This window comes from Aurantibrevibacter litoralis, from assembly GCF_034651555.1.
GTDB lineage: Bacteria > Bacteroidota > Bacteroidia > Flavobacteriales > Flavobacteriaceae > Aurantibrevibacter > Aurantibrevibacter litoralis.
In genome coordinates this window covers 1-57,671 of sequence record NZ_JAYEEQ010000017.1, presented here as the reverse complement: position 1 = coordinate 57,671, position 57,671 = coordinate 1, and the positions used below count along the sequence as shown (strand labels likewise).

Genomic DNA, 57,671 nt, shown 5'->3' with positions numbered 1-57,671 from the left:
CCGTTCTCTTTCAGATGGATCTACCAACGCAATTCGCGCAAATCCGCTATTAACGGATGACGAACCAAAACCGGGTGAGGTCACTACTAAACTCGATTTAAGCTCCGGAATAGAATCATGGAAAAGTAGCGATAATTCCTGCATGTACTTATCCATATATTCGTAACTTGCTCCTTCGGGGCCTTGCACAGAAATACGAAGCATACTTCTATCGTCATAAGGAGCTGTTTCTTTTGGTAATATTTTATAAAACAAAAAAATCAACCCTAAACATGCAAAAAGGATGGGGAAACTCAGCCATTTGCGCTTCATAAAGCTACCCAAGGCGTTCGCATAGCTTTTATTGAGGTTTTCATAAAAGGGCTCCGTCATTTCATAGAACTTAGAGCGCTTTTGTTTGCCCCCTTTCATTAAGTAGGCATTTAGCATAGGGGTTAGCGTAAGGGAGACAAAGGCCGAAATTAATACCGCCGCCCCTATGACGACTCCGAATTCCCTAAAAAGCCTTCCCACAAAACCCTCTAAAAAGATGATAGGTAAAAATACCGCAGCCAACGTAATGGAAATAGAAATCACCGCAAAAAATATTTCATTAGATCCCTTTATCGCCGCTTCAATGGGCGACATGCCTTCTTCTACTTTTTTAAAGATGTTTTCTGTGACTACAATACCATCATCTACTACCAGACCCGTTGCCAAAACAATAGCCAAAAGTGTAAGCACGTTTATAGAAAATCCAAAAATGTACATGATAAAAAAGGTAGCTATAAGAGACACCGGTATGTCGATAAGCGGCCTAAATGCCATGGCCCAATTTCTGAAAAACAAGTAAATGACCAAAGTAACCAGAAGCAAGGCAATAAGCAATGTTTCCGCTACCTCCAGTATGGCTTTTTTAACAAAAACACTATCATCTATTACGATGTTGAACTCAAAATCGTCCGGAAGATCTTTTTTAAGGCTTTCAAACTGCTGATAAAATCCTTCGGCGATGTCCAGATAATTGCTTCCGGGTTGGGGCGAAATGGCTAATCCAATCATGGTTTGGCCATTATCGCTGAGACGGGTTTCCATGTTTTCAGCTTCCAAACTGGCCTTACCCACGTCACTAAAGCGAACTATTTTCCCTCCATCGGATTTAATAATGATATTATTAAACTCTTCTTCAGTATAAAGATTCCCAATCGTTTTAACGGTGAGTTCCGTACTTGCACCCGTAAGTTTTCCCGATGGTAATTCTACATTTTGACTGTTTAGCGCTGTACGGATATCGGCAACCGTTAGTCCATAGGAGGATAATTTAATAGGATCTATCCAAAGCCGCATGGCATATTTTCGCTGACCCCAAATACGTACACCGCTAACTCCGGCAATGGTTTGTAATCTTGGTACAAGTACATTATCGGCATAGTCGGTAAGTTCCAACACATTTTTGTTGTTGCTTTTTACAAGCATGGAAATAATGGTTTGGGCATTGGCATCGGCCTTGGACACAACCGGGGGGGAATCAATATCGGGAGGTAAATTACGAACGGCTTGCGACACCTTATCGCGCACATCATTGGCGGCTTCTTCCAGATTTTTTTCGAGTTTAAACTCTATATTTATCGTACTGGAACCTTGCACACTGGAGGAGGTTATGTTTCGGATTCCATCAATAGAATTAATTGCCTTTTCTAAAGGCTCGGTGATCTGCGATTCTATGATGTCGGCGTTGGCGCCCACATAATCGGTACGCACCGAAATTTGCGCAGGATCTATAGAAGGAAACTCCCGAACACCTAAATACGTATACCCTATTATACCAAACAATATGATGATGAGATTCACCACAATAGTGAGTATTGGTCTTTTAATACTTAGGGTTGATATATTCATGATTGTGTCGTATTAAGCAAGGTAATGGCTAACGGACTTCCATCTCGCAAGCTCATAATACCGGTAGTCAGCACAGTATCGCCTGCTTTTAACCCCGATATCACCTGTATATCCTTATCGGTTCTGGTCGCCGTTTCTATCAACACTTCTTTGGCCAATCCATTGGAAGATACAAACACTTTTTTGCCGTTCTGTATAGGTATTACCGCTTCCGAAGGAATAAGAATTGCACTATCCTCTATGGCCAAAGGCACAGCAACACTAGCAAAAGTACCGGGAAGTAATTTGCTTTCTTTATTGTCTGCCAAAGCTCTAATTTGCTGTGTTCTCGTAGTGATCTCTATACCCGGTTCTATGGCGTATATTTTAGCAGTAAATGCTTCCTGATAGCCGGCAACCCTAAAACTAATCTCAGTATTTGGGGTTACTACGGGCACATATTTTTCAGGTATAGAAAATGTAACTTTTACTTGATTGATGTTTACTAAATTCGCAATTAACGTAGTAGGCGTTACATAGGTTCCAGGCGATATGGAACGCAGTCCTATTTTACCGGAAAAGGGTGCCACAATTGAGGTTTTAGCCAATTGCGCCTGTACCAGCTCGGTTTGGGCTAACATGGATTTGTACTCCGAATTGGCTACATCATATTCTTCTTGACTAACCGCTTCTTTCTGCAATAATAATTTAGCCCGCCTTTCATTTTCCGCAGCAAGGGCTTGGCGTGTTTGTGCTTGAGATAATTGAGCCTTTAATTCCTGATCATTAATTTTTACTAACAATTGCCCTTTGTTTACAAAAGAACCTTCATTAAAAAAAATGCCTTGTACTATTCCCGAAACTTCACTCCGTATTTCAACCTGTTCGTTAGCTTCAATAGACCCGGAAACCGAAAGTTCATTGGCAAATTTTCGCGGCACAATCTTATATCCGGTTACGGGAGATGCACTTTTTACGGTAGCCGCTACTTCGGAAATCCCCTTTTCCGTACTATTGCTTTTAATGCGGTAGAATACTAGCGAGGCAATGACCAGCACCAGTAAGGTTATAATAATATGCTTTGGTTTCATGATTTTGGTTCAACAGCCTTAGCTTTTTCAAAGCTAATTTTAAATAATGTAATACCACGAAACCTTTAAATTTAATTAACATTTATTTCGCGTTGTAATGGAACAAAAAGGCAAGGCGATGCCACCTTTACAAGAAAAAAGCCTTCCATATACGAAAGGCTTTTTCCGATTTTTTAAAGGCAAACCCGACTCTACCATTCGGGCAAGTTATGGGCTTTTATATGTTCGGTTGCGGGGTTAAGCGCAAATACGGTTTCACCTCATTTACCCCTTTAGGAAAAATGTGTTTGGCATCGGCCGTAGAAATGGCCGGACTAACCACAACTTCATCTCCATGCTCCCAATTAGCAGGCGTAGCCACTTTATGATAGGCAGTAAGTTGTAAAGAGTCTATAACCCGGAGCAGTTCATAAAAATTACGGCCGGTAGAAGCAGGATACGTCAGGATTAATTTTACGGTTTTGTCCGGAGCCACAATGTACACTGAACGCACGGTGAGATTGTTGTCTGCGTTAGGATGTATCATATCGTACAGTGTAGATACCTTTTTGTTTTCGTCGGCAATAATCGGGAAATTGATAGTTGTTTGCTGCGTTTCATTAATGTCCTTAATCCAATCCGAATGCGATTGAAGACCGTCTACACTTAAAGCAAGCATTTTTACATTGCGTTTATCAAATTCTCCTTTAAATTTTGCAGCCGTACCCAATTCAGTGGTGCATACCGGTGTAAAATCGGCCGGATGAGAAAATAAAATGCCCCAACCATCGCCGAGATACTCATAAAAATTCAGTGTGCCGGCAGAGCTTTCTGCCGTAAAATCTGGGGCAACGTCGCCCAATCGTATGGTAGCCATATTTTTTGTTTTAAGATGAATTATTTATACTCCATAAAATTAATAGATTAAAAATAAAACGGTAAGCTTTGTCGGTTAAAATTGTATTAAACTTTATTTTTGAATTATGTAATTTGAACACTGTTATCAAAAGTTGAGCCTCATTCTCCATGCCTCAATCTAGTGATTCTTATGATAGCAGTAATTCGCAAAAATAATTGAAAAAATGAATAAAGAAACGCTGGCTGCCATGCAATATCCTATAGGCCGATTTACAACTCCAAAAATCATTAGCGATACCGACATAATGGAGTGGATAATAGAGTTGGAAGCTTTGCCGGAAGATTTGGCTTCTTTAGTAGCTCCGCTATCGGATACTCAATTGAATACGCCCTACCGACCCGAAGGGTGGACCATAAGGCAAGTGATACACCATTTGGCAGACAGTCATTTTAACAGCTATATTCGATTTAAATGGGCGTTAACCGAAGATCTTCCTACCATAAAACCATATGATGAGAAGCAATGGAGTATTTTGTTTGATGCGCGTACGGCTCCTATATCCCTTTCCTTAAACGGTCTTTCTGCTGTTCATGCCAAAATGGTCTTTCTTTTAAAAGGGCTGTCTCCCAGTGATTTGGAGCGTACCTACATACATCCTGATGGAGAAACCGTTTATAGTATTAAAGAAACTATCGGTAGATATGCTTGGCACGGCAAACATCATTACACACACATAAAGAATGCGTTGGTTCGAGAAGGTTGGTTGTAAATTTTTCCGTTGGGCGCTACCTCGCCGTTGTTCCATTTTAGTAGCTCCGTTAGAACAAAAATGAGTGTTTACTTCCACTTAATATTACATCCAATACTAGGCTTTTGCATTTGGTTTACAGATTCTCCGGCTACAAGGGCATTCAATGCATCACAGATGTCTTTACCGCTAACCGGTATACCATTTCCGGGACGAGAATCATCCAACTGACCCCGATATACTAATTTCAAATCAGCATCAAAAATGTAAAAATCCGGGGTACAGGCAGCATCATACGCCTTAGCCACCCCTTGGTCTTCATCGTATAAATAAGGAAATGCATAACCTTCTGCCAAGGCTGTTTGCTTCATAAGATTCGGAGCGTCTTCGGGGTAATTTTCGATATCATTACTAGAAATGGCCACAAACCCAATACCCTTTTCAGGGTACGTTTTACCCAATTGAGCCAGTTCTTTATTAATGTGTTTCACAAACGGACAGTGGTTACAAATAAAGGCAATTAAAGTGCCTACACTACCTTTACACTGCTCTAAACCTACCTTTTTTCCGCTTATGGTGTCTAAAAGCTCAAAATTTGGTGCCACCGTACCTAAGGGTAGCATATTGCTTGCTGTTCGTGCCATTTTTCCTCCTTTAAAAGACAAAGGTACGAGATTACATAATTTTTGAAAAGAAAATGGCATTCATCAATAATTTGTTTGTACCGTACCAAAACGCTCTAAAATTAGTATTATCGGTAAAAACAATAACCCTACCCTGGCCTACACGCTGTACCTTAAAGGGTACCGTATTTTTTAATAGCGCTAAATTTTCTTTGGATATATAACCGCTTTGTAATGGATTATTGGTATACTTAATAGGATTATTATAGCTATTCTTGTCTGCCGTAATATAAATATTGGTATTTCTAAAAACAGACAGTTCTTCGTTTTTAAATCCATAGGTAATAGGATGAGATCGGTCTAGAGTCGCCTTAAAAATGGCACCATCCATATTCTGAGCACCCTCAAAGTTTCTTTTCTGATCGAAGGCAATGTTTTTTGCCACTAAGGTATCTTTTTTAAAATCGAGGCTTATAAATTCGTTCCTACTTAACCATTGTGCGGCGTTGCGATACCCAATAAGTGTTCCCCCATTCTTTACCCAATCCTTGAGTTTGTCGGCCATACGCTTGTCTAACGTAGTTCCTCTAGAATTTGGGATGATAATAGCCGTATACCCATTCAAATCCACGGAATTGAAATAGTCGATGTCAATTTTGGTGAGCTGCATGTCGTAGCGTTGATCAAACAAGTGCCAAATTTCTCCGGCATCCGTGTAGGTAAAATTTCGGCCTACTACCAGCGCTACCTTTTGTTTTTCTAAAGGATCAAATTCGTTACTCCCCAAGTCGATGCCTTGCGTAAGTCCTGTGCTTACTGCTTGGATTTGCAGGAAACTTTCCTTCGCTACTTGATTCAGAAAGGAAAAGAGTGCCTCGGGATCTAAGATCTGGTTTTGAACGGGTATCATTATCGTGCCATAGTCATACCGATTGCCTTCTAAGGAAAAGGGCGATTTGGCCACTTTGGCTCGCAGTCCTTTCTGTAAAATTTGATGAAGTGCTTTGGGTGTGTAATATTCATTCCACTCAAACAAATACGCGTACGTGCTTATTGCAGATACGCTTCCACTGAGGGGTTGTAGTTCCGGTATTTCAGATCCCGCAAGACCTATATTAGGAAGTTCGGCATAATCTACATTAAACGCCATTGGAAAGGTCCACCCCGAGATGTCATAAAAGAGACTGTCCGTAAACGTAGTTCTCTTTTCGAACATGGCCTGTATTATTTTAGCATTCTTTTGCTGCAAAGGAACCACATAGCTTGCCTCTTTCGTAAAGGACTTTCCGTTGAGAGTTACATCATTGGAGAGCGCGTGCAAGCGAATGTTATGACGCTCTAAAATTTCGGCCAAATGATGGGTTTTGGCCCTGTCTTTGGCATCACCAAAAACAATTGCCTTTGTTTTGCTTTTGGTACTTTCGGCACGCACATCGTTATAAAAATTACGTTGATATGTTAATAGTTTAGTACGCATAGCAAAGGCAGCCTCTATGGTAGATAAGGCCGTTAGAAATTGATTCCGGATAGTAAACGGAAAGGTAACCACTCCGTTTTCGCTTTCTTGAATATGACCCCGAGAACTTCCTTGTTCAAATAAAATTCCTATGGCTCCATTGATATCTGGAAACGTAGAACCTTTACCGTAATAATAATCGTCGTAGTTTTCTTGCGTGTAATATAGCGAACCAATACCGTCTAAAGCCTTGGCGTGATACGTACCGATCTCCATAGTGAGATCTTGATTAATCTTGGGTGTTAACGGATGTACTCTGGAAGGTTCACCCGGTTGAAAAAAGAAAGTGGAATTGGTTCCCATTTCGTGATGATCTGTAAGGATATTGGGTAGCCATTGGTGATACGACTTTATACGCGCCTTACTTTCGGGAAGTTGCACAGGAAGCCAATCCCGGTTCATATCAAACCAATAGTGGTTGGTGCGTCCGCCAGGCCAAACCTCATGATATTCGCGCTCGTTTTTATCCGGATTTAGGATTGCACTTTTGTTGGTATTGGCCCAATAGGCAAAGCGTTGCAATCCATCCGGATTAAAGGAGGGATCCAATAAGATAATTAATTGATCTAATAGCGCCTCAATTTCCGGTCCCTGTGCGGCGGCTAAGTAGTATGCGTAGGCTAATGCAGCATTAGACCCGCTAGGCTCGTTACCATGAATGGAAAAGCCTTGGTATACTACAACAGGCATGTTCTCCACATTTAATGTGCTTCCGTCGGTCTCCGAAAGTTGTACGTGTTCTTTTTGAAGCTGCGCTAAGTTGCCGTGGTTTTTAGGCGAAGTAACCGTAAGCAGAAGCAAAGGCCGCCCTTCGAAGGTTGCTCCTCTATTTTCCAAACTAAACCGAGGGCTTACCTCGGCCAACTTTTGCATATACTGAATAAGTTTATCGTGCGTTACATGCCATTCGCCCACCTCATGACCTATAACATCCATCGGTTTTGGTATGCTGCCATCGTAGGTTATATCTTGTGGCAGATAGTAGTTTAGATCTATTCTTTCTTGTGCTTTTAAAGTAAGTGCTGCTATAAAAAATAAAAAAAACAACCATTTGTTCATAGTACCAAGTTTAAATGAGATTTAAAAGAAAAACGACCCTAAACCGTGGGTCGTTATTACCTAATAATTGTACACCGTTAAATGTCGTCAAAATCAACATCCAAAAATTTACCTTTAGGTGTATCGGCAATATCTTCTTCAAACTCTTCTTTTTTAAAATCCTTTTGATGCCGTTCCGAAATAACTTCCGTGCCTTTTTGGTCCACAATAAAGTCCATCATTTCATCAATATGCTCTTTAAAGGCAGCGAAGTCCTCCTTATACAAATAAATTTTGTGTTTTTTGTAGTGAAAAGAACCGTCATCATGTGTAAATTTTTTGCTTTCCGTAACGGTAAGGTAATAATCTCCGGCTTTAGTGCTTCGTACATCAAAAAAATACGTTCTTCTTCCAGCTCGTAATACTTTGGAATAAATTTCTTCCTGATCAATTAAATCTTTCTCGCTCATATCATCTCGTATATAGTTATTTTTATAACGTAAATTCAATCAAAAATGGAAAAAAAATGCTAATCCGACAACATTTTTTTAGTTTTCTTTCTCAGAGAGTTGGTTTATATAGAGTGTTTTATAATAGCCATCCTTTTCAATAAGTTCCTCATGGGTACCTTCTTGCAATATCGTACCTTCTTCCAAAACAAGTATTTTATCTACATTCTTGGCAGACGACACCCTGTGGCTCACAATAAGGGTGGTTTTGTTTTGGGCCGCTTTTTTTAAATTTTCTAAAATTTCTTCTTCCGTTTCGGTATCTACTGCTGAGAGGCAATCATCAAACAAATAGATTTGCGGATCTTTAAGCAATGCCCTTGCGATGGATACGCGTTGTTTTTGCCCGCCACTTAGGGTGATGCCTCGTTCTCCGAGTATGGTGTTGTATTGATGCGTAAATTCCGATATGTTTTCATGTACCACTGCTTTTTTTGCAGCGGCTACAACTTCTTCATCCGTAGCGTTCGCTTTCCCGAATTTTATATTGTTTTCAATACTGTCTGAAAAGAGAAAGGCATCTTGAGGTACAGCACCAATAGCCGAACGAAGGCTGTGCAAATTTAATTTTTTTATAGGAACACCGTCAATATAAATTTCGCCGGAAGACACGTCGTATAAACGAGCTACCAAATCTAAAATAGTAGATTTGCCGGAGCCTATTTTCCCGATAATAGCCACTGTTTCTCCCGGATTTATGGTAAAAGAAATGTTTTTTAAGGCTCTAATTTGGGTGTCGGAATACGTAAACGAAACATTTTTGAACACTATTTTCCCAACGATGGAGGTGGGCATAGCTACCTCGTTTACAATGCTAGGTTGTGTGCTTAAAAATTCATTGATTCTTTTTTGAGAAGCAGCAGCCCGCTGCACAATGCTGGTAAGCCAGCCTACTACAGCCACTGGCCACGTAAGCATGTTTACATAAAGAACAAATTCGGCTATAATACCTACAGAGGCAATTTCACCATCTATATATTGTTTACCCCCAATGTAAATAACAAATACATTACTTATACCGATAAGCAAAATCATTAACGGAAAAAACCAAGCGTTGACTTTGGCCAAACTCATGCTTTTATCTTTACCCTCTATGGATAGGGCTCGGAATTCGGCATTAATTTTGGGTTCTAGGTTATAGGCCTTTATTACCGATACGCCCGAAAATGATTCTTGGGTAAAGGTAGATAGCTGCGATAAAAACTGCTGTACAATAGTACTTCGGCGATGTATGATTCTACTTATTTTGTAAATAAGGACAGAAAGTACCGGGAGGGGAAGCACTGTATAAAAAGCCAATTCGGGTGCTTTAATAAACATTAACGGAATTAAAATCACGAAAAGGGTAAGCGTTTGAATCCCGTACATTATGGCCGGACCCGTGTAATCGCGAACTTGGCTCACATCTTCCGTAATACGGTTCATAAGATCACCTGTTCTGTTTTTCTTGTAAAAATCCAGATTAAGAATTTGGTAATGATCAAATATTTCGTTTTTAAGATCATATTCAATGTAGCGCGAAACTTTAATTAAGGTTTGCCGCATAAAAAAGGTAAATACGGCAGATAGCAGGGCAGCACCCACAATAATGAAAATAAATTCCAGGAGTTGCCCACGGGCCAACTGTTCCGAAAGATCGCCTTTTAAAAATTCTTCAACGGATTTAATAGACTTATTTACATAGGTGGGCATAAGCAACTGAAAAACCCTTGCAATAATGGTAATAATAATACCTACCAAAAGTTGCAGCCAGTATTTTTTGAAGTATTTATTGAGGTGTTTTAGTTCTTTCATCCGGAATATTCGTTCGGCTGTTTGCACAAACAATGCCCAAAGATACATGTTTGGCATTAAAAGGAAATGTTCTAAAGTGGATAAGATAAAATTGAAATTATAGTACTACTTTTGCAGTGAAAATGGTATTATTCCACTAAAGTTCTTTTAAAATGCTCACAAGAAGGCATCTCAGGGTAAAAGTTATGCAATGTATTTATGCCAAAACCCTCTCCAAAGATGAATCCATAGATCGGCAACGCGGTTTTTTAGAAGCGAGTATCGAGAACACCTACAACCTTTATCTGTTAATGCTAAGTCTTTTGGTAGAAGTACACGCTATGGCTTCGGAACAGATTCAATTGTCTGCCAAAAAGTACTTGGCCAATGCTTCTGACACCTACCCTAACCGAAAGAAATTTATTGAAAATGAATTTTTAGTGATGTTAAGTCAAAACAAATCCTTGCAATATCAATTAGCGCAACGAAAGTTAAAAAATTGGTATTTAAACGAGGAGTACGTAAAAATCGTTTACAAAGAAATTGTGGAAAGCGAAATGTACCAAAAGTACATGAAAAAGGCGAAGCATTCTTTTGAGGAAGACAAAGAACTGGTTCTTTATTTATTTAAAGAAATAATAGCACCAAACGACAAAATTTACGATTATTTGGAAGATGACAAGCTTACTTGGGTCGATGATATTCCCATAGTGAATACCTATTTGTATAAATTATTAAAAAAAGCAAAGCCCGATCAGAAAGACACCTATTTTCTTCCCCGTTTGCTGAAGGATGAAGCCGATTTAGAATTTGCAGGACAGCTACTTAGCCAAACCCTTTTGCACCGAGAAAAATGGGAAAAGGAAATGGAAGGAAAAACCCCAAATTGGGATAAAGAACGTATCGCCGATATTGATTCCATCCTCTTAAAAATGGCCATTTGCGAGTTGCTCAGTTTTTCTTCGATACCCGAAAAAGTGACCTTAAATGAGTTCGTTGAGATTGCCAAAGAATACTCTACACCGAAGAGCAGCATATTTATCAATGGCATTCTAGATAAGTTGGTCAAAGAATATCAGGAAAGCGGTAAGTTAAAAAAAGAAGGCAGGGGACTGTTATAAAAAAATAATACTTAATTTTGCAACAATGGATTAAGTAAAAAACATGTTACGCCGGCACCCAAAATTCCACGGAAACAAAGGTGCCTCATTTTGGGCGTTTAATGCGACTATTAAAAACAAATAAAATTAAACAAATGAAAAACGTATTGACATCTTTAGTTTGCGTCTCTTTGATGGCTTTTGTTTCGTGCAAGGAAAAGGCTTCGGACAAAATTAATGCAACAAATGTAGAAGTAGCTTCCGAAAGGGATCAAGCTTCTAAAAGTTTACCGGTAATGACCTTTGAAAAATCGGAACATGATTTTGGAGTCATTGAACAAAACGCAGCGCAAGAAACCGTATTCAAATTTACCAATACCGGAAACGCGCCACTTATTATCACCAATGCTACAAGCAGCTGCGGTTGCACCGTTCCGGATCCGCCAAAAGACCCAATTCTTCCTGGAGACAGCGGGGAGTTGTTGGTTAAATTTAATGGTGCCGGCCAAAATCAGGTTACCAAGACCATTACGGTAACAGCCAATACCGAGAAAGGATCCGAAATTTTAAGGATAAAAGCATTTGTAAACCCTAAAGGCGCCACCTCAGGCAGCCCACTATAAGCCTTCTTCAATGTTCGAACAATATCCGTTTCTTCCGCTTATATTAATTTTTGTTGTTTTCTTTGTGTTCATTATTTTACCGCAGCGAAAGCGTCAAAAAGAAGAAAAGAATTTTATGAATACCTTAAAACGAGGGGATAAGGTAATTACCAAAAGTGGCATGCATGGAAAAATCGTAGATTTAAACGATGCTGATTTTTCCTGTATTTTAGAAACCATGGCCGGCAAAATTAAGTTCGATCGCTCTTCCATTTCTATGGAGTTGAGCAAAAAGTTGAATGCCCCAGAGAAAAAATAAAATTCATAAAAAGACATATACCAAAAAAACACCGTATGTTATGCGGTGTTTTTTTATGCGATATCTTCAAGAAATTCTTATCTTCAAGGCGGTAATTTAAACAAGAGGTTGTTATGCGTTCTAGTAGAAGAATATTCGTTAAAAATAGTTCCTTGGCTCTTTTAGGTGCCGGAACATCTTTTCTCTTTCCTATGGAACTATTGGCTACGTTACGAAAAAAAGTAAGTGCCAATGACCGTATTAACGTGGGTTTAATTGGGTGTAAAGGAATGGGGTTTAGTGACCTTAGCTCCATGCTAAAAATGAGTGAAATCTCAGTTATAGCCCTGTGCGATGTTGATGAAAACGTACTTACCCAGCGTACTGCAGATTTGGAAAAGGCCGGTATTCCAAAGCCAATATGGTATCGCGATTACCGTAAATTATTAGAAAACAAGGATGTCGATGTGGTTATTATTGGCTCTCCAGATCATTGGCATTGTTTGCAACTTATCCATGCTCTACAAGCCGGAAAAGATGTGTATTGTGAAAAGCCGATTGCCAATTCCATAGAAGAATCTAATGTAATGCTTAAAATGGTGCAGGGTAGCGACCGTATGGTTCAAATTGGGCAGTGGCAAAGAAGCCAGCCACATTTTGTAGATGCCATTAATTTTGTGCATTCTGGGCAATTAGGCAATATTCGTTTGGCTAAGGCTTGGGCGTATCAGGGCTGGATGGCCTCTATTCCTCAGATACCCGATGCTCCCGTCCCCGCCGGGGTAGATTACGACATGTGGCTTGGCCCGGCTCCCAAACGACCTTTTAATCCCAACCGTTTTCATTTTAATTTTAGATGGTATTGGGATTATGCGGGCGGACTAATGACCGATTGGGGGGTTCACCTCATGGATTATGCCTTGTATGGAATGAAAGCCGCTACTCCGAAATCTGTAATGGCGCTAGGTGGAAAATTTGCGTATCCCAATGATGCCGCCGAAACACCCGATACGTTGCAAACTGTGTACGAATATGATGAATTCTCCATCCTTTGGGAACACGCCACTGGCATTGATGGTGGAAATTACGGGCGCAACCATGGGATTGCCTTCATAGGAAACAACGGCACTTTGGTCTTAGATCGCAATGGCTGGGAGGTAATTTCGGAAAATGTGTTCAAAGGGTGGGGTGAAGAGCCGGGTAAACGAATGGAGTCTGTTCCGCTGCAACAAAACCAAGGTAATGGTTTGGATTTACATACGGCAAACTTTATTGAAGCGGTAAAAAGCCGGGATACTACAATCCTAAAAGGACCAATACAAGTAGGTTACGATGCCGCATTAGTGTGCCATATGGGCAATGTAGCCTTTAAAACAGGAAACCGTATCTATTGGGATGCTGCTAAAGGTAAATTTACAGATGAAAGCGCAAACAAATTTTTAAATGCCAACTACCAAAACAATTGGGAATTACCTAGGGTGTAGCACCCTATTTTGGCAATTAAATATAAGATGAAGTGCGTGTTCTGTGATGTTGGATCCACTTTTTTGTGTTGCTATCCTTCTTCTGTTTATTAACGGCATTGCTCCGTTCTTTAAAAATAAAAAATTTCTTGAAACTGACTATCCCCGAGGTAAGCCATAGGGGTATACTTCTACTGCGCTCAGTACGGATTGCGCTAGTTTCATTTTGGTCTTTGTGCCAAAAACCGAAATGTTGTATTTTACCTCACCCGGAACTGCAAAAAGGCAGTTCCGACCTCTCCAAAGGAGCGATAAATAGGAAACTCCAACCCAAGGGTCGGGGAATCTTTAGATTGAACCAAAAGAGCATCATCTGTGTGCATGAATGGGTTGATTACATCCGTTTTGTAAGTGCCATTACCAAGTTCATTATAAACAAAAATGATTCCGCATTATCCAAATACTTTTTTGTAATTTTTTAAGATACCGCTTCTACGATTATAGAAAAACGATTTTTATGGGGGTATTGTAGAATCATTTTCCACTATCTGCCAACAAAAAGGCAATAACGGCAGTTCGGTTAATCCGAAATGGGCAGTTCAAGTGATTCCGTAATCTAGATGACTCTTGACCTGTAACGAAAGTTCAAAAAATGGAACTTCGCAACCTGTAGTTGTACCTAAATTCTTATGGATTATTTTGAAACTGAAGGCTCTAAAATACCGTAGGTATCCACTAGATAGATTAAACTTGCCATGGTAGCGGCACCCAATTCCAGTTCTCTTCGGTTGATCTGTGAAAAAGTATCATTGGCCGAGTGATGATGATCAAAATAGCGCTGCGAATCGGGTCGCAAACCGGCTAACACAGTAGAACCGTTTTTTAAAGGTCCAATATCTGCACCACTCCCCCCAAGGGTGAACGAATGCACCAAATAGGGTTCAAAAAGCGGTTTCCATCTCAAAAATTGTTCAAAACGCTCTTTGGAAGTATCAAAAGAAAACCCTCTTGGACTAAACCCTCCGGAATCACTCTCTAAGGCTAAAATATGATTTTCATTTTTCTTTTTAGCGTCTGCGGCATACGCATGCCCTCCTCTTAGACCATTTTCTTCATTCATAAATAAAACGACCCTTAGGGTACGCTTAGGCGTATATCCCGAAAGTTTTAAAAGCCGAAGCACTTCCATACTTTGTACACAACCTGCCCCGTCATCATGTGCGCCGTCTCCAAGATCCCAAGAATCCAAATGTGCACCCACCACTATAATTTCTTCGGGATGCGTGCTTCCTTTTATCTCACCAATGACATTATACGACTTTACGTCTGCAAATGATCTGCACGATTGCGTAAAAAAGAATTTAATGTTGGGGTTTAATTTTAGGGTAGTACTCAATAATTCCGCCCCATTGGTGCTAATGGCCGCAGCCGGAATCCGGTCTTTCTCTAGAGTATCACCATAATTCATTGCGCCCGTATGCGGAAAATCGTCTAAACGCAGATTTAAAGAGCGCACAATAACCCCTACCGCACCATACTTGGCAGCCTCAACCGCTCCGCTTGCACGTTGGTCTACCGCAGCGGAATAAGCCTGAAACGTATTAATTAAGCTAGGATCCATCGGTCTATTGAAAAAGACGATTTTACCTTCTATTTTTTGACGTCCTAGTGAGTTGAGTTCTTCTAGAGATTGCACTTCAATAACATTTGCTTTTATACCTCCCGATGGGGTTGCCACAGATCCTCCCAAGGCTGCAATAGGCACATTGTTGGTTAAACCCGAATCACTCTCTATATAGGCAAACTCCGGAGTTCCTCGTACCCATTTGGGAACCATAACAGGTTGTAGCCACACCTTATCCAAACCTAGTGTTTCCAGTTGTGCTTTGGTGTAGTCTATGGCCTGTTGCGCCTGTATGGAACCGGAGAGTCTACCTCCTATTTGATTCGATAAATGATTTAACCAATCGTACGCCTTTCCTTGACTAAGTGCAGCATGGTACAAGGATTTTATCTGTTTTTCATCATTGGTTTGAGCCAAACTCTGAAGGGCAATGAAAAGTAAGGCAATGGTAATCTTATGCATTTTTTTCGTTCTCTAACTGTTTTTTATACTCTTCTAAATTAGCCTTTATTTTATCGTCTAACTCAGGTTCAGCAATATCTTTGTATTTTTTTAACTCTTTAAGCAGAATAGAGGCCACAATGACCCGAGCTGCTTCCTTGGTATCTGCCGGGATCACAAACCAAGGGGCATGAGGTTTGGATGTTTTGCGAATGGCTTCCTCATAACATTTCTGATATTCGGGCCACAATTTACGTTCTTTTAAATCTCCCGAGGAAAATTTCCAGTTTTTTTCCTGCAATTCCAAACGCCGTAGTAACCGCAACCGCTGCTCTTCTAACGAGAGGTTTAGAAAAAATTTAAAAATGATGGTGCCGTTGTCGGCCAAATGCTTTTCAAAATTATTAATTTGTTCAAAACGCCTCTCCCAAAATGCCTGATCAATATCAGAAACACCATGCACTCCGGGTATATGTTCTGCCATAATATACTCCGGATGCACTCTGGCAACCAAAACATTTTCATAATGAGTTCTATTAAAAACACCGAATTTCCCTTTTTCCGGAAGTGCTATATAATGCCGCCACAAATAATCGTGTTTAAGTTCTAGAGCGGTAGGTACTTTAAAACTGTGTACTACCACACCCCGAACATTAAAGTCTTTAAAAACCTCCCGAATAAGACTATCCTTTCCGGAAGTGTCCATGCCCTGCAAACAAATAAGCACGCTATACTTTGCGTGAGCATAAAGTACGTCTTGAAATTGCCCCAATTCCGTTCTCACTTTTTCTAAATGCTTCTCAAGTTTTTTTTCTGAAGCGCCCAAGTCATCGTTGGTAGGATGATCGGCCAACTGAAAAGACTCGGTGGCTCTGTAAGAGTTTGTATTTAGTACTTTCATTTCAATCCTTTAACCGTTTATGCTTACGAAGGTCAAACAAAATATGCGTATTGCCAAAAGTTTTCATTTTTAACCACATACCCTTTTTGAAAGGTAGTTAAACGAATAAATATGGGGAAACAAGTATGGGCACCTATCTTTATGCGTGACTTTCATCCTAAATCGAGTCGTAAAATACCTACTTCATGAAAACTTTTAGTGTATGCTGTCTTGTGGTTTCGGGTCTTTTCTTAAGTGCCTTTAGGAACAGTAGCGCTTGCGAATATGCAGGTTCTAATCTTAGTTTTGTAAAAACACAAACACTGAAGGCTTTAGAAACGGAAGACATTAATATGTCCCGCTTTTTTGCATACAAGGCCTTAAATGCCATAGAGAAATCGAAAGAACAACTAAATTCTTGTGGCTGCAAATACGCCAGTACCTTAATTGGCATTGGGTTAGAAGACCTAAAGATTGCCACAAAGGTGCAGTCTTTGAGTGCAACTAAATTGGTACTGCAACGTGTAGTTGAAAATGTAGAAGGCAGTATAGAAGCGATTTATGAACACGATTTACACGAAGAGCATTACAGCTCGGACAGTTTGGTTTTGAACACTAAAGACAGTAGTGAACCGGCTCTTTTACCCTCCAAAACGAAAGGAATCACATCCAAAGCACTGCAACAAAAAATAGATCTAAGTTTGGAAAAATTTGAAAATTCTCTAGATGAAGTAATAACCACGGCAGACTGTAAAAAAGCACACGAATTTGCGAAGCGAATAGAACGAAACTGTGAGCAACAGTTGTTGAAGCCCGAGCTTAGTGAGGGTAAAAAATATTATTATTTAAAAACCCGAAAAATTACGGCAGCCGCTCTTACAAAACTGGGCGAGTGTCCCAATTAGGTCTTCTTGAAAAGTGAAGATTTCTTACCCTAACAATTAGGAGACATAAAGAATTCATTTACTTGCAAACAACCGAACGTCATCTTCCGTAACTTCCATACCTCCCAAAATTATAAGCCGCTCTACCACATTACGCAATTCCCTAATGTTGCCGGTCCAATCGTAACTTTTCAACAGCGAAATAGCGGCATCCGAAAAAGATTTAGGTGCACTACCCTGTTCGTGGGCAATTTTCTGAGCAAAATGAGAAATGAGCAAGGGGATGTCGTCCCTTCTTTCGTTTAGTGCAGGTACTTTTATAAGAATAACTGCCAAACGATGGTACAGATCTTCGCGAAAACAACCTGCCTCTATTTCCTTTTTTAAATCTTTATTTGTAGCTGCTACAATCCGGACATCCACTTTTATATCCTTATCGGTTCCTACTCTAGAGATTTTATTTTCTTGCAGCACCCGAAGCACTTTGGCTTGGGCAGAAAGACTCATATCGCCAATTTCATCCAAAAAAATAGTGCCGTCATTGGCGGCCTCAAACTTACCGGCCCTATCTTTCACTGCCGAGGTAAATGCACCTTTAACATGACCAAACAGTTCACTTTCTATAAGTTCGGAAGGAATGGCAGCACAATTTACTTCAATAAAAGGACCATTATTACGCTCACTCTTTTCATGAATCCAATGCGCAACTAATTCTTTACCGGTACCATTAGACCCGGTAATAAGTACACGCGCATCTGTAGGAGCCACTTTTTCAATAATATCCTTAATAGTACTAATTTCGGGACTTGTGCCGATCATTTCATAGTTCTTACTCACCTTTTTCTTCAGGTTTTTATTTTGAATGACTAAATCGTTCCGATCTAGGGCATTTCGCACCGTAGTAAGGAGTCGATTTAGATCGGGCGGTTTTGAAATATAGTCGAAAGCGCCCAACCGCATAGTCTGCACGGCCGTCTCTAAATCGCCATGACCGGAAATCATAATAAAGGGTATCTCCGGCTTTATTTTTTTTGCAGCCACCAGCACCTCTACCCCATCCGTTTTAGGCATTTTAATATCGCACAGCACCAAATCAAAATCGTCCTTTTTAATTGCCTCTAAGCCCTTAACACCATCCTCTGCTTCTTCTACGTTATAGGATTCATTCTCTTCCGATAGAATTTTCACTAACACCCGGCGGATAGCAGCTTCATCTTCAATAACCAAAATCTTTGACATACGTAATCCTTTTTATATTCCTATTCTAAAACCGGTTCTAAAATAAAAACTCGGTTCTTTATTCAACGCAAAAACGCCGGACCTATTACTATCTCGCAAGGTACCGTCTTGCCATAATGTACGTCCAAAAAAGCTATACACCGAAAAATCTTTGTTAAACTTATACTGATACCCTAAATTGGCCAATATGGTTATAGATGAGGCTGCGGATGCACTGTTAGCGCCGGGTATGGCGATGTTGTTCTGAATATTCACAAAATGCCCATCGAGTATGGCTTCAGCTTGCAGCCAATGCTTTTTTTTCAGGATATGTTTCAAACCGGTCTTTGGCACTCCCACCGTATACGTCCAATTGGGATGAAATTCCTTCTCATAAAAGATAACTGGTAACGGAATTCGGACAATAGCCGCCGAATTAAAGGCTAGGCCTATGACGAACTTATAGGGCTTATCCACATCCTTTTTATCCTTAAACGCACCAAAGGTCATGTTTAAATTGAGATTATCGTTACGCCATCCCACGCTAAAATCGGACGCCATACGGGGTGTTATTACCCCTATAAACCGCCAATCGGCATTCCATTTGTACACATATGCCACATTGATATCTATGATGTGCAACGCATCCAACGCACGGTCATCAAATGGCACTTCTCTGCCTATATCATACGAAATACCACTATAATCAAACCCCACCACAAAAAAATGTTCGGACTTGCCTTTAAGCGGAAGGTTGCCCAGCACTTTAACCCGGGTAATCCCCACATCACTTGCATTTCGCGGCATAGTCATATACTCTATCCTAAAAATATCCGGACTTTGACCAAAGCATGACACTAGGGCAAACACACTAAGGATTAATACAGCTATGCCTCTCTTCAAATTCGTATTCTTTAGCACTTAAAAAACTACCCTGTAACAAAAACCCGTTAAAGTAATTCCTAGAAACCGCTTCCACGGATTTTCGCCCTAACTTTAACATAAGTTTATTTGCTGTACAGATGTACATCTCGTTGCGGAAAGGGGATGGCGATGTTATTTTCACGGAATTTTGCATCAATTTTATAGCGCATTTCACTTTTTATTCTGGGATCTAAAAAACTATCTGTAATATGGAAATGAACTGAAAACAGCAGTGCAGAATCTCCGAAATCATCAAAAAGCACAAACGGTTTAGGATTTTTTAAGGCGCCTTTTTGGCTTAGAGCCACTTCCTCCAAAATCTTTGTAACGAGCTGTACGTTGCTACCATAGGCCACACCCACCTTTACCGATTCTCTAGTAGTTCTATGATTTTGCGTATAATTAAAAATACTGTCTGTTAAAAATATATGATTGGGAATTACAAGTACCTTATCATCTCGGGTAATAGCTCGGGTCGTTCTCAGTCGAATCTCAAAAACACGCCCTATTTTATTTTCAACTTCAATAACATCGCCCACATGAAGCGACTGATCTAGAATAATAAGTATTCCCGAAATAATATCCTGAAACAAATATTGTAAGGCAAAGCCGAGACCCACAAAAAGAGCGGCAGAAGCCGTTAAGAATACCGTTAAATTTATTCCGGAAGTATGCAATACCACGGCTACTACAATGAGATACAGCAGATATTTAAGAAAACCGAAAATACTTACGAACTTATTTTTGTCGTCATCAGGCAGTTTTGAAGTAACCAGTTTGCGTACTACCTTGAGCAAAAAGGTTATCACCACCAATGATACTATTAGGGCAATAAGCGTGGTTATTGATATGTATATCGCTTCACTTTGATATATTTTATAGGACAAAATCTCACCAAGGCCATTTAGGATGTTTTTAAATTCTTCCATATCAATATTTTAACCATTTAACCAATTCCTTGTAACTTGGTTTTTTCCCGTACATTAAAATTCCGACGCTGTAAATTTTGGCCGCTAACCACACAATACCTATAAACGTAAGTACCAACAAGGCAAGAGATGTTGCAATTTGCCAAACAGGTACCCCTCCTTCGCCAATACCACCGGGGAGTCTCATTAACATCACAATGGGGGAGGTAAGTGGAAATAGGGAAAAACCAACGGCGATAGAACCATGCGGATTTCCGAATACAGAAAAGAATCCCACATAAATGGCAAGCATTAATGGCAGTATGATAGGGAAGATGAATTGTTGGGTGTCTGTTTCATTGTCCACAGCTGCACCGATAGCCGCATAAATAGAACTATAGATTAAATATCCCAAGATAAAATAGATTATAAAAAAACTTATCAGTGTGCCCCACGGTATCTGAAATAGTTCTTGCGCATACAATTGCAAAGTCTCATTGCCCGAGGGCATAGGAGACAGCGTCCCCATAGCGCCTCCGGGGATGGCGGGGTTTTGCGTAAATGCCGAAGGATCTAAGTCAAAAAGAAAAACCACCACAGTGAGCAGCAAGCTAGCAGACACTATCCAAATGGCAAATTGAGTTAGTCCTGCCAAAGAGGTTCCTATTATTTTGCCCAACATCAGTTGGAACGGTTTTACAGAAGAAATAATAACCTCTATAATACGGCTTGTTTTTTCTTCGATGACGCTGCGCATTACAAAACCGCCATAGATGATAATAAACATCATAATTAAATATCCGAATCCACCCCCAATAAAAGCTTTAATTTCATTAATCCCTTTTATGTTTTGCTGGCCCGAAAAGGTCGCTAAATTTATGGCAAAAGAATGATCTACTTTTGCAAAATCTTGAGCAGTTACGCCCAAATCTTGGAGGCGACGTTGGCGTAATCTGGTTTGAAATACGGCTTCTAATTTGTCTAGCGTCATGGTACTGGGTGCCTCTTTGGTATAAAAAAAGGAGTGTTGCGCCACCTGTTCCAAATCTTCTTTGTTTGGAATATACAACAGTCCGTAATAACCCAAAGAAAGCGTTGAATCTTTTGCACTTTCCAAGTCAATTTTACGGAAGTGTACAAATGAAGTATGATCTGTTGTTAAAAATTCATTGGTAAAATAATCGCTATCATTAAGTACGGCAATAATACGCTTTTCGCCGTCATTTACTTTCGTTAAAAAGGCAATAAGTACCACCATACCCACCATAAGAATTGGACTTAAGAAGGTCATGATTACAAATGATTTATTGCGTACTTTGGCGAAGTATTCGCGTTTAATAATTAGCGCTAGTTTACTCATGCTTGGTTTTGCTTTGCACCGTTTGGATGAATATCTCATTTACGGTTGGGATTCTTTCCTTAAAGTGCGTAATATTGGCTTTGGTCGACAAATAGGCTAATGCCGGTCCGGTGTCGTTTGATGCTAATTTGACGGTAAAATCTACCTGCTTTTCCCCATGTGCGCCCTGCACGTTGGAGATATCGAATTTAGTGCGGAGTTCTTCCAGGGTTACCGCCCCGTTTTTCCATTCCATGCCCACATCAAAAAGATTGTCTTTATACGCCTTCTTAATATCGGAAAGTTTGCCGTCTAATATTTTTTCAGATTGATGTATCAACGCAATATATTCGCAAAGTTCTTCTACAGACTCCATTCTATGAGTTGAAAAAATGATAGATGTACCTTGCGCTTTAAGTTGAAGTATTTCATCCTTAATGATATTGGCGTTAATAGGATCGAAACCACTAAAGGGTTCATCAAAAATAAGGAGTTTCGGCTCATGCAATACGGTAACAATAAACTGTATCTTTTGAGCCATGCCCTTGGACAGTTCCTGTATTTTTTTGTGCCACCAGTCGCCTATTTCTAGCCGTTCAAACCAGTATGTAAGACGGCGTTTGGCCTCCGACTTGCTAAGGCCTTTTAATTGTGCCAAATACAGCACCTGCTCCCCTACTTTCATGCTTTTATACAGTCCTCTTTCTTCCGGCAAATATCCTATTACTGAAATATGCTTGGGCAAGAGGGGCTCTCCTTCAAAAAACAATTTGCCCTGATCCGGATAGGTAATCTGGTTAATAATTCTGATTAAGGTTGTTTTTCCTGCTCCGTTTGGGCCGAGGAGGCCGTAAATACTGTTTTTAGGAATTTCTAGCGATACGTTTTGAAGTGCTTTATGAGCGCCGTAAAATTTAGACACTCCGTCAGCAACCAAGATAGTGTTCATGCACGCAATTTTGTCAAAGATATAGAATTGCCATCAAAAAAGACATGACCCATTTACCAAAAAACAAAACCCACCCTTAACGAATTAAGGATGGGAAAAAAATTGCTATGAAAAAGAAAATTAATATTGGTTTCCCAACATTAGTTCAAATATACGTTTTTTATTTAAAAATCAAAGTAAAGTTTCTAAGAGAACATATCTTTTACCTTTTCAAAGAACGATTTATCGGATTTCTCAGGTTTCGGCACAAAATTATCATGAGTTTGCATTCTTTCAAAAAACTCCCTTTGCTCTTTATTTAATTCTTTAGGCGTCCAGACATTAACATGTACTAACAAATCGCCAGCACCATATCCGTTAAGGCTGGAAATACCTTTGCCGCGTAGGCGCAATATCTTCCCGGATTGCAAACCCGGTTCTAATTTTATCCTTACTTTGCCCGTTACAGCTTCAATTTCACGAGAGGTTCCTAATACGGCTTCGGAAATACTAATATAAAGATCGTAATGTAAATTATCGCCTTCGCGCTTTAGGGTCTGGTGCTCTTCCGTTTCAATTGCCACTATTAAATCTCCCGGAACTCCATTCCCCGGAGCATCATTCCCTTTACCGGGTACTTTTAATTGCATATCATTTTCAACCCCGCCCGGTATTTTGATGGAGACCGTTTCTTCTTCAATTACTAGACCTTGAGCATCCGCTCCCACCGGCCTATGATCTATAAGTTGTCCACTGCCCGAACATACTCCACAAGCCGTTGCCGTTTGCATTCTTCCCAATATGGTATTGGTGATTTTTGTAACCTGTCCCATGCCATTGCAGGTGGTACAGGTTTTGTATGTGACTCCTTTAGCCAATACCTTCCTTCTTACTTTTACCTTTTTCTCTACTCCATTAGCCACTTCTTCAAGGTTCAGTTTCACTCGAATACGTAAATTACTCCCTTTAACTCTTCGTTGTCCGCCACCGCTGAAACCACCGAAACCACTAAAACCGCTGAAACCACCGCCAAAAATATCTCCAAATTGGCTAAAGATATCATCCATATTCATGCCTCCGCCGCCAAAACCACCACCTTCAAAAGCGGCATGTCCGTATTGATCGTACCGTGCCTTTTTATTGGGATCGCTAAGCACTTCATAAGCCTCTGCAGCCTTTTTGAACATTTCTTCTGCCTTGGCATCGCCCGGATTTTTATCTGGGTGATATTCTATGGCCTTTTTACGATATGCTTTTTTTATCTCTGCCGCCGAGGCACCTTTTTGGATACCTAATATTTCGTAATAATCTTGTTTCATCTGCGCTTTTAATTTCCTACAACAACTTTAGGGTGCCGTATAATTTTGTCCCCTAGCATAAATCCTTTTTCTACTACATCGATTATTTTTCCCTTCATTTTTTTATTCGGTGCAGGAATTTGGGTAATGGCCTCATGCATATCGGCATTAAAAGCGTCACCGGGATTTGCCGCTACTTCTTTGAGCCCTTTATTTTTTAAGGTTTCATTTAATTTGTTACTGATAAGTTCTATTCCGGTAAACAAATTTTTATCCTCGGATTTAGACAATTCCTTTAGGGCGCGGTCAAAATCATCTAACACCGGCAACAAGGAAGCAATAACTTCTTGCCCGGCAGTTCTAAAAAGGTCTATGCGTTCTTTGGTAGTGCGCTTTTTATAATTCTCAAACTCGGCAAAAAGGCGTAAAAATTTATCTTTTTCCTTTGCGACTTCTTCCTTAAGTGAGGCCACCTCATCCAGATCTTCGACCTTATTTTCGGCTGCTTCAGGGATTATTTCCTCTTCTGTTTCATTTTGTGCTTCAGATTCGGATACTACATCATCCCATTCTTCGGTATTATCAGTTTTACTCATGCGTTACGTACTTTAAATAATCGATTTGAAGGGGCAAAAGTACTGCCAATTCTTTATAAATGTCAAAATGTCATTCAACTTTATAAAAAAAATCCGCTTCAAGCGGATTTATACATGGAACAGAGGTCGTTTTACCTTATACCTAAAGTATCTCAGGCTGCTTATTTGTTTGGACTCCTTTTTTTTTATCGGCATACAAATGCTCTAGGGCAACACCTATATTTTGATAGGAAAACGTAAACCCTTCTTCTTCAATTTTTTTAGAACTTACACGTTGGCTAGAGAATAAAAGTGTGGCCATTTCTCCCAACAATGTCGTCATGGCAAATTCGGGAATGTTGGGCAACAGTAAAGGCTTATTTTGCACTTTGGCTATTTCCTTAGTCAGCTTCAAATTTGTTACCGGATTAGGGCCTACCCCATTATAAACGCCCTCCAATTCGTTGCGAACAACAAACAAAAATAGCTGCGCCAAATCATCTATATGGATCCAAGACTGCCATTGCTCTCCCGTACCAAAAGCGGCACCCACATAATTTTTAATTGTTTTGTGCATTTCTGTTAGCGCTCCTCCGTAAAGGGAAAGCACCAGACCTATGCGTATTTTAGCCACGTTTATATGTAACGATGTAAATACATCTGCCGCCGATTCCCAAGCCACAACCACTTCGCCAAGAAAGCCCTTGTCCACGGCTGTTTCTTCCTCTGTGTAATAATTGGATAACGAATTGGGATAAATACCTACCCCAGATGCGGAAACAAAAGACACAACGGAATGACTTTGAACACTTTGAAGACCTTCATAAAGCGTATTAATACTGTCTAATCTGCTCTGAAGTATAGCCCTTTTATGAGCGGCCGTCCATCGTTTTGCAATACTGGCACCTGCCAAATTTATGATGGCCTGTACTCCGTCAAAACAACCCGCATCGATTTCTTTCTTGGCAGGATTCCAATAAAAACCTTTATAATTTTCAGAGGATTTTATCTTGTGACGACGGGTCGTAAGATAGTGAATATGAATATCCTTTTTAAGGCACAACTCCACAATTGCCTTGCCCACCAACCCAGTTGCACCTGTTATTAAAATTTTCATGTGTTTATAGTTATTTTTTTAAATCGGTAGTGCTTCTACTGCGCGCAGCACAAGAATGTAACTCACCAATAATCATTCTCCTGTGTGCTATACTTTTTAGCATGGCTCGTTTCATCAATTTAAAATTTTATAGTTTGCTCATAATAAAGAAACGAATCCCGAAGCCTCGGAACTGCACATTCACGAATTCGCCTGAAAAACATACCCATCTCTACGGATATATACTGATGAAATTTATTTAGGCTCCTTTCATCCTATATTCTTTATAAAGATATCTTTTTTAAATGGTCTTCTGAAGATGTTTAATTTAGGTTTAACAGTACAGTGTTAATGACCTACCCAAAAACGGTGCCGCAAGCGTGATTATTTTAGGCCACGACTGGCGTATTTACCTTTCTTGCACGAAGCATTTCTCGTTTTCCGGGAGGTCCGGGTAAGCGCTCTACCGCAAAACCAACGGACTGCAAAGCCCTTCTAACACTGCCCTTAGCGGCATAGGTAACCAAAATACCGTTGTATTTTAGGGCATTGTACATTTTTAGAAATAGGTGTTCTGTCCATAATTCGGGCTGTACTCGAGCCCCAAAAGCATCAAAATATATAAGATGGTACTTGTTGTGATCTGCAACTTCTAAAAAATCCATTTGTACCTTTTTTAGACTAAAATTTTCGGTAAGAGGTATTACATCATTCCATGGATTCTGGTGCATAGACCAAAAAAGAGGTGCTAAGGACTGCTTGTTTAATTGTTGCAGGTAATTTAGCTGTTGTAGTTCCGTTTGGGATATCGGATATAGCTCTACACCGGTATAGGCTATTTTTAGATGTAGCTTTTGAGCCTCTTCTAAAGTAATGAATGCATTAAGACCCGTTCCGAATCCCATTTCAAGTATGGCAATATCCCGATGAGAGAAAAGAGTTAGCCCTGCATGAATAAAAACATGATAAGCCTCCTGAATGGCACCATGCTTAGAATGGTAATGTTCGTCCCAATCGACAAGGTAGATGGTTTTAGAACCATCCGAAGTTTCAATAATTTTCCGTTCCATATTATTTCAGGATTATAGGGCTATTAGCTTTAAAAACCTAAGCTTCAGCGGTAGTGGTTTATCTATCACATTTCTTGTTACACACTTTCAAGGTCTAGCGCAGTGCCCCTCGCTGCGCCACAATACGAGTTGGCATAACGCCTATCTCAGGTACCACAACCTCTTTATCCAACACATTTTGGGACATAAAAACCCTAAATCGTTAAAACGCACTATACCTTAGCTTTTGTGTTCTTTTTCTAAACGCACCGTATACCAATCCGGCGAGCATCAGAGTAACCATTGAGGCGTTTATTTCGTATCACTCTATCTATTGCCACAAAACGGATTAATATTAAACAAAAAAAAGAAACCGGAAACCTAATATTCCTTAATTTTACTGCTTCAAATTATTTGGTATGGCTGCAACAGTAGATAATATACGAATTGAAAAAATAAAATCGTCCAAACTAAACGAGGTCGATTTTGAAAATTTATCCTTTGGAAATGTTTTTGCAGATCACATGCTGGTCTGTGATTTTGCGCAAGGCGGATGGGAAACCCCCAAGATTATACCCTATCAGCCCATAAGCTTAGATCCTGCGGCAAAAATTTTTCATTATGGTCAGTCCATTTTTGAAGGAATGAAGGCCTATAAGGATTCGGAAGATCAAATTTGGCTTTTCAGACCGTTAGATAACCACAAGCGATTCAACATCTCTGCCAAACGAATGGCCATGCCTGAAATTCCGGAAGATTATTTTATGGAAGGACTAAAGGCTTTATTGCGTTTGGATCGGAATTGGATTCCGAAAGCACATGGAAGTTCTTTATACATACGCCCTTATATGTTTGCTTCTGGTATAGGGTTTCATGCTTCCCCGGCAGATGCGTATAAATTCATAATAGCATGTGCCCCTTCTGGAGCCTATTTTTCGGGCAAAGTAAAAGTCCTTATCGAAGAAACCTATTCCCGTTCGGCCAATGGCGGCGTAGGGTTTGCTAAAGCAGGCGGCAATTATGCCGGCCAATTCTACCCTACCCAACTTGCGGTACAAAAAGGGTATAATCAAGTGATATGGACCGATGACACCACACACGAATTCATTGAAGAAGCAGGCGCTATGAATATTTTTATTCGCATTGATGACACCTTGATTACGGCACCAACGAGTGATCGTATCTTAGATGGCATTACTCGAAAAAGTATTTTGGAACTTGCCAAAGACCAAGGAATACCCACAGAGGTGCGTCCTATAAAAGTGAAAGAAATTGTTGAAGCAGCGAAAAGAGGCGCATTAAAAGAAATGTTCGGAGCTGGTACCGCTGCGGTTGTTTCACCTATTGCCACGTTTGGATATCAACAAACCGATTACCATCTTCCGGAGCTAACTGAAAGTTACGCAGCGCAATTTAAAAAACGCATTACGGATATTCAAAACAACCGATGCGAAGATCCGTTTGCTTGGCGCTATTCCGTATAAACGGTTCGCACTTACCTATAAATCGTATAAAAATCACCTAGAAAAAGGTGATTTTTAGTTATCCAATATTTGTTTAATATTGGGTTTAAAATAGTTGGGGCCTTTAAGCACCTTGCCATCTTCGCGATAAATAGGTTTGCCGTCAGCATCCAATTTACTCATATTACTACGTTGAATTTCCTCGAACACCTCCGTAATTTTATGTTGCATACCGTGTTCTAGTATGGTACCGCACAAAATATAGAGCATATCTCCCAAGGCATCGGCCACTTCCAATAAGTCATTTTTATTGGCTGCCTCCAAATACTCCCTATTTTCTTCATCCATTAAGTTAAAACGAAGCAAATTCTTTTGCACCCCAAGATCTGCCTTTGGTTTTTCGGAAACCCCCAAACCAAAAGAGGTGTGAAACTGCGCCACGGCTCTAAGTTTACTTTTCATTATTCTTTTTTTACGCTAGCTTTGGGCAAAAATAAAGATATGTTCTCTAACGGACAATTACTATTTGCCGGACTTTTTGTGGTCGTTTTTATTGCGGCACTTAGCTACACCTATAAAAAAGACAAAAAATTGCACCATAAAAATTACAAAGGCTATCAATGGATTATTGTCGGCTTTGCAACTTTTATAGGTATTTTGTTTTTAATTAAACATTTTCTTAAAAATTAACAAAATAACCATACACCTCGCAAAAATTGAATGGCGTACAACAAAAGGCATTTTTCTAACGTATAAGATAAGAAAAGACGTACTTTTGCGTTATACAACTAAATTTTCGGGATAAATGGTAACTTTTTTTGGCATACTCTTCACATTAATCTGCCTTAACATCGCATTATTACTATTTAGCGTTAACCGAACCCCTAAAGAAAATCGAAGAATAAAGCAGCAACCGTTGGCGGAAAAAATGCATCCTATGGATATTGTGCTGCCGAAATACGAAAAAGCGGTGTAGTTTTATACCTTTAGGGTATGAAATTAGTTTTACTTATTTTTTTAGGTGGTGGTTTAGGGAGTGCCCTACGTTATAGTATAGGAAAGGCGCTAAACGTATTATACACACCCTATCCCTTAGGAACGCTCTTGGTGAATCTTCTCGGTTGCCTACTTTTGGGGCTGTTATTTGGTCTTTTTCAAAACCGTATCCTTTCTGAAACACACTACGTTCTTTTTGCTACCGGATTTTGTGGTGGTTTTACCACCTTTTCCGCTTTTGCTTTAGAGAATTATCTGTTCTCCAAATCCGGGGATCTTCAAATCGCCATATTCTACACCCTTGGCAGTATCATACTTGGAATTTTAGCTGTTGGTTTAGGCCTGTGGTTTTCTAAATTGTTATAATTAGAGCAAATTCCATCCTTTTTTAAAAAAACTACACAAATTAAATCTTTATATCTTATTTTTTAACAATACTCGATGTACTGGGGCATTTCTATGCTAAAAATTCAATTGAATTGTAAAATGCCTCTAAATAAATCATCACATTTTCAATATTAAAAATAATTATTAGCTATACCCTTAAATTTATATGGTATATTTTACTATAAACATAAAAATTAACCTTATACCCCTATTTTTTATGGGGTAATTAATTTTAAAACATACATTTACAGCCATAAATCAAAACAATTATGAAAAAAATCGAGGCAATCATTAGAAAATCAAAGTTTGATGAAGTTAAAAAAGCACTTCATCGAATTGAAGTTAATTTTTTTAGTTACTGGGATGTTACCGGCGTAGGTAATGAAAAAGAAGGTCATGTATACCGGGGCATTTCCTACAGCACTACCGATATCCAACGAAGATATCTTGTAATCGTTGTATCCGATGACTTTTTGGAGCGTACGGTGAACACCATTTTAGATGCTGCCAATACCGGCAATGTGGGAGATGGCAAGGTATTCATCTCTGAAATGATCGATGCGTATCGTATACGAACCAAAGAAAACGGAATTGCAGGTATCAACTAAAAAAAATAAGTAACGCACAAAAAACTACATTATGGACGCAGGATTATTTACAGCAAACAATTTATGGATGATGGTATGTACGGCTCTCGTATTCTTCATGCATTTAGGCTTTTCCTTTTTAGAGATCGGTCTAACTCGGCAAAAAAATACCATCAATATTTTATTTAAAAATGTTTTTATCATTTGTATTGGGGTGCTCCTCTATTATGTTGGAGGTTTCAATTTAATGTATCCCGGAGATTTTAACGGATTTCTAGGGTTTGCAGGATTTGGCCTGGAGGCTCCTTTAGATGCCGAAGGCGCTTTAGATTTAACTTATAATGAAGGGTACACCTACTGGACGGACTTCTTGTTTCAAGCGATGTTTGCCGCCACAGCAGCAACCATTGTTTCCGGAGCGGTGGCAGAGCGCATTAAATTAGGAGCCTTTATGATATTTACCATGGTTTATGTAGGATTAGTTTACCCTATTGTAGGTTCTTGGCAATGGGGCGGAGGCTTCCTATCTACCCTTGGGGGAGAGGATAGCGGATTCTATGATTTTGCGGGTTCTACCTTGGTGCATTCGGTGGGCGGATGGGCAGCCATTATCGCTATTTACCTCCTAGGCCCTAGGATTGGCAAATTTAATGGCACCACCAATGCTATTCCGGGTCATAACATACCTATGGCCGCAGCCGGAGTTTTAATTCTTTGGTTAGGCTGGTTTGGGTTTAACGGAGGTTCGGTGTTATCCGCTGATCCGGCTGGCACCTCACTTGTGCTTGTAACCACATCTTTGGCCGCCGCCGCCGGAGGAATTGGTGCTTTTATTCTGTCTAGTGTACTGTACAAGAATTTTGATCTTACCATGTTCTTAAACGGTATTCTTGGTGGTTTGGTAGGCATCACCGCAGGAGCCGATTTAATGTCGCCTTTTGAAAGTATTGTCATAGGACTATTGGCCGGTGCTATTGTGGTTTTGGGCGTGGCACTCATAGACAAATTAAAATTAGACGACCCTGTAGGAGCTGTTGCGGTTCACCTTATTTGCGGCATTTGGGGTACCCTAGCTGTAGGCATTTTTGGTGCTAAAGCGGGTGGCGAGCAATTCCTTTTTCAACTTGCCGGTGTTGGCGCAACGGCCACTTTCTGCTCCATAACCGCTTTCGCTATCATCTACACCCTCAAGAAAACCATAGGAATCCGGGTATCTAAAGAGGAGGAAATAGAAGGCTTAGATCTTCATGAGCACGGTATGGACGCCTACTCCGATTTTAGAATGAATCAACATTAATATTTAGTATAAAAAGATACGGAGCGTTTTGCAGAACGCTCCGTTAGTAACCTTTTCAATATACGATACATCTCAAAAATTAATAATATCCTAGGAACTAGGAACTCTAAATTTTGAATATATGAAAGCGATTACCAATACAAATTACGGAAAAAAAATACTTTTTTTAGCCATTGCGCTTATTTCTATGGGTGTGTTTGCCCAAGAAGAAGAGGAAGATACCAAACCTGCATTTTCCTTTAGCGGCACAGTAGATGCCTACTACCGAAGCAATTTTAACGGACTCAACAAATTTATCCCCGATGAAAACGGCGATATTGTAGCGAGCCCCACCGCACCGGGTACCTCCTTTGCCAATGACCCCGGATTTGCGCTCGGCATGGTAAACCTCATTGCCAGCTATGAAGGTGAAAAAGTAGGATTTGTGGCCGATTTAGTTTTTGGGCCCCGTGGCGAAGATGCAGTGTTTGGTTCCCCATTTGGCTCTCCAAACATTGTAAACCAATTATATGTGTACTGGCAAGTGAGCGAAAGTACCCGCTTAACTTTTGGTAACTTCAATACCTTTTTAGGGTACGAAGTGATCTCCCCTGCGGCTAATTTTAATTACAGCACCTCCTATATGTTTTCCTGGGGTCCCTTTTCTCATGCTGGTATAAAGGCCGATTTTGATTTGGGCAATGACTGGTCTGCCATGGTGGCCGTGCTAAACCCAACCGATTTTACGGACATAAACCCTTTTGGCGAACTTTCCTTTGGTGCACAACTAGGGTATTCCGGACAGTTTTTAAATCTTATTGTGGGCAAACAAGGTTTTGACGAGGTTCTTGTGGGTGGTAGTCTTCAAGATGGAGACACCAAATCCTTATTCCAAATAGATTATACCGGTGGTTTCGACCTTTCCGATTCGTTCTTTCTGGGCATCAATGCAACCTATCAAGATACCGACGACCTAGGTTTTTACGGGGTAGCCCTTTATCCACAATACAGTATTACAGATACGTTTGCCCTTGGTTTGCGGGGTGAATATTTTGAAGAATCGGGCGATTTTGGTGCTATTGGCACAGGTTTGGAAGACTCCAACGTCTTTGCCCTTACCCTTACAGCAAACGCCAAAATAGGAGATTTAACTATTATTCCCGAGTTGCGACTAGATAGTGCCTCTGATGAGGCTTTCTTAAATAGCGATTTGAATCTCAAGAAAAGCTTGGCCTCTTTTGTGTTAGCGGCCGTATATTCATTCTAGCTTTTAATTGGTTATTTTATTGAAGTTAAAAACCCGATCTTTTACAATCGGGTTTTTAATTTTATTCAGGTAAAAACGCTTTTACACCAGCTTTTACAGCTGTATTTAATGTATTCACCACCGGCACTATGGGGCAGGAATATTTTTTATTATAGGCACAGTACGGATTATAGGCCTTGTTAAAATCGATAACTAAGCTATCGCCTTGAGGTATTCTGAGATCTAAATACCGTCCTCCCGCATAGGTTTCGACACCATTTGTTGCATCCATAAAAGGTAAAAAAAGGTAATCCATATATCCTTCTTTACTCATAAGTTCTTGATTTTGATACACTTCCAATTGATGCATTTTACCATTCAATTCAAAATGAACAATACCATACACTGTTTCCTCAGACTGGCCACCTGTAGAACTCGGCATAAAAAAAGGTAACGCGTTGGGCGTTCTTTGCAATCGTGCCAAGACCCTATACGTAGTGTCCGGCGGGAAAAAGTCCAATCCCTCAAAATCCTTTTTATACCGATCCGGTAAGGGGGAGTTTTCCGGATCTTTAAATTCCAGATTTAATTTTTTCTGAAATTCTAAAATTTCTCGTAACGCATTCGTAGCTGTCCATTCTGCAGCCACATTGGTTTGATCGTGAAATCTTTTTTTATCCCTACATCCTACACAAAGAAGGATTAGAAGTAGTATGCGATATTTCATATGTTTCTATTTATTTTTTTTAATCGGTCATGCTTCAACCGCACTCAGCACAAGAATTTAGATCGTTAATCAGACTTTATTTTTGCGGGTTTGGTTCATTTTTTACAATTATCCCTTTGAACTTTCATAGGTGTTTATTTTCCTTCAAAAATACAACAAACCTTATTTTTAATTCGCTTTGAACTTCTTAATCTCACAAAAACAATTTATTGAAAACTAACGTAACCCCATGGTATTGTTACTCTAAAACTGTATCTTAAATTCAATTTTCCATGCCCTAACTCCTCCCATAAGTATGCAGAAGCGCTTATTGCCATTCCCATTTCCCAGATAAATGCGATGCTAAAAGTTTCATAGAAGTTAGGTGAATGACGCCATGGATTTATGTAATAATAAAAGCCGATATTTACATGTGTTTTTATTAGGAACACCCGGACATACAGGTATATCTTTACAATTTAATTGAGTGAAAAAATTATATTTAGGCTATATCAATTCTTTTTCGGGGCTATCGGCAGAGGTCTGGTGGTTGGCACTGATTACCCTTATCAACAGAGCCGGAGCCATGGTGATTCCCTTTTTATCGCTTTATCTTACTAAAGATTTAGGGTTTACGCTGGCTCATGTGGGGACTATTATGACCTTTTTTGGATTAGGATCCTTGGTGGGCACTTGGGTGGGGGGAAAGCTTACAGATGTAATTGGGTATTACAAGGTGATGCTTATAAGTTTGGTGGTCAGTGGCTTTCTTTTTATTTTATTACAATACCTGCACGATTTTTGGCAGGTATGTGCAGGCGTTTTTGTGCTCTTGGTCTTTGCCGATGCCTTTAGGCCCGCCGCCTTCGTTGCGTTAATTGCCTATAGTAAGCCACAAAATAAAACACGAACGGTGACGCTTTTAAGGCTTGCCATAAATCTGGGTTTTTCTATTGGGCCTGCCTTGGGAGGCATTATAGTGAGTACCATGTCTTATAGCGGGCTATTCTGGACCGATGGTGCTACCTGCATTTTAGCCGGACTTCTGCTATTCTTTGTTTTGAATCCCAAAAAGGCAATTGTTACGGATAGTTCCAAAAATGAAAATCCAAAATCGGCCTATCGCGATGGCCCTTATATGTTGTTTATCGGTGCCATGATTTTGTTTGGTTTTGCCTTTGTACAATATTTTTCTACCATACCACTATACTATAAGGATGCATACCAACTTACAGAATGGCATATTGGACTTCTATTAGGCATGAATGGTTTCCTGATTTTTGCTTTCGAAATGCCGCTAATTACTTATATGGAAGCTACGGGTCGCCCTATACTAACTCAAGTTCTTATAGGGTTTCTTTTGGTGGGACTAAGTTTTATGGTCTTAAACCTTTTTCCGTGGAGCGGAGTTCTTGTCATTGGAATGCTTTGTATGACTTTGGGTGAAATGATTGCTTTTCCCTTCTCTAATGCCTTCGCCATGGAAAGAGCTAAAATGGGGAAACAGGGAGAATATATGGCACTTTATAGTATTGCCTTTTCTATTTCTCATGTCTTTGCTCATAATTTGGGAATGCAATCTATAGCCAACTTTGGTTATACAGTTACGTGGTATGTCATATTTTTGCTTACCATAATCGGGATTTTGCTACTTTTACGATTAAAGAAGTACACAAGATCAAAGCATTTCATATCCTTAGATAAATGAAGTTGTAATTAGCGGTCTGTATAAAATGAGCCAAAAGCATTCTTGATACCAACTGAGATTTTAAAAGCGAATGACACCTGTCGGCCAGTCAGGCGGGTCTGTCTTTTACAAAACACCAAAATTTGAACAAATGAAAAAATGGTTTTCACTTTTCCTGTTTATTTGCGTGCTTTTGGCATGTAATCCTAAAAAAGAAACCCATGCCACCACTTTGCCGCCAAAAGCCTACCCCACGCTCATAGAAGGGCGGTATAATGTAGGTTTTCTGATTATGGATGGCACATTTAATACGGAGTTTACGGCTCCCTTTGATATTTTTCAACACACGCAGTACCGCAAGTCAATTAAAGCAATGAACACCTTCACCGTAGCAAATACATCGGAAGCGATCACCACTTTTGAAGGGCTTCGGATCCTTCCCGATTTTGATTATACTAAAGACACCCTTCCAAAAATAGATATATTGGTGGTACCCAGTGCGGAACATCACTTAGATACCGATTTAGAAGATGAAGTTATGCTTCGTTTTGTGCAAGAAGTAGCTAAAAATGCTTTATTCGTAACCTCTCATTGCGATGGCGCCTTTGTACTGGCCAAAGCGGGATTATTAGATGATGTAATTTCAACGACATTTCCCAGTGATATTGAGACCTACAAAGACATGTTTCCTCATTTGAAGGTGAAGGATAGCGTACTTTTTGTGCACGATGGTAAATACATAACTTCGGCCGGTGGCGCAAAAAGTTTTGAAGCTGCCCTTTATTTATGCGAATATCTTTACGGTAAGGAAGTAGCTCGTTCCTTAGCGAAAGGACTCGTTATAGATTGGGATCTTACCCAAGTACCACACCTTATTCTTCAATAGATTGGTACCGCGCTTCTTTAAGGTATTTAGACACAAGAGTGTTAAATTCAGGTGTTATCCGCAAAAGTGCCGTGTGTTCAAGATCATATAATTCTTGGCGGTTGGTATACCCTGCTTTTAAAAGCTCTTCGACATAAAAAAGGGCTGTACCATAATCTCCATTCTTGGCACTATTCGAAATTATCTTTTTGTAATACCCATAATCCGTAGGTGCAATAATCGTTTTTAGCATCCAAAGAAATTCCAAAGCCTGCTCGTCTATTTGTTTTGCGTCTTTCTGTATATCGATATTATCTTCTACAAGCGCATTGACAAACCCGGTTAACCGATGCCCCAGTTGCTGATCGGCTAGTTTTGCGTTCTTGATGTACTTTGTGTCGAGTTCCTCCATTTGAAATTTCCACCATCCCAAATTATTATAATTATATGTAATGATGTCTTCTTCTAAGGCAAAAGTGAGATCTTGCTTGGTTAACAATTCTTTCAACAGTAAATTATCTGCATAGCGCTTCTGAGATTTATACAGCTTTTCCCTTTTTATGTTGCGCTGCACTTTTTTTAAAGAATCGGTATCGACTAAGGGTCGGAACACCTTAATCGTGTTCTCCATAAGCTTCTCGGCTTCGATTAATTTAATGTTGCCTATCGCTAAATTGATAAGGTTTACACTTTGCTCATAGGCATTTCTTATAAACTCTTCATCTCTGTCCGTGACTCCTTTAGACATGGCCGAAAGCGTTAAAAAAACCATGCCTCTTTCTATATAATCCTTTCGCGCTATAGCTCCAGGATCATCTGCCACCAAGAGGGCGTTCGGAAATTTTAATCGATTAAGGAGTTCTTCAGTAGCTAACATTTCCGAATATTTAAAACTCTGCTTATCTGTAAGTCCCACAAAAAAATACAGATTTTTGGAGCTTAAAAGCTCCGGATTACTAATAGTGCCGCCCCAAGAAACAACCCCATGTACTTCTTTGATAAATAAGGGAACAAAGGCCGCAAAATTAGCCCCGCTTCTAACCCCACCTGTGTACACACGTCCCTTATGTATGGGCAACAATGCAAAAACATCGTTGAACATTCGGTTCGCAATTAATATATTTTCAGAAAGAGACAAGGTATCGCTTAGGGAATTGGATGCCGCAAGCACAAAACCCTGTTTTTCGGCAGCTTCTTGAAAAATACGCAGTTCCATTTTTCCCTTGCCTTCCATGTTAAAAGCAAAAAGAACAGGCCATGCCTTTGTAGTTTCAAAATAGGTGGGCAAATACAAGGCATAGCTCTCATCATTGGCATTACTTATCGGTAAAGAGTCTAGAATAGTGCCCTTCTTTAACACTTTTGTCTGCGCCACAAGAAACGGCAAATGCAGTACCAATACCAAAAAAAATAATATAAATTTCTTCATCTACACTTCTATTTACAACCAATGGAATTTGCATTTCTACACCGTCCGGAATCTGGGGTAACCGGCAGCGTTATTGTACAACATTTCACTACCTACGCACCGGTACCAGTCGGGCAATTATGGGTTTCCTCGTACCTAAATTATCAAAAATCTCGCCAAAAAATAGCTATAAAATTACATAATACCTATAAATTTAAAGGCCTTTTAGATTTTACACTCAAAATACTTCAAATTATGCGTGCAATCGTTTTTTGATAGGCGCATTAGACACAACCTCGGATAAAATAATATGCGTACGGGTTTCACCATATTGAATAAGTTTGTCTATAAATTTTTCTAAATGAAACTGATCCTTGAGAACCACGTGCATAATGATGTTTTCATTTCCCGTAATTCGATAACAATGCACCACTTCCTCAAAAGTTCCCACCGTATCTAAGAAGGGCTTTAGCTTGCCCATAAATGCTCTGAGGGTTATAATGGCGCGCAGTTGATATCCCGTTAGGGCATGAGACACTAAGGTCTTATAGCCGCTTATAATTCCCAAATCTTCCATTTTTTTAACGCGCTCGGCCACAGCCGGAGGTGTAAGTCCCACTTTTCTTCCAATATTGGCAAAGGATTCTCTTGCGTTTTCTTGAAGGAATTTCAGTATTTTCCAATTTAAATCATCAATCTTAATATCCAAAACTATATTACATTAAAAATTCATAATCAAAAGTAAAACCATTATTTTACTAACGAATATAAAGATAATTTATTTTTTTTGAACGTAATTTTATAGTAAACATTGCAAAAGAAGAAAATGCCCTATAAAAGTCTAAAAACGATTCCGATTTATAAGGAAGCACTCGATTTGTGTCGTATAAGTCGGGAGTTAGTATCCTATGTAACCTACAATAAAGACCTCTTAAAACTGTATCAATCGAACAGTTTAAGAGATAGTATTGCAGACTCCTTACTGACCGATGCTATTTTGATTCCTCAGAAAATCGTACAAGCCGAGTGGAGTGAATCGCATTCCGTGCGGCTTAAAAGCGCTTCCTTTATCTATATTATGACTCGTAATATTCTGTCCTACTGCAATGGTTTAGAAAAAGACGGTGTAAAAGAGAAGGAGTATTTAAATTTGGTGCGCAATGAAATTAAAAGTTTCCGCAAGTCTTTTAAGGCTTGGCGTCGATCTTTTCGAAGCAATGAAGATGATCCTATTTGGGGTTAAATGATTCGCTGGGATTGTAATTCCCCTATGCGGCCATTTCTACATGTAACTATCTTCCAGCTACACGTTTAACTTTACATATTTCGTCGGTATTGCCCCCCAACTTCAAAGAGAGTTTTGGTAATTTGCCCCAAAGAACAAACCTTGGTAGCTTCCATTAGCTTTTCAAAACTATTTTGCTTTAAAGGCAAAAGCTGTTGCAAGTCTAAAAGAAATTCTTGTTGTTCTTTTGCATAGGCCTTATGTAGGTTTTGCAAGGTACTAATTTGTGCTTTTTTCTCTTCTTCAGTAGCTCTAATTACCTCCTCCGGCATTTGAGTTGGAGAACCCTTACTACTTAAAAAGGTATTGACCCCAACTATGGGATAAGCCCCGCTATGCTTTGCATTTTCGTAAGTTAGACTTTCTTCTTGAATTTTAGAGCGCTGGTACATGGTTTCCATAGCGCCCAGTACACCACCGCGGGCTGTGATACGATCAAATTCTAAAAGCACGGCTTCCTCTACCAAATCTGTGAGTTCTTCAATAATAAAAGATCCTTGTAACGGATTTTCGTTTTTAGTGAGACCAAATTCTTTATTAATAATTAACTGAATGGCCATCGCCCTTCGCACCGATGCCTCTGTGGGTGTGGTTATCGCCTCATCGTATGCGTTGGTATGCAGGGAGTTACAATTATCATAAATAGCATATAAGGCCTGCAAGGTAGTTCGGATATCATTAAAATCAATTTCCTGTGCATGAAGACTACAGCCAGAGGTCTGTATATGGTATTTAAGCATTTGCGTACGCGCTCCAGCACCGTATTTCAGCTTCATGGCCTTAGCCCAAATCCTTCGGGCTACACGGCCAATAACTGCGTATTCCGGATCGATGCCATTGGAAAAAAAGAACGACAGATTAGGGCCAAAATCGTCAATTTCCATACCCCGATGCAGGTAATATTCCACATACGTAAACCCGTTTGATAAGGTGAACGCCAATTGAGAAATAGAATTGGCACCGGCTTCGGCTATATGATAGCCCGAAATAGAAACTGAATAAAAATTACGTACTTTTTCTGCTATAAAATACGCTTGTACATCGGCCATTAACCGCAATGCAAATTCTGTGGCATAAATACAGGTATTCTGTGCTTGATCTTCCTTTAAAATATCGGCCTGGATCGTGCCCCGAACCTTTCGTAAGGTTTCTTGCTTTATTTTACTATACACCTCAGCGGGCAATACCTCATCTCCGGTAATCCCTAAAAGCAATAATCCCAATCCGTTATGTCCCTTGGGAAGCGCTCCTTTATAGCAAGGCTTTTGAAGTGCTTTGTCTTCATACCTGTTCTTTATTTTAGCGTGTACTGTTTCTTCTAACTAATGTGCTTTGATATACTTTTCGCACTGCTGATCTATCGCCGCATTCAGAAAAAATCCGAGCATAATAGGTGCAGGGCCATTGATCGTCATGCTAACCGAAGTCATGGAATCAAGCAGATCAAAACCACTGTAAAGCTTTTTGGCGTCGTCCAAACAGCAAATAGATACGCCCGCATTTCCAATTTTTCCGTAGATATCCGGACGTACATCCGGGTCGTGACCATAAAGTGTTACAGAATCAAAAGCTGTTGATAACCGTGTTGCAGGTGCTTCAAAACTCAGATAGTGAAAACGACAATTGGTACGCTCCGGACCACCCTCGCCGGCAAACATCCTTGTCGGATCTTCTCCGCTGCGCTTTAGGGGATATAATCCGGCAGTATAAGGAAACTCGCCGGGCACATTTTCCCGAAGTTGCCACAGCAAAAGATCGCCCCAAGCGCGATACTTGGGAAGTGCTATTTTAGGTATGTTTACATCTGATAAGGTCGTAGAATAGGTGGGTAACCGAATAGTTTTTTTCGAACCTTATATTCATAAACTGCTTCTTTATAGGTTTTAACTTTAGTGTGCCACTGTACTATTAATTCCCAATGTTCAGGTTGTAGTTGCGCTAAATGCTTCTCAAATTCGCAAACCAAATGGCGTAGCACAACGTCCTTATCGCCCCATGCTTTATACCCAAGGAGTGCTTCTTCATCAAGGCCCGATAACGATAAAAACGGATGCCCATTGCTATCCTTATCCGCACGAAGCAGTGGCACTTCTGCCAGTGCAAGCAAGGTTTGATATATACCGTATAACCTTTGCGCTATTGCACTTTGCATAGTAGCGGATGTATCGTAGGCTTTAAGCGTTTCTACGATTTCCGATAAATACCGTACTCTAGGGGCGGGAATAACCACTGCATCGTCGGTATCCTCTTGCTGCCATTGGTGCTGTGAAGTATGGGGTATGCCCGTTTTATTCGTTAATTTTTGGAGTATTGTTTTGTAAAGCGCACTGGTGCCCAAGTCATTGAATCGGGAAGCGATAGTGCCAAAAATTGGGAATTCATCAGTATTCGCCTCCCACAGCATGTGGTTTCTGCCGTATTGCTTTTTCACATCCTTTAGGGCGTCTTCGGCTCCCTTTTTATCAAATTTGTTAATGGCTACCACATCGGCAAAATCGAGCATATCAACTTTTTCTAATTGCGTAGCTGCACCATATTCGGGCGTCATTACATAAAGTGACACATCACAATGTGCTATAATTTCGGTATCTGATTGTCCTATACCTGAGGTTTCCAAAATTATAAGGTCAAAACCAGCTTGTTTTAAAACGGATACTGCCGCATCCACATGTTGCGATAAGGCGGCATTAGCTTGCCTTGTTGCCATAGAACGCATGTACACCTTTGAGGTATTAATTGCATTCATCCGTATCCTATCAGCCAACAATGCCCCTCCCGATTTTTTTTTCGTAGGATCTACCGAAATAATTCCAAGGGTTCTCTCAGGGAAATCAAATAAAAAGCGTCTTACCAGTTCATCAACCAGGCTCGATTTTCCGGCACCTCCGGTACCGGTTACCCCCAAAACAGGTATGTTTTTGTCTGTTTTTGGCAGGGTATCAAACAATGTTTTAAATGTATGATACTTATTTTCTGCCAACGAAATACTTTTGGCAATGGTAAGACTGTCCTTGGCTTGTAGTGCTGCACGCCATATTTTAGTTTCGGCCTTTTCAATACTCGGCAATTGAAAATCGGCCGTTGAAAGCATATCGTTTATCATTCCTTGTAAACCCAAAGTTCTGCCATCGTCAGGGGTATATAAGCGGGTAATGCCATACTGCATCAATTTCTTTATCTCCTTGGGCAAAATGACACCACCACCGCCACCAAAGATGAGTATGTGTCCTGCGCCTTGCGCATTCAACAAATCCCTTATATACCGAAAATACTCCATATGACCCCCTTGATAAGAGGTAATCGCTATGGCGTTTGCGTCTTCCTGAATGGCACATGCTACCACTTCTGCCGCGCTACGGTTATGTCCTAAATGAATAACCTCGGCACCACTAGCCTGACAAATACGACGCATGATATTTATGGCCGCATCATGTCCATCAAACAAGGCCGTTGCCGTAACCAGACGAATTTTATTTTTTGGCGTATAGGGAGGGTATTGTTTCATTGCTAATAATGCCGTCTGTTTTACAATACAATTTACGAAAATCGTAATGATATAAGTCAATTAATTAGAATATTATAAAAATATTACCATAGTAAATCGTTTGAATCTTAATATTTTACTTTTACCGTTTTAAATTTGTTGTTTTGAAGACGACCATTCTTATCCATTGCCCCGATCAGTCGGGAATCATCAGCACGGTAACCAGTTTCATTCATGCCAAGGGGGGCAATATTATTTATTTAGATCAGCATGTAGACAAAGAGGCCAATGTGTTCTTTATGCGCTTAGAAAGCGATTTTGACCAAAATTTACCCTCAGTTGAGCTCTTTACCCGTGAGTTTGAAAAAAAACTAGCTGTACCCTATCAGATGGAATGGAGTGTGCATTTAAGTGGCGTAAAACCACGGATGGCACTTTTTGTATCCAAATACAATCATTGCATGTACGATTTGTTGAGCCGATTTCACTCGGGCGAACTTGAGGTAGAAATTCCATTTATCCTAAGCAATCACAGTGATTTAGCATATATTGCCGCACAATTTAGCATTCCGTTTTTCCACATTCCTGTAAGTAAGAATACACAATATGAGGCAGAACAGCAACAGTTAAAATTACTGGCGGACCATCAGGTTAATTTTATTGTTTTGGCGCGCTATATGCAAATTGTGCAGCCATCTGTCATTGCACAATATCCCAACAAGATCATTAACATTCATCATTCCTTCTTACCGGCCTTTGCCGGTGCAAAACCATATCATGCGGCATTTGCACGGGGTGTAAAAATTATTGGTGCTACCAGTCATTACGTTACCGAAGAATTGGACGCTGGCCCCATTATTGAGCAAGATGTCGCTACGGTATCGCATACCCACAAAATTGGAGACTTTATTGCCAAAGGACGAGATTTGGAAAAAATTGTTCTTTCTAGAGCAGTAAAACTCCATATACAACGCAAGACGATGGTATACAACAATAAAACCGTCATTTTCTCCTAACCCTAAAATCTTAATCGATGTTTTGCACATCTTCACATTAAACACATCACAATGAAAAAAATGTTATTATTTCTTTTGATCTTACAAGCAGCCGGATGTTCCGAGTTACAACAAGTGGTAAATCAACTACCGCAAGGCGGTCTGGGCAATGCCGAAATCGCCAATGGACTCAAAGAAGCTCTCAATCAGGGTATCGAAAAACAAGTGAGTACCTTAACCAAACCCGATGGTTTTTTTCGGAATGAATTGGTTAAAATTATGTTGCCCGATGAATTGCAAAAAGTAGATAACACGTTACGGAGTATTGGATTGGGCAATTTGGCCGACGAAGGACTAAAAGTGCTTAACCGAGCAGCGGAAGACGCTGTGAGTGAAGCTACTCCTATTTTTGTGAATGCCGTTAAAGGAATAGGGTTTGCAGACGCAAAGCAAATCTTAATGGGACCCAATGATGCTGCCACGCAATATTTATCTGGCGCTACGAGTACCGATTTATACGCCAAATTCAATCCGGTTATTCAAAATTCCTTTACCAAAGTTGGTGCAGATAAAATTTGGAATAATCTCATTACACGATACAATAACCTGCCGATGACTACTGCGGTAAATCCCGATCTTACAGATTATGTAACTAATGAGGCTTTAAAGGGAGTATTTACAATGATAGCTGTAGAAGAACAAGAAATTAGAACTAAAATATCTGCGAGGACCTCAGATACCTTAAAAAAAATATTTGCGTTGCAGGACAAATAATTGATGATTTTCTTTTGCATACCACAATATTTTAACATAGTACACGTTACTTATTTAAGGAAACGACCTCGGAGCAAGCCCAAAAGGCCTTTATTAGCACCTTTACAATGGTGTCCGATGTCTGCGATTTTGCCCAGTACCAGAATAACGGGAATGTTTAAACGCATTTAAAGTGCTATTATCGCATAAAAATAACATACTCCTAATATTAGGATAACCTATATCCTCTTAAAAAATAAGAGTTTTGCAACGCATTGTTTGAGTTAGTAGTTTTTGAGTTAGTTAGTTTAAAACCGGTGGGAGCACCGGTTTTTTTGTTTAAGCACGTAGCATTAAATACTGTATTACGACTTTATTAAACTCGTGAGGCTGTTCTACGTTTACCACATGTCCGCAATTCTCTACAACCACAAGGGCAGCAGTCTCACTTTGTGAAGCTATTTTTTTGATGGTTGGCAGAAACAAATAATCTTCCCTGCCCATTACGTAAAGCGCCGGTATTTTTATATCAAAAGTCCTAAACAACCTAAGTAACGGATTAATTTCAGAGGTAAGTGCGTACCATCTCATAAATTCCTTCTGATAAAGTTTCTTCGCCTCACGCACAAACAGGGAGCGCGATTCTTTATGGTTTTTTTTGGGCATAATTACAAATGCAAAAAGGGTGTACAGCCAAATATAAGGTACAACCGATTTGAAAATAATGCCCATTTTCATCAAGAACTGAGATCGCAAATTCAGCTTCATAATAGCCCCACCCATCACCATGCTCTCTACCCTTTCAGGATGGTTTTCTGCCAGATTCCGTATCAAAATTGTTCCCAAAGAAATACCTACAAAATGTGATTTCTCAATCCCCAAGTGATCTATAACTTCCACGATATCTTGAGTAATGAAATTAAACGTGTATTTATGATTCATGGCATCCTTAAGATGCATTTTAGAATTGCCATGTCCGCGAAGATCCAGCAATAAAATATTAAAATATTTTTTAAATTCTCGGATTTGCTTATACCATATAGAAGAACTTCCTCCTGCGCCATGCACAAAAGTAACCCATTTTATAGCGTTGTTGTGCCGATGCGTGGTGTAGCTAAGCAATAGCAGTTTTTTTTATAAATGTAATTTATTTTTTTAGAGTACCCAACTTCGGTTTACGAAAGCTTGGTTTTACCATTTTTTCAATAACCAGCTTCATTTTTGAAGGTATCTCAAGAAATTAAGATGAAAAACCTGATTTTTAGTTGTATCGCTACCCGACAAAAATCTAAAACTTGATTTTGATCGTATCTTTGTAAGAAGCACCTTAGAAATCATGGAAAATCAATATTGCAGGGTAGGAGCCGTAACCTCTATAGAAAAAAATGGCAATGCGATACGCATCTTAGAGCATCTTTATCAAAACTTTTTTGAAAAGGCAGGGAGTACACAATACAAAAACACCCAATTGGGCGATTTTTTTGAAGCAAAGGCTAGAAAAATTAAAACAATGTTAGACGCTTTGCTTTAAGCACCTAACCCATCTCAGCCAGTACCGAAGCCATTTCGGTTTGTAGCTCCATGGCTTTTAGTGCCGCAATTTCTGCAAAATCTTCACCGGAAGACGCATATATAATACCTCGGGATGAATTTACCAATAGTCCCACATTCCGGTTCATTCCATAATTGCAAACTTCTTTTAAACTGCCGCCTTGCGCCCCTACACCGGGAATTAATAAAAAATTTTCGGGTACTATTTGCCTAATTTCACGCAAGAAAGAAGCCTTAGTGGCTCCCACTACAAACATTAAATTTTCCGAATTAGCATACGACATTGCCGTTTGTAACACCTGTTTATACAACGCTGTGGTACCCACTATTTGAGTCTGAAAATCGAACGCCCCGTCATTGGAGGTTAAGGCCAAAAGAATGGTAAACTTATCTTTAAAGGTTAAAAAAGGCTCTACGGAATCGCGTCCCATATAGGGGGCTACCGTAATGGCATCAAAATCCATCTCTTCAAAAAATGCCTTGGCATATCGAGAAGAGGTGTTCCCAATATCCCCTCTTTTGGCATCAGCAATCGTAAATTGTTCTGGATAATAGGTATTGAGGTACGCTATGGTTTTTTCCAACGATTGCCAACCTGCTAAACCATATGCTTCATAAAATGCAGTGTTTGGCTTATAGGCCACACAGTAGCTATGTGTAGCATCAATAATAGCTTTGTTAAACGCAAAGATAGGATCTTCTTCTGCCAATATATGTGCGGGCACCTTTTCCAAATCTGTGTCTAACCCAATGCACAAAAATGACTTTTTCTGATGTATTTGTGCTACTAAATGCGTTATATCCATAGTGCGTCTTTGGCTGAAAAAAGATAATCTTTAATACGTTTCTGAAGCCACCCTTAATTTTTCGGTATTTTCTACCAACCGCAATTCTTCTATTATTTTTTGAATATCGCCCTGCAAAATGTTCTGTAAATCGTATAAGGTAAGGCCAATTCGGTGATCTGTAACCCTGCCTTGCGGATAATTGTAGGTTCTAATTTTCGCCGAGCGATCGCCACTACTTACTTGCGAGTTTCGCTTGGCTGCATCTTCTTCTTGCCTTTTAGCCAATTCAATATCGTACAATCGGGAACGCAAAACTTTAAACGCCTTATCCTTATTTTTATGTTGCGATTTTTCGTCCTGACATTGGGCTACCAAACCGGTAGGAATATGGGTAAGGCGCACGGCAGAATAGGTGGTGTTTACGGATTGTCCTCCAGGGCCTGAAGAACAGAAAAAATCAATTCGCACCTCTTTTGGATCTATCTGCACATCAAACTCTTCGGCCTCCGGAAGCACCATTACGGTGGCAGCACTGGTGTGTATCCTGCCTTGAGTTTCGGTTTGTGGCACCCGTTGCACACGGTGCACTCCGGCTTCAAACTTTAGTGTACCGTAGACTTCTTCGCCCGTAATTTCAAATTGTATTTCTTTAAAGCCACCATTAGTACCTTCACTTAAATCAATCACATTGGTGCGCCATCCTTTAGATTCGCAATATTTAGAATACATTCGGTAAAGATCGCCCGCAAAAATGCTGGCTTCATCTCCACCTGTTCCGGCTCTAATTTCCATCACCACATTCTTAGCATCTTCCGGATCCTTTGGAATGAGCAATAGCTTTATATCTTCTTCTAGTTTTGGAATTCCTTCTTTAGATTCTTCTATTTGAAGCTTCGCCATTTCCAGCATTTCCGGATCGCTACCTTCTGCTATAATTTCTTCTGCTTCCTTTATATTTTGTGTCAGTTCTAAATAGCGCTCTCGCTTATCCATTAACGCTTTTAGATCCTTGTATTCTCTATTAAGCTGTACATATCGTTTTTGATCGGAAATGATCTTAGGTTGAATAATAAGATCTGACACCTCGTCAAAACGTTGTTTTACAATATTTAATTTTTCTAACATATGCAATCTTCCCTAAGTCTGCGAATTTACGATAAATTTGAACATTACCGCAAATCCATCGTATTTGATAGATGGAATTTTACATTGCTTTTGAAGGTGTTCCGGTTTATAATTAGCGCAAAGGATGCTGCACTGAGCTTCCCGTATTATGGCGCACTATGAAGGCTAACCGCTTTGCTTTTGTGCAACGCATAGTCATTGGTAATTATAATGGCCTCGGTGGCATCTAACTGATTGATAATTGCCATACCGTGCGTTATGCCCAATATCGCAATAGCCTTGGATAGGGCTGCGCAATATTCGGCACTTTTTGCAAAAACGGATACGTTTTGCACGCCTATTGCCGGATACCCGGTACGTGGATCTATGTTGCTACCATATTTTAGGTTGTTAAAAGTAATAAACGCATCATTATTACCACAAGTTGCGACCGCAGATTCCACAATAGGCACCCATGAAAAAATGCGCTCCAATCGCATCGGATTTGGATTGGCAATCCCCAATAACCACTTATCGCCTGTGGCCTTGGTACCCCATGTGGCTATAATTGTACCGCCTTTAATAGAACCAGCCTTGACACCTTTTGAAGCCATAAATTCCTTGGCGCTGTCTATGGCATAGCCTATCCCCATAAAATCAAAAGTGATACGCATTCCTTTTTTGGTCAAAAAAACAGTGTGTTCCTTCTCATTCATCTGTATTTTTTGATAGCCGACACGGTCTAGTTGGCTATTTATTTCGGCACTAGTTGGCATATAGGTGATGCTGCCATCAAACCTCCAAAGATCGTCTAAAACCCCATCGGTAATATCAAAAGCACCGTCGGTAAGTTGAGATAACTGAATGGCTCTTTGGATTAGTTTAAAAATCTCGGGGCTAACTTTAACCGGTTGTACGCCGGCATTAGCATTAATTCGGGAAACTTCGGAATCCTCAAGGTCTGCGGTTATTAATTTTTCTACCCTTCGAAGTTCTGAGACTATTTCTTCAATATTAATATAGCCGATATCCTCATTTTTGGTTACCACCGTAATTTCAAAATCGGTTTTAAAAATGCTAAAGTTTCTTTTTACGGAAATATAGGGGTTTTCTTGACACCATGTTGCCGTAAGGTAAAGACCAATAATGATGGATACAAAAACCTTCAAGTGCTGCGGCGTAAAGAATGATTTGGAACTTATTCAAAAACTCTTAGGATGTTCCCCGTAAGTTCTGTTTGAAACATTTTTAAAGGACGGGGAATTTTGCTGTCGACCTGATTAAGCGGTTCTCCGGATTGGCTAAAACGCGACCCATGTACATCACAGTGAAAAAATCCGCCATTAGCCTTTAAAAACCTCACTTGGTCGTAGGCTTCATGACTACAAACCTGACTAGCAGCTATAAACTCGCCTTCAAGGTTTTTAACTACGACCACCAATTCTTTAAGGATAAAATCGCCATTATTCTGTAGTTTGGCACCCTCGGCGGTACTTAAATCAATCGTAAAATCAATGCCCGTTGGCACCGGTACTATTTCACCATTTACACCATCTTTTGAGCAGCCTTGTAGACAAGGAAAGCTTAAAGCAAATGCAGCTCCAGCCCCCAAAGTCCGTAAAAATTCCTTTCTTTCCATAGCTAAGTACTAATTGGGATACCTAATAAAAAACGTCGGATTCAGGGAATTCGTATGTTTTAATAGTGAAAAGTACCGTAAGGGCTCTTTATAGTCAGTTTTTTGTTAGGAGCCGCTTCTACCCTACCTACTATTTGTGCATCTACATGAAATGACTTTGAAATTTCTATAATATCCTGAGCTACATCGGGTTGCACATAGAATTCTAAGCGATGGCCGCAATTAAAAACCTGATACATTTCTTTCCAGTCTGTACCGGATTGTTCCTGAATTAATTGAAATAATGGAGGTATTGGAAATAAATGATCCTTTACAACATGTAAATGTTCCACAAAATGAAGAATCTTGGTCTGTGCCCCACCACTGCAATGTACCATGCCGTGAATAGATTTTACGCCACAGCTATCCAATACTTTTTTAACAATGGGTGCATACGTCCGAGTTGGCGATAACACCAGCTTTCCGGCATCTAAAGGACTATTCGCTACGGCATCGGTTACGCCCATTTTTCCGGAATAAATTAATTCTTCCGGTACCCCGGGGTCATAACTTTCCGGATACTTCAAGGCGGTATCTTTTGAAAACACATCATGGCGGGCCGAAGTGAGGCCATTACTGCCCATACCACCGTTGTATCCGTATTCGTAAGTGGCCTGACCATAGGATGCAAGACCCACAATAACATCGCCGTCGGCAATTTTAGCGTTGTCAATAACATCGGTTCTTTTTAGCCGAGCGGTAACGGTAGAATCTACAATAATGGTTCGCACTAAATCCCCTACATCTGCGGTTTCACCTCCTGTTGCATAGATGTTGATGTTGTGCTTTTTTAAGTCTGCGATCAACTCTTCAGTACCCTCAATAATAGCGGAAATAACCTCACCCGGAATTTTGTTTTTATTTCGACCAATCGTTGAAGACAACATAATATGATCCGTAGCACCCACACAAATGAGGTCATCCAGATTCATTACAAGGGCATCTTGGGCAATCCCTTTCCAGACCGATACGTCGCCCGTTTCTTTCCAATACACATACGCCAGAGACGATTTCGTTCCGGCCCCGTCTGCATGCATTACAAGGCAATAGTCTTCGTCTTGGGTAAGATAATCCGGAACAATTTTACAAAAAGCTTTAGGATATAGCCCTTTGTCTAAATTTTTTATGGCCTTATGCACATCTTCCTTTGAAGCCGAGACTCCTCTTTGGTTATATCGATCGCTATTGGTTGCCCCCATTGTTTAAGTTTGATGCAAAAATATACGAATCGCCAGAAAAAGTCTTGGTTTTATGTGCTTTTATAGTTCCTTTTTTTTATAAACATCCCAAAGGCTACTTTTAAAAGGGCCGGAAACCCTGATAAAAAATTTCTTGAAACTGACCATCCCCGAGGTAAGCCACAGGGGTATACTTCTACTTCGCTCAGTACGGGTTTCGCCAGTTTCATTTTGGCCTTTAGACCAAAAGCCGAAATTTTGTATTTTACCTCACCCGGAACTGCAAAAAGGCAGTTCCGACCTCTCCAAAGGAGAGGTAAATAGGAAACCCCCACCCAAGGGTCGGGGAATCTTTAGATTGGACTTTGTTTATTTAATCAATAGAAGTTCTCTATACTTGGTTAACGGCCATAGTTGATTATCTACCAACTGTTCCAATTTATCGCAGTGGTATCGAATTTCGTCAAAATAAGGTTTTACATTCTCGCAGTATGCAAAGGCTTTTTTATGACTATCGGTTAACACATTGGCCGCCTTACGGGCATCGGTCATGGCATCTGTATTCTTTTTCAGTATGGCAAGGTGTTCGCTTATTTGCTCGATAATGCCTAATTGCGCATCGGACATTTTCTTATGTGCCGCACCATAAATCTCTTTTAACCCATTCACATTAGTGATCAAGTTATTTTGGTAAGCCACCGCTGCCGGAATGATATGATTATATACCAATTCGTTAAAAACTCGCCCTTCTATTTGAAGTTGAAAAATGTAGGTTTCCAATTCTACCTCCTGCCGCGCCTTTACCTCTATCTCGCTCATCACGTTCATAGATTTAAACAGCGCTAGTGTTTCCTTGGATGTAAGTATTTGCAGCGCCTGTGGTGTGGTTTTGTTGTTGCTTAATTTTCTACGCTTCGCCTCCTTTTCCCAATCGTCGCTATAGCCATCGCCTTCAAATCGTATGCGTTTACACGTCTTAATATATTCACGGAGTACGTTAAAAATGGCTTCGTCCTTTTTAAGATTCTTTTTATCAATCAACACATCTACTTCTTTTTTAAAAGCAATGAGTTGCTTGGCTACAATAGTATTGAGTACCGTCATGGGTTTGGCACAGTTGGTCTTGGACCCAACCCCACGCATTTCAAACTTATTTCCGGTAAAAGCAAAGGGCGAAGTACGATTACGATCGGTGTTGTCTTGAAGAATTTCGGGAATTTTGCCTACTACATTTAACTTTAGCTCTGTCTTTTCTTCGGGTGATAACTTTCCTTGAGAAACCCCTTCCAATTCGTCTAAAACACTACTCAATTGTTTTCCTATAAATATAGAAAAAATGGCTGGTGGCGCTTCATTTGCCCCCAGTCGGTGATCGTTACTCGCCGATGCTATGGAAGAACGCAACAGTTCCTCATAAGTGTCTACGGCCTTTAAGGTATTGATAAAAAAGGTCAAGAATTGAAGGTTTTTCATGGGTGTTGTCCCGGGACTCAGCAAATTAACCCCGGTATCTGTAGCCAAAGACCAATTGTTATGTTTCCCCGAACCGTTGATATTTGCAAATGGTTTTTCATGAAAAAGCACTTTAAAACTGTGCTTATCCGCAATTTTTTCCATGACATCCATGAGCAGCGAATTATGATCTACCGCCAAATTAGCTTCTTCAAAAACAGGTGCCAACTCAAACTGATTGGGAGCCACTTCGTTATGCCGGGTTTTTACCGGAATGCCCAGTTTGGTACATTCTTTTTCCAAATCGCTCATAAAACTTAATACGCGACCCGGTATTACTCCAAAATAATGATCGTCTAGTTGCTGCCCCTTAGCAGCTGAATGCCCGATTAAAGTGCGACCTGTTAAAACAATATCGGGACGAGAATAGGCCAAGGCTTTATCTACTAAAAAGTACTCCTGTTCCCAACCTAAAGTAGCATTGACCTTAGAAACATTTTTATCAAAATACCGAGCAACGGCGGTAGCGGCCTCATCTATACAACTCAACGCCCTAAGTAGGGGTGCTTTATTATCCAATGCCTCCCCGGTATACGAAACAAAAATAGTAGGAATACAGAGTGTAGTACCATATATAAAAGCGGGCGATGTGGGATCCCAAGCCGTATATCCTCTGGCCTCAAAAGTATTTCTGATACCTCCGCTTGGAAAACTCGAGGCATCCGGTTCTTGTTGCACCAACTGACCGCCGCCAAATTTTTCCAAAGCAGCCCCATTAGGCAACAAATCGAAAAAAGCATCATGTTTTTCGGCAGTACTACCGGTAAGCGGCTGAAACCAATGGGTATAATGCGTAGCCCCCATGGAAATAGCCCATGCTTTCATAGATTCTGCAACCTGATCGGCAATTTTTCTATCAATTTTAGAACCCGATAAGATAGCGCCTTTAACACTTTCAAAGGCATCCTTGGTTAGGTACTGCAACATTCGCTGTTCGTTAAACACATTGGTGCCAAACAATTCGGATCTTCTTCCTTTTTCTTCAACGGTAATCCGTTCTCTTTTAAAACTTTCTGCAATAGCATCAAAACGCAATCTGGTCATGGGTATATCATCTAATTTCTTACGGCAAAATTAAGGATTTAATAATTTATTGCGCTAAAAATATTTTTTATTCAACAGACCCCTAAAAATTCAAGGGTAACAAAAAAAATTTATACTTTTAACACGATTACCCCTCTCAAAATTTCAATTAATCATCAAAAAACATATTTTTGTTTGTTTTTAAAATAAAAATATTAACAATCCTGATTATGAGTAAAACTAAGTTAGAATACATTTGGTTGGATGGTTACTTCCCAACCCAAAACATGAGAAGCAAAACCAAAGTAGTAAATAACTTTGGTGGTACATTAGAAGATTGCCCCATGTGGTCTTTCGACGGAAGCTCTACGAGACAGGCAGAAGGTGGTTCTTCGGATTGTTTGCTTAAGCCGGTTGCCATTTTCCCGGATCCCGCACGAAGTAACGGGTATTTAGTAATGACAGAAGTTTTAAATGCAGACGGTACGCCGCATCCTTCTAATGGAAGGGCTTCAATAGATGATGATGATAACGATTTCTGGTTCGGTTTTGAACAAGAATATTTTATAATGGATACAGCTACCCAGTTGCCTTTAGGTTTTCCGGTAGGTGGTTACCCGGCTCCCCAAGGCCTTTACTATTGTTCGGTAGGTGGAAAAAACACTCATGGTCGGGAATTGGTAGAGGAACATGCCGATTTGTGCATTGCTGCCGGTCTTAACTTTGAGGGTATTAACCAAGAGGTTGCTTGTGGGCAGTGGGAATTTCAGCTTTTTGCTAAAGGCGGAAAATTGGCTGGAGATGAATTGTGGGTAGCACGGTACTTATTAGATCGATTGACGGAACAGTATGGCTATTATATAGAATATCACCCAAAACCGTTAGGCAAGGATATGGACTGGAATGGATCTGGAATGCACGCTAATTTCTCGAACAGTACGTTGCGTACAGCAGGATCTAAAGCGGTGTATGAAAAAATATGTGAAGCTTTCCGCCCTGTTGTTAAGGAGCACATTGCCGTATATGGTGAATTTAACGACCAGCGATTGACGGGCCTGCATGAAACTGCATCTATTCATGATTTTAGCTACGGTATTTCCGATAGAGGTGCTTCTATACGAATTCCGATTGCCACGGTAGAAAGTGGTTGGAAAGGTTGGTTAGAAGACAGAAGACCAGCCTCTAACGGTGATCCGTATAAAATTGCAGGACGTATTATAAAAACCGTAAAATCGGCTAAACTATAAGGTACTACAATCAAAAATTCTACACAAAAAGGCTCCTAAGAAGGAGCCTTTTTTTTATGCGACGGTAAAGTACACAAAAAAAGAATAGACCGAAAGAAGAACAAGCCCATCTCGCCATCCCAGTCGGAGGCCTTTAGGAAAAAATACCAAAGGCAAAATAAGAAAGGAGATTCCCAACATCCAGAAAATATCGCTATCCAGTAATTGTCTGTCTGCCACCCTAATAGGAGTAATGATTGCGGTAATTCCTAACACAGCTAACAGGTTAAAAATATTAGAACCTATAAGGTTGCCCAAGGAAATTGCCTTTTCCTTCTTTAGCATGGCTATAGAAGACGAGGCCAATTCCGGTATGCTGGTTCCAATAGAAACCACAGTGATCCCAATAACCCTATCAGACACACCAAATGCGGCAGCCATACCCACTGCTCCGTCTATGAGCAATTCCGATCCTCCCCAAAGAGCCAAACCACCCAAACCCAAAAACAAAACGGTTTTGTAGAATGGCAGCACCGTATCTTCAACTACCTCGTCTAAAACAGCGGTTTTTTGAAAGCGGAGCAAAAAAACCAAAAATAAGAACAAGGCTACCACCAAAATGATACCTTCATATTGCTGTATTTCGCCATCAAAATAAAGAAAGACAAAAAATAGCAAGGAAGCCAACATAAGCACCGGCCAGTCTATCTTATAAAATGCGGGTCGCACCTCAATGCTACCCAACAATAAGGTAACCCCCAATACCAGGCCCAAATTCGCAATATTAGACCCTACCACATTACCCAACGCCAAATCGGGATACCCATTTAATGCAGCCTTGGCACTAACAATAAGTTCGGGAGCTGAGGTAGCAAAGGAAACTACGGTCATTCCAATCACTATTTTCGGAATATTCAAGGACAAAGAAAGTGCAACGGCGGATTTTAAAAGCCAATTACCGCCTAGAATTAATAAGCCTAATCCCAATAAAATAAAAAGAATGTCTTGCATGGATTGTTTTTGTAAATATAAATAGGCAAGGCTACAAAAGTCAACATTTTACTCATTTTAAGAAATGATTTTTTTTGCGTGATAAACTAAAAGTTTTAGCCGCGAGGAATCCACTCGAATGATTGCGATTACAACAGATATATCCATTTCACTATAGCCCCGATGTAATCCATAATCTATGACGTCCAATTATGATTTAGTAATTCATTTTTTAGCGCACGATATCAGCCATGGGTTATAGAGACCATCATTTTTGTTTTTGAGACCCTCTTTTTTGTTGTTTTTGAAGGTTGCGAACATCGATTGTATGGCGACTAAATTCTATTTGTACTTTTTTGTAGAATTACTTCAAAAATTAAATACGATAGCTTATCTTAGCCTTGGTTGGCACCCCTCTTTTTTTAAATTGATATTTCATGTTAGAAATTGCAAAAATTTTATTTTATTTATTGATTTCTTTATTGGTACTGTTCTTTTAAAACTAGTTCCTAATCCTTTCCGATATCACAATACACAAAAACAGTGAAACGAAAGTTATTTCGATTTTTAGCTTTTCTCAATAAAAAAATAGTTCCTTCTTTTTCTAAAAAGCAATTCGATCTTTCCCGAGCTTCAAAATGGCAATTAGCCATCATTGGCTGGCGGTATTTTATTACAAAAAATGCGCTGGATTAATACTTTACAAGTGCTTTTATACTATATTTTTCAAGGTTTTTACGTCCATTAAGCGCATGTAACTCAATTAAAAAATTGCATTGCACAATGTGCCCTCCTAATTTTTCAACGAGCTCGCAAACCGCATGTGCCGTACCTCCGGTAGCCAAAACATCGTCATGAACAAGAACCCTATCTCCTTTCTGAATACTGTCTGAATGAATTTCAATACGATCAGCTCCATACTCCAAGGCATAAGATTGGCTCACCACCTTAGCCGGTAATTTCCCTTTTTTACGGACGGGAATAAAACCTGCGTCTAAGTACATAGCCAATATAGGCGCAAAAATAAATCCCCTACTTTCTATGCCTACTACCTTATCTACCCTTTCTGTAATAAGATCTTGAAGCGCCAATGCGGTCTTTTTGAAAACGGTAGCATCTTTTAGCAACGGTGTTATATCCTTAAATACTATACCTTCTTTTGGAAAGTCGTTTATATCTCTGATGAAGTTCTTAAATTCCATTTATTTTGCTTGCGGTTATTTTGCGTTAAAAGTAAAAAGAAATATATTTGCACCCCATTCATAGAAAAGTAGGCTTGGTTTCTATTTCTTTTTTCTGAAATATAGTAAAAATAGTATTCTTTATCGTTATACATATAAATAGAAGCTAACCAAAAAAGTTTAGGCCTCGTGGCGCAACTGAATAGCGCATCTGATTACGGCTCAGAAGGTTACAGGTTTGAATCCTGTCGAGGTCACTAAAGGGGATTTTCTACAAATCGAGTGGAAAGTCCCCTTTTCAATTTCCTTCAAATTCCCTGAAAATGAGGAGATTGCATTAAAAATTTCATTAACTCGAAAAGTTTGAACTAGCTTCTTTTTGAAGTCATACTCAATCCCGTCAGGGAATACCATATATTGTATGGCTCTCTTAGTTTCTAAATTACCTAACTCCCACAAAGAAGGCAAGTTACAGGCGTAATCAAGAGCCATTTTTACCGATTTTTTAAGGTTTGAACTATTGATTCCCCCACTTTCCAATTTTGTCTCCAATTCCCTTTGTTTGCTTTTTAGTTCCGGCATAAAAAGTTCGTACTGGGACTTTGTAATTTCGTTCAGTACAACGAATCTTCTTTCCAAAGTATTTATCCGTTCTTCGAGCTGGTCGAGTTCTTTGGTCAATCGCTTTTGATCGTCAAGTGCCTCTTGATTTTTATCTATCAAGGTGTCGTGAATTATGTCGGTCAATGGTTCGATATACTTTTTATCGGCTATTTTAAACCTCTCCAATAGATTTAAAAATTCTGCATGAAGCTTTTTGGCACTTCTGTTTTCCTTGCTTCCCTTACGCCTGTTTTTGTAATAATACAGACCCTTTTTCTTTACAATAAATCCGGTATAAGGTGTTCCGCAGACCGAGGACTTCACAAACATTTTTAAAGGAAGATTTTCATCATCGAACGAATATTTCTTGGGCGTGTCACCTGCGTGAAGGAAATTATGTATTTTTAGAAAAACCTTCTTTGAAATAAGGGCTTCATGTTTTCCCTGAATTACCTCTCCTGGAATTAAACTGTTGACGATAAGTCCACAATAGAAAGGATTTCTAAAAAGGTCGGTAAGATTTTTAGCGTGAATGTTTAAGCCCTTTTCTTTGATGCGTTTTGCAATTTCAACGTGGGACATATTAGCGTTCGCTTTCCATAAAAAGGCTTGCTTCAGTAATCTTCCTTTTTCCGTAATCACGAAGTTCGGAATCTTACCTTTTCCCGGATTTGTATTGGTGTACCCAAATGGGTAGGCTCCCGTCCAGTATCCCCTTCGTAACTTTTCCTGCATGCCGGTAATGGATTTATCCCTACGGATTTGGTTGTCGAAGTGGGAAAACATATGAAAAAGATTTTCCTGAAACGTACCGGCACTAGTGGTCACATCGATTTCTTGAGTGGCCGAAATCACGGCTACTCCCTGTTTTTTTAGTTGCCCGCTTATATACGCGCCGTTCGCGCCCGTTCTTGAAAACCTGTCGTAGGAATAGACAATGATATAACCAATGTTCTTTCTTCTTTTAACATAGTTCAGCATTTTTTGGAATTCCCTACGCTCATTGGATGCGCCGGTCAAATTGAGCCATGTGCGCCGGATGAAAGTGAGCCGTTTAAACTAGTTGCTTAAAATCGATT

52 protein-coding genes, 1 tRNA gene and 1 pseudogene (1 of these 54 running past the window's edge) are annotated in these 57,671 nt (G+C 39.9%); 21 read left to right on the top strand and 33 right to left on the bottom strand.

What is annotated here, in order from left to right; all coding sequences use genetic code 11:
• The 3 genes from U1E44_RS13230 to U1E44_RS13220 all read right to left on the bottom strand — a co-directional run.
• On the bottom strand, nt 1-1,878 hold the 5' portion of the coding sequence (locus tag U1E44_RS13230) for an efflux RND transporter permease subunit (RefSeq protein ID WP_322931573.1). 1,224 nt of this gene lie to the left of the window's left edge; 1,878 of the gene's 3,102 nt are visible here — the first part of the coding sequence; its start codon is at nt 1,876-1,878; the stop codon falls past the left edge of the window.
• Nucleotides 1,875-2,948 (bottom strand): efflux RND transporter periplasmic adaptor subunit, encoded by a 1,074-nt coding sequence (locus tag U1E44_RS13225; RefSeq protein ID WP_322931572.1) that lies wholly within the window; start codon nt 2,946-2,948, stop codon nt 1,875-1,877. Before U1E44_RS13225 ends, U1E44_RS13230 begins: the two co-directional genes overlap by 4 nt.
• 217 nt (nt 2,949-3,165) lie before the next feature.
• Nucleotides 3,166-3,804, bottom strand: coding sequence for a peroxiredoxin (locus U1E44_RS13220; protein WP_322931571.1), 639 nt, complete (start codon nt 3,802-3,804; stop codon nt 3,166-3,168).
• Nucleotides 3,805-4,009: 205 nt separating this feature from the next.
• Here U1E44_RS13220 and U1E44_RS13215 point away from each other — a divergent pair, with 205 nt between their 5' ends.
• Nucleotides 4,010-4,555, top strand: a complete 546-nt coding sequence (locus tag U1E44_RS13215) for a YfiT family bacillithiol transferase (RefSeq protein WP_322931570.1) — start codon at nt 4,010-4,012, stop codon at nt 4,553-4,555.
• Between the two features lie 68 nt (nt 4,556-4,623).
• Here U1E44_RS13215 and U1E44_RS13210 read toward each other — a convergent pair whose 3' ends face one another.
• From U1E44_RS13210 to U1E44_RS13195, 4 genes are all read right to left on the bottom strand, one after another.
• On the bottom strand, nt 4,624-5,178 hold the full coding sequence (locus tag U1E44_RS13210) for a thioredoxin family protein (protein ID WP_322931569.1): 555 nt from the start codon (nt 5,176-5,178) through the stop codon (nt 4,624-4,626).
• A 31-nt stretch (nt 5,179-5,209) separates the two neighbouring features.
• A complete protein-coding gene (locus tag U1E44_RS13205; protein ID WP_322931568.1) occupies nt 5,210-7,732 on the bottom strand; it encodes a M14 family metallopeptidase in 2,523 nt (840 codons plus the stop codon).
• A 77-nt stretch (nt 7,733-7,809) separates the two neighbouring features.
• Complete coding sequence (locus tag U1E44_RS13200) at nt 7,810-8,181, bottom strand: PUR family DNA/RNA-binding protein (RefSeq protein ID WP_322931567.1); 372 nt, start codon at nt 8,179-8,181, stop codon at nt 7,810-7,812.
• A gap of 78 nt (nt 8,182-8,259) precedes the next feature.
• The gene (locus U1E44_RS13195) at nt 8,260-10,014 is read right to left on the bottom strand and encodes an ABC transporter ATP-binding protein (protein WP_323673903.1); all 1,755 of its coding nucleotides are present in this window, start codon (nt 10,012-10,014) and stop codon (nt 8,260-8,262) included.
• 152 nt (nt 10,015-10,166) lie between these two features.
• Here U1E44_RS13195 and nusB point away from each other — a divergent pair, with 152 nt between their 5' ends.
• From nusB to U1E44_RS13175, 4 genes are all read left to right on the top strand, one after another.
• A complete protein-coding gene (gene nusB, locus U1E44_RS13190) occupies nt 10,167-11,114 on the top strand; it encodes a transcription antitermination factor NusB (RefSeq protein ID WP_322931565.1) in 948 nt (315 codons plus the stop codon).
• A 134-nt stretch (nt 11,115-11,248) separates the two neighbouring features.
• A complete protein-coding gene (locus tag U1E44_RS13185; RefSeq protein ID WP_322931564.1) occupies nt 11,249-11,716 on the top strand; it encodes a DUF1573 domain-containing protein in 468 nt (155 codons plus the stop codon).
• Between the two features lie 10 nt (nt 11,717-11,726).
• Nucleotides 11,727-12,014: a preprotein translocase subunit YajC gene (gene yajC / locus U1E44_RS13180; protein ID WP_322931563.1), complete on the top strand. Its 288-nt coding sequence runs from the start codon at nt 11,727-11,729 to the stop codon at nt 12,012-12,014.
• Nucleotides 12,015-12,127: 113 nt separating this feature from the next.
• A complete protein-coding gene (locus U1E44_RS13175; RefSeq protein ID WP_322931562.1) occupies nt 12,128-13,477 on the top strand; it encodes a Gfo/Idh/MocA family protein in 1,350 nt (449 codons plus the stop codon).
• A gap of 673 nt (nt 13,478-14,150) precedes the next feature.
• Here U1E44_RS13175 and U1E44_RS13170 read toward each other — a convergent pair.
• Complete coding sequence (locus U1E44_RS13170) at nt 14,151-15,542, bottom strand: M28 family peptidase (RefSeq protein WP_322931561.1); 1,392 nt, start codon at nt 15,540-15,542, stop codon at nt 14,151-14,153.
• The gene (locus U1E44_RS13165; RefSeq protein WP_322931560.1) at nt 15,535-16,422 is read right to left on the bottom strand and encodes a PPK2 family polyphosphate kinase; all 888 of its coding nucleotides are present in this window, start codon (nt 16,420-16,422) and stop codon (nt 15,535-15,537) included. Before U1E44_RS13165 ends, U1E44_RS13170 begins: the two co-directional genes overlap by 8 nt.
• Nucleotides 16,423-16,607: 185 nt before the next feature.
• On the opposite strand from U1E44_RS13165, the gene U1E44_RS13160 reads away from it, so the two are divergent.
• Nucleotides 16,608-17,306: a hypothetical protein gene (locus U1E44_RS13160; protein ID WP_322931559.1), complete on the top strand. Its 699-nt coding sequence runs from the start codon at nt 16,608-16,610 to the stop codon at nt 17,304-17,306.
• A gap of 54 nt (nt 17,307-17,360) precedes the next feature.
• Here U1E44_RS13160 and U1E44_RS13155 read toward each other — a convergent pair whose 3' ends face one another.
• From U1E44_RS13155 to mnmC2, 9 genes are all read right to left on the bottom strand, one after another.
• A complete protein-coding gene (locus tag U1E44_RS13155; protein WP_322931558.1) occupies nt 17,361-18,524 on the bottom strand; it encodes a sigma-54-dependent transcriptional regulator in 1,164 nt (387 codons plus the stop codon).
• Nucleotides 18,525-18,536: 12 nt separating this feature from the next.
• The gene (locus U1E44_RS13150; protein ID WP_322931557.1) at nt 18,537-19,406 is read right to left on the bottom strand and encodes a DUF6268 family outer membrane beta-barrel protein; all 870 of its coding nucleotides are present in this window, start codon (nt 19,404-19,406) and stop codon (nt 18,537-18,539) included.
• Nucleotides 19,407-19,510: 104 nt separating this feature from the next.
• Nucleotides 19,511-20,356: a mechanosensitive ion channel family protein gene (locus U1E44_RS13145; protein ID WP_322931556.1), complete on the bottom strand. Its 846-nt coding sequence runs from the start codon at nt 20,354-20,356 to the stop codon at nt 19,511-19,513.
• A gap of 1 nt (nt 20,357) precedes the next feature.
• Nucleotides 20,358-21,695: an ABC transporter permease gene (locus U1E44_RS13140; protein WP_322931555.1), complete on the bottom strand. Its 1,338-nt coding sequence runs from the start codon at nt 21,693-21,695 to the stop codon at nt 20,358-20,360.
• On the bottom strand, nt 21,688-22,623 hold the full coding sequence (locus U1E44_RS13135) for an ABC transporter ATP-binding protein (RefSeq protein WP_322931554.1): 936 nt from the start codon (nt 22,621-22,623) through the stop codon (nt 21,688-21,690). Before U1E44_RS13135 ends, U1E44_RS13140 begins: the two co-directional genes overlap by 8 nt.
• A 185-nt stretch (nt 22,624-22,808) precedes the next feature.
• Complete coding sequence (gene dnaJ / locus U1E44_RS13130; protein WP_322931553.1) at nt 22,809-23,921, bottom strand: molecular chaperone DnaJ; 1,113 nt, start codon at nt 23,919-23,921, stop codon at nt 22,809-22,811.
• A gap of 8 nt (nt 23,922-23,929) precedes the next feature.
• Nucleotides 23,930-24,496, bottom strand: a complete 567-nt coding sequence (locus U1E44_RS13125) for a nucleotide exchange factor GrpE (protein ID WP_322931552.1) — start codon at nt 24,494-24,496, stop codon at nt 23,930-23,932.
• A gap of 142 nt (nt 24,497-24,638) precedes the next feature.
• Nucleotides 24,639-25,592, bottom strand: coding sequence for a TIGR01777 family oxidoreductase (locus U1E44_RS13120; RefSeq protein WP_322931551.1), 954 nt, complete (start codon nt 25,590-25,592; stop codon nt 24,639-24,641).
• Between the two features lie 368 nt (nt 25,593-25,960).
• Nucleotides 25,961-26,641 (bottom strand): tRNA (5-methylaminomethyl-2-thiouridine)(34)-methyltransferase MnmC2, encoded by a 681-nt coding sequence (gene mnmC2, locus U1E44_RS13115; protein WP_322931550.1) that lies wholly within the window; start codon nt 26,639-26,641, stop codon nt 25,961-25,963.
• Nucleotides 26,642-27,039: 398 nt separating this feature from the next.
• On the opposite strand from mnmC2, the gene U1E44_RS13110 reads away from it, so the two are divergent.
• On the top strand, nt 27,040-28,104 hold the full coding sequence (locus U1E44_RS13110; RefSeq protein ID WP_322931549.1) for a branched-chain amino acid aminotransferase: 1,065 nt from the start codon (nt 27,040-27,042) through the stop codon (nt 28,102-28,104).
• A gap of 54 nt (nt 28,105-28,158) precedes the next feature.
• Here U1E44_RS13110 and U1E44_RS13105 read toward each other — a convergent pair whose 3' ends face one another.
• Entirely contained in the window at nt 28,159-28,545 is a 387-nt protein-coding gene (locus U1E44_RS13105; protein ID WP_322931548.1) for a nucleoside triphosphate pyrophosphohydrolase family protein, read from the bottom strand.
• 39 nt (nt 28,546-28,584) lie between these two features.
• On the opposite strand from U1E44_RS13105, the gene U1E44_RS13100 reads away from it, so the two are divergent.
• From U1E44_RS13100 to U1E44_RS13080, 5 genes are all read left to right on the top strand, one after another.
• The gene (locus U1E44_RS13100) at nt 28,585-28,773 is read left to right on the top strand and encodes a hypothetical protein (RefSeq protein WP_322931547.1); all 189 of its coding nucleotides are present in this window, start codon (nt 28,585-28,587) and stop codon (nt 28,771-28,773) included.
• 303 nt (nt 28,774-29,076) lie between these two features.
• Entirely contained in the window at nt 29,077-29,445 is a 369-nt protein-coding gene (crcB, locus tag U1E44_RS13095) for a fluoride efflux transporter CrcB (protein WP_322931546.1), read from the top strand.
• Nucleotides 29,446-29,735: 290 nt separating this feature from the next.
• On the top strand, nt 29,736-30,074 hold the full coding sequence (locus U1E44_RS13090; RefSeq protein WP_322931545.1) for a P-II family nitrogen regulator: 339 nt from the start codon (nt 29,736-29,738) through the stop codon (nt 30,072-30,074).
• Nucleotides 30,075-30,105: 31 nt separating this feature from the next.
• A complete protein-coding gene (locus U1E44_RS13085) occupies nt 30,106-31,350 on the top strand; it encodes an ammonium transporter (protein WP_322931544.1) in 1,245 nt (414 codons plus the stop codon).
• A gap of 121 nt (nt 31,351-31,471) precedes the next feature.
• A complete protein-coding gene (locus U1E44_RS13080; RefSeq protein WP_322931543.1) occupies nt 31,472-32,596 on the top strand; it encodes a porin in 1,125 nt (374 codons plus the stop codon).
• Nucleotides 32,597-32,657: 61 nt separating this feature from the next.
• On the opposite strand, the gene U1E44_RS13075 is transcribed toward U1E44_RS13080, so the two are convergent.
• Nucleotides 32,658-33,302, bottom strand: coding sequence for a DUF1684 domain-containing protein (locus U1E44_RS13075; protein WP_322931542.1), 645 nt, complete (start codon nt 33,300-33,302; stop codon nt 32,658-32,660).
• A 466-nt stretch (nt 33,303-33,768) separates the two neighbouring features.
• On the opposite strand from U1E44_RS13075, the gene U1E44_RS13070 reads away from it, so the two are divergent.
• Both U1E44_RS13070 and U1E44_RS13065 read left to right on the top strand, forming a co-directional pair.
• Nucleotides 33,769-34,989 (top strand): MDR family MFS transporter, encoded by a 1,221-nt coding sequence (locus U1E44_RS13070; RefSeq protein WP_322931541.1) that lies wholly within the window; start codon nt 33,769-33,771, stop codon nt 34,987-34,989.
• 130 nt (nt 34,990-35,119) lie between these two features.
• On the top strand, nt 35,120-35,854 hold the full coding sequence (locus U1E44_RS13065; protein ID WP_322931540.1) for a DJ-1/PfpI family protein: 735 nt from the start codon (nt 35,120-35,122) through the stop codon (nt 35,852-35,854).
• Here U1E44_RS13065 and U1E44_RS13060 read toward each other — a convergent pair.
• Together U1E44_RS13060 and U1E44_RS13055 are read right to left on the bottom strand one after the other, a co-directional pair.
• Entirely contained in the window at nt 35,841-37,262 is a 1,422-nt protein-coding gene (locus U1E44_RS13060; RefSeq protein WP_322931539.1) for a hypothetical protein, read from the bottom strand. The genes U1E44_RS13065 and U1E44_RS13060 overlap by 14 nt on opposite strands.
• Before the next feature lie 232 nt (nt 37,263-37,494).
• Nucleotides 37,495-37,950: an Lrp/AsnC family transcriptional regulator gene (locus U1E44_RS13055; protein WP_322931538.1), complete on the bottom strand. Its 456-nt coding sequence runs from the start codon at nt 37,948-37,950 to the stop codon at nt 37,495-37,497.
• Between the two features lie 117 nt (nt 37,951-38,067).
• On the opposite strand from U1E44_RS13055, the gene U1E44_RS13050 reads away from it, so the two are divergent.
• On the top strand, nt 38,068-38,484 hold the full coding sequence (locus U1E44_RS13050; protein WP_322931537.1) for a hypothetical protein: 417 nt from the start codon (nt 38,068-38,070) through the stop codon (nt 38,482-38,484).
• A gap of 74 nt (nt 38,485-38,558) precedes the next feature.
• Here the strand turns inward: U1E44_RS13050 and U1E44_RS16810 are convergent.
• Nucleotides 38,559-42,031: pseudogene (locus tag U1E44_RS16810) on the bottom strand (methylmalonyl-CoA mutase family protein).
• A gap of 143 nt (nt 42,032-42,174) precedes the next feature.
• On the opposite strand from U1E44_RS16810, the gene purU reads away from it, so the two are divergent.
• Entirely contained in the window at nt 42,175-43,026 is an 852-nt protein-coding gene (gene purU, locus U1E44_RS13030) for a formyltetrahydrofolate deformylase (RefSeq protein ID WP_322931533.1), read from the top strand.
• Between the two features lie 51 nt (nt 43,027-43,077).
• A complete protein-coding gene (locus tag U1E44_RS13025) occupies nt 43,078-43,779 on the top strand; it encodes a DUF4197 domain-containing protein (RefSeq protein WP_322931532.1) in 702 nt (233 codons plus the stop codon).
• Nucleotides 43,780-44,097: 318 nt separating this feature from the next.
• On the opposite strand, the gene U1E44_RS13020 is transcribed toward U1E44_RS13025, so the two are convergent.
• Nucleotides 44,098-44,880: an alpha/beta fold hydrolase gene (locus tag U1E44_RS13020; RefSeq protein WP_322931531.1), complete on the bottom strand. Its 783-nt coding sequence runs from the start codon at nt 44,878-44,880 to the stop codon at nt 44,098-44,100.
• 214 nt (nt 44,881-45,094) lie between these two features.
• Between U1E44_RS13020 and U1E44_RS13015 the strand changes: the two genes are divergently transcribed.
• Nucleotides 45,095-45,289, top strand: coding sequence for a hypothetical protein (locus U1E44_RS13015; protein WP_322931530.1), 195 nt, complete (start codon nt 45,095-45,097; stop codon nt 45,287-45,289).
• Nucleotides 45,290-45,293: 4 nt separating this feature from the next.
• On the opposite strand, the gene pyrF is transcribed toward U1E44_RS13015, so the two are convergent.
• From pyrF to U1E44_RS12985, 6 genes are all read right to left on the bottom strand, one after another.
• Nucleotides 45,294-46,115, bottom strand: a complete 822-nt coding sequence (pyrF, locus tag U1E44_RS13010) for an orotidine-5'-phosphate decarboxylase (RefSeq protein ID WP_322931529.1) — start codon at nt 46,113-46,115, stop codon at nt 45,294-45,296.
• A 30-nt stretch (nt 46,116-46,145) separates the two neighbouring features.
• Complete coding sequence (prfA, locus tag U1E44_RS13005; protein ID WP_322931528.1) at nt 46,146-47,222, bottom strand: peptide chain release factor 1; 1,077 nt, start codon at nt 47,220-47,222, stop codon at nt 46,146-46,148.
• Between the two features lie 146 nt (nt 47,223-47,368).
• Nucleotides 47,369-48,370, bottom strand: a complete 1,002-nt coding sequence (locus U1E44_RS13000; protein ID WP_322931527.1) for an FAD:protein FMN transferase — start codon at nt 48,368-48,370, stop codon at nt 47,369-47,371.
• Between the two features lie 29 nt (nt 48,371-48,399).
• Nucleotides 48,400-48,840, bottom strand: coding sequence for a QcrA and Rieske domain-containing protein (locus U1E44_RS12995; protein WP_322931526.1), 441 nt, complete (start codon nt 48,838-48,840; stop codon nt 48,400-48,402).
• 59 nt (nt 48,841-48,899) lie between these two features.
• Nucleotides 48,900-50,078, bottom strand: a complete 1,179-nt coding sequence (locus U1E44_RS12990) for an AIR synthase related protein (RefSeq protein ID WP_322931525.1) — start codon at nt 50,076-50,078, stop codon at nt 48,900-48,902.
• Between the two features lie 348 nt (nt 50,079-50,426).
• Nucleotides 50,427-52,613 (bottom strand): glutamine synthetase III family protein, encoded by a 2,187-nt coding sequence (locus tag U1E44_RS12985; protein WP_322931524.1) that lies wholly within the window; start codon nt 52,611-52,613, stop codon nt 50,427-50,429.
• Between the two features lie 209 nt (nt 52,614-52,822).
• Between U1E44_RS12985 and U1E44_RS12980 the strand changes: the two genes are divergently transcribed.
• Nucleotides 52,823-53,839, top strand: a complete 1,017-nt coding sequence (locus U1E44_RS12980; protein ID WP_322931523.1) for a glutamine synthetase beta-grasp domain-containing protein — start codon at nt 52,823-52,825, stop codon at nt 53,837-53,839.
• Nucleotides 53,840-53,893: 54 nt separating this feature from the next.
• Here the strand turns inward: U1E44_RS12980 and U1E44_RS12975 are convergent, their stop codons facing one another.
• Nucleotides 53,894-54,829: a calcium/sodium antiporter gene (locus U1E44_RS12975; RefSeq protein ID WP_322931522.1), complete on the bottom strand. Its 936-nt coding sequence runs from the start codon at nt 54,827-54,829 to the stop codon at nt 53,894-53,896.
• Between the two features lie 522 nt (nt 54,830-55,351).
• Between U1E44_RS12975 and U1E44_RS12970 the strand changes: the two genes are divergently transcribed.
• Nucleotides 55,352-55,504, top strand: coding sequence for a hypothetical protein (locus U1E44_RS12970; RefSeq protein ID WP_322931521.1), 153 nt, complete (start codon nt 55,352-55,354; stop codon nt 55,502-55,504).
• On the opposite strand, the gene U1E44_RS12965 is transcribed toward U1E44_RS12970, so the two are convergent.
• Complete coding sequence (locus tag U1E44_RS12965) at nt 55,501-56,010, bottom strand: adenine phosphoribosyltransferase (protein ID WP_322931520.1); 510 nt, start codon at nt 56,008-56,010, stop codon at nt 55,501-55,503. The genes U1E44_RS12970 and U1E44_RS12965 overlap by 4 nt on opposite strands.
• A gap of 162 nt (nt 56,011-56,172) precedes the next feature.
• On the opposite strand from U1E44_RS12965, the gene U1E44_RS12960 reads away from it, so the two are divergent.
• Nucleotides 56,173-56,246 (top strand) — tRNA-Arg (locus tag U1E44_RS12960).
• On the opposite strand, the gene U1E44_RS12955 is transcribed toward U1E44_RS12960, so the two are convergent.
• Nucleotides 56,212-57,612: a recombinase family protein gene (locus tag U1E44_RS12955; protein ID WP_322931519.1), complete on the bottom strand. Its 1,401-nt coding sequence runs from the start codon at nt 57,610-57,612 to the stop codon at nt 56,212-56,214. The two genes, U1E44_RS12960 and U1E44_RS12955, sit on opposite strands and share 35 nt — an antisense overlap.
• Nucleotides 57,613-57,671 lie beyond the last annotated feature (59 nt).

What these genes read in the sequence shown, in the direction of transcription:
- U1E44_RS12990 (WP_322931525.1), bottom strand. Translation starts at nt 50,078, where the DNA reads ATGGGGGCAACCAATAGCGATCGATATAACCAAAGAGGAGTCTCGGCT.
- nusB (WP_322931565.1), top strand. Translation starts at nt 10,167, where the DNA reads ATGCTCACAAGAAGGCATCTCAGGGTAAAAGTTATGCAATGTATTTAT.
- U1E44_RS13080 (WP_322931543.1), top strand. Translation starts at nt 31,472, where the DNA reads ATGAAAGCGATTACCAATACAAATTACGGAAAAAAAATACTTTTTTTA.
- U1E44_RS13105 (WP_322931548.1), bottom strand. Translation starts at nt 28,545, where the DNA reads ATGAAAAGTAAACTTAGAGCCGTGGCGCAGTTTCACACCTCTTTTGGT.
- U1E44_RS13160 (WP_322931559.1), top strand. Translation starts at nt 16,608, where the DNA reads ATGAAAACTTTTAGTGTATGCTGTCTTGTGGTTTCGGGTCTTTTCTTA.
- U1E44_RS13135 (WP_322931554.1), bottom strand. Translation starts at nt 22,623, where the DNA reads ATGAACACTATCTTGGTTGCTGACGGAGTGTCTAAATTTTACGGCGCT.
- U1E44_RS13075 (WP_322931542.1), bottom strand. Translation starts at nt 33,302, where the DNA reads ATGAAATATCGCATACTACTTCTAATCCTTCTTTGTGTAGGATGTAGG.
- U1E44_RS13195 (WP_323673903.1), bottom strand. Translation starts at nt 10,014, where the DNA reads ATGAAAGAACTAAAACACCTCAATAAATACTTCAAAAAATACTGGCTG.
- U1E44_RS13090 (WP_322931545.1), top strand. Translation starts at nt 29,736, where the DNA reads ATGAAAAAAATCGAGGCAATCATTAGAAAATCAAAGTTTGATGAAGTT.
- U1E44_RS12980 (WP_322931523.1), top strand. Translation starts at nt 52,823, where the DNA reads ATGAGTAAAACTAAGTTAGAATACATTTGGTTGGATGGTTACTTCCCA.
- mnmC2 (WP_322931550.1), bottom strand. Translation starts at nt 26,641, where the DNA reads ATGGAACGGAAAATTATTGAAACTTCGGATGGTTCTAAAACCATCTAC.
- U1E44_RS13100 (WP_322931547.1), top strand. Translation starts at nt 28,585, where the DNA reads ATGTTCTCTAACGGACAATTACTATTTGCCGGACTTTTTGTGGTCGTT.
- U1E44_RS13065 (WP_322931540.1), top strand. Translation starts at nt 35,120, where the DNA reads ATGAAAAAATGGTTTTCACTTTTCCTGTTTATTTGCGTGCTTTTGGCA.
- U1E44_RS12965 (WP_322931520.1), bottom strand. Translation starts at nt 56,010, where the DNA reads ATGGAATTTAAGAACTTCATCAGAGATATAAACGACTTTCCAAAAGAA.
- U1E44_RS13185 (WP_322931564.1), top strand. Translation starts at nt 11,249, where the DNA reads ATGAAAAACGTATTGACATCTTTAGTTTGCGTCTCTTTGATGGCTTTT.
- U1E44_RS13120 (WP_322931551.1), bottom strand. Translation starts at nt 25,592, where the DNA reads ATGAAAATTTTAATAACAGGTGCAACTGGGTTGGTGGGCAAGGCAATT.
- U1E44_RS13145 (WP_322931556.1), bottom strand. Translation starts at nt 20,356, where the DNA reads ATGGAAGAATTTAAAAACATCCTAAATGGCCTTGGTGAGATTTTGTCC.
- U1E44_RS13225 (WP_322931572.1), bottom strand. Translation starts at nt 2,948, where the DNA reads ATGAAACCAAAGCATATTATTATAACCTTACTGGTGCTGGTCATTGCC.
- U1E44_RS12985 (WP_322931524.1), bottom strand. Translation starts at nt 52,613, where the DNA reads ATGACCAGATTGCGTTTTGATGCTATTGCAGAAAGTTTTAAAAGAGAA.
- U1E44_RS12975 (WP_322931522.1), bottom strand. Translation starts at nt 54,829, where the DNA reads ATGCAAGACATTCTTTTTATTTTATTGGGATTAGGCTTATTAATTCTA.
- U1E44_RS13050 (WP_322931537.1), top strand. Translation starts at nt 38,068, where the DNA reads ATGCCCTATAAAAGTCTAAAAACGATTCCGATTTATAAGGAAGCACTC.
- crcB (WP_322931546.1), top strand. Translation starts at nt 29,077, where the DNA reads ATGAAATTAGTTTTACTTATTTTTTTAGGTGGTGGTTTAGGGAGTGCC.
- dnaJ (WP_322931553.1), bottom strand. Translation starts at nt 23,921, where the DNA reads ATGAAACAAGATTATTACGAAATATTAGGTATCCAAAAAGGTGCCTCG.
- U1E44_RS13165 (WP_322931560.1), bottom strand. Translation starts at nt 16,422, where the DNA reads ATGAAAGTACTAAATACAAACTCTTACAGAGCCACCGAGTCTTTTCAG.
- U1E44_RS12995 (WP_322931526.1), bottom strand. Translation starts at nt 48,840, where the DNA reads ATGGAAAGAAAGGAATTTTTACGGACTTTGGGGGCTGGAGCTGCATTT.
- pyrF (WP_322931529.1), bottom strand. Translation starts at nt 46,115, where the DNA reads ATGGATATAACGCATTTAGTAGCACAAATACATCAGAAAAAGTCATTT.
- U1E44_RS13125 (WP_322931552.1), bottom strand. Translation starts at nt 24,496, where the DNA reads ATGAGTAAAACTGATAATACCGAAGAATGGGATGATGTAGTATCCGAA.
- U1E44_RS13110 (WP_322931549.1), top strand. Translation starts at nt 27,040, where the DNA reads ATGGCTGCAACAGTAGATAATATACGAATTGAAAAAATAAAATCGTCC.
- U1E44_RS13025 (WP_322931532.1), top strand. Translation starts at nt 43,078, where the DNA reads ATGAAAAAAATGTTATTATTTCTTTTGATCTTACAAGCAGCCGGATGT.
- U1E44_RS13210 (WP_322931569.1), bottom strand. Translation starts at nt 5,178, where the DNA reads ATGGCACGAACAGCAAGCAATATGCTACCCTTAGGTACGGTGGCACCA.
- yajC (WP_322931563.1), top strand. Translation starts at nt 11,727, where the DNA reads ATGTTCGAACAATATCCGTTTCTTCCGCTTATATTAATTTTTGTTGTT.
- U1E44_RS13205 (WP_322931568.1), bottom strand. Translation starts at nt 7,732, where the DNA reads ATGAACAAATGGTTGTTTTTTTTATTTTTTATAGCAGCACTTACTTTA.
- U1E44_RS13220 (WP_322931571.1), bottom strand. Translation starts at nt 3,804, where the DNA reads ATGGCTACCATACGATTGGGCGACGTTGCCCCAGATTTTACGGCAGAA.
- U1E44_RS13085 (WP_322931544.1), top strand. Translation starts at nt 30,106, where the DNA reads ATGGACGCAGGATTATTTACAGCAAACAATTTATGGATGATGGTATGT.
- U1E44_RS13015 (WP_322931530.1), top strand. Translation starts at nt 45,095, where the DNA reads ATGGAAAATCAATATTGCAGGGTAGGAGCCGTAACCTCTATAGAAAAA.
- U1E44_RS13155 (WP_322931558.1), bottom strand. Translation starts at nt 18,524, where the DNA reads ATGTCAAAGATTTTGGTTATTGAAGATGAAGCTGCTATCCGCCGGGTG.
- U1E44_RS13215 (WP_322931570.1), top strand. Translation starts at nt 4,010, where the DNA reads ATGAATAAAGAAACGCTGGCTGCCATGCAATATCCTATAGGCCGATTT.
- U1E44_RS13170 (WP_322931561.1), bottom strand. Translation starts at nt 15,542, where the DNA reads ATGCATAAGATTACCATTGCCTTACTTTTCATTGCCCTTCAGAGTTTG.
- prfA (WP_322931528.1), bottom strand. Translation starts at nt 47,222, where the DNA reads ATGTTAGAAAAATTAAATATTGTAAAACAACGTTTTGACGAGGTGTCA.
- U1E44_RS13175 (WP_322931562.1), top strand. Translation starts at nt 12,128, where the DNA reads ATGCGTTCTAGTAGAAGAATATTCGTTAAAAATAGTTCCTTGGCTCTT.
- U1E44_RS13140 (WP_322931555.1), bottom strand. Translation starts at nt 21,695, where the DNA reads ATGAGTAAACTAGCGCTAATTATTAAACGCGAATACTTCGCCAAAGTA.
- U1E44_RS13200 (WP_322931567.1), bottom strand. Translation starts at nt 8,181, where the DNA reads ATGAGCGAGAAAGATTTAATTGATCAGGAAGAAATTTATTCCAAAGTA.
- U1E44_RS13060 (WP_322931539.1), bottom strand. Translation starts at nt 37,262, where the DNA reads ATGAAGAAATTTATATTATTTTTTTTGGTATTGGTACTGCATTTGCCG.